Annotated in this window: 64 protein-coding genes and 1 pseudogene (1 of these 65 cut by a window edge); 18 read left to right on the top strand and 47 right to left on the bottom strand. The window is 44.4% G+C overall.

The genetic code is table 11. The features are described from left to right. Positions 1-183: 183 nt before the first annotated feature. From BN3912_RS10315 to BN3912_RS10275, 7 genes and pseudogenes are all read right to left on the bottom strand, one after another. Positions 184-1043 (bottom strand): annotated as a pseudogene (locus BN3912_RS10315) (DDE-type integrase/transposase/recombinase); the annotation flags it as partial. 376 nt (positions 1044-1419) lie between these two features. Continuing rightward, positions 1420-1857, bottom strand: coding sequence for a flavin reductase family protein (locus tag BN3912_RS10305; protein WP_262502681.1), 438 nt, complete (start codon positions 1855-1857; stop codon positions 1420-1422). A 158-nt stretch (positions 1858-2015) separates the two neighbouring features. Beyond that, a complete protein-coding gene (locus tag BN3912_RS10300) occupies positions 2016-2522 on the bottom strand; it encodes a hypothetical protein (RefSeq protein ID WP_023983329.1) in 507 nt (168 codons plus the stop codon). A 243-nt stretch (positions 2523-2765) separates the two neighbouring features. Next, positions 2766-3293 (bottom strand): hypothetical protein, encoded by a 528-nt coding sequence (locus tag BN3912_RS10290; protein WP_023983330.1) that lies wholly within the window; start codon positions 3291-3293, stop codon positions 2766-2768. Between the two features lie 23 nt (positions 3294-3316). Beyond that, positions 3317-3784: an N-acetylmuramoyl-L-alanine amidase gene (locus tag BN3912_RS10285; RefSeq protein ID WP_036858962.1), complete on the bottom strand. Its 468-nt coding sequence runs from the start codon at positions 3782-3784 to the stop codon at positions 3317-3319. Beyond that, positions 3785-4846, bottom strand: coding sequence for a hypothetical protein (locus BN3912_RS10280; RefSeq protein WP_023983332.1), 1062 nt, complete (start codon positions 4844-4846; stop codon positions 3785-3787). It lies immediately after the preceding gene. Positions 4847-4892: 46 nt separating this feature from the next. Further along, entirely contained in the window at positions 4893-5831 is a 939-nt protein-coding gene (locus BN3912_RS10275) for an HK97 family phage prohead protease (RefSeq protein WP_023983333.1), read from the bottom strand. Between the two features lie 166 nt (positions 5832-5997). Here BN3912_RS10275 and BN3912_RS10270 point away from each other — a divergent pair, with 166 nt between their 5' ends. From BN3912_RS10270 to BN3912_RS10235, 8 genes are all read left to right on the top strand, one after another. Then, positions 5998-6471 (top strand): terminase gpP N-terminus-related DNA-binding protein, encoded by a 474-nt coding sequence (locus BN3912_RS10270; RefSeq protein ID WP_036858963.1) that lies wholly within the window; start codon positions 5998-6000, stop codon positions 6469-6471. Between the two features lie 9 nt (positions 6472-6480). Further along, the gene (locus tag BN3912_RS10265) at positions 6481-8043 is read left to right on the top strand and encodes a hypothetical protein (RefSeq protein WP_023983335.1); all 1563 of its coding nucleotides are present in this window, start codon (positions 6481-6483) and stop codon (positions 8041-8043) included. 1 nt (position 8044) lies between these two features. Further along, a complete protein-coding gene (locus BN3912_RS10260; protein ID WP_023983336.1) occupies positions 8045-8275 on the top strand; it encodes a hypothetical protein in 231 nt (76 codons plus the stop codon). Between the two features lie 11 nt (positions 8276-8286). Continuing rightward, positions 8287-8706 carry a phage protein Gp36 family protein gene (locus BN3912_RS10255; protein ID WP_023983337.1) on the top strand — a complete coding sequence of 140 codons (420 nt, stop codon included), beginning with the start codon at positions 8287-8289 and terminating at the stop codon, positions 8704-8706. 4 nt (positions 8707-8710) lie between these two features. Then, positions 8711-10012 carry a phage portal protein family protein gene (locus BN3912_RS10250; protein ID WP_023983338.1) on the top strand — a complete coding sequence of 434 codons (1302 nt, stop codon included), beginning with the start codon at positions 8711-8713 and terminating at the stop codon, positions 10010-10012. A gap of 122 nt (positions 10013-10134) precedes the next feature. After that, positions 10135-11301 (top strand): phage minor head protein, encoded by a 1167-nt coding sequence (locus tag BN3912_RS10245; protein ID WP_394332703.1) that lies wholly within the window; start codon positions 10135-10137, stop codon positions 11299-11301. Positions 11302-11621: 320 nt separating this feature from the next. After that, complete coding sequence (locus BN3912_RS10240) at positions 11622-11864, top strand: hypothetical protein (protein WP_023983340.1); 243 nt, start codon at positions 11622-11624, stop codon at positions 11862-11864. Between the two features lie 53 nt (positions 11865-11917). Then, positions 11918-12745 (top strand): DNA adenine methylase, encoded by an 828-nt coding sequence (locus BN3912_RS10235; protein ID WP_023983341.1) that lies wholly within the window; start codon positions 11918-11920, stop codon positions 12743-12745. Positions 12746-12811: 66 nt separating this feature from the next. Here BN3912_RS10235 and BN3912_RS10230 read toward each other — a convergent pair whose 3' ends face one another. The 17 genes from BN3912_RS10230 to BN3912_RS10155 all read right to left on the bottom strand — a co-directional run bounded on the left by BN3912_RS10230 (position 12812) and on the right by BN3912_RS10155 (position 21862). Further along, positions 12812-13252 carry a hypothetical protein gene (locus BN3912_RS10230; RefSeq protein WP_023983342.1) on the bottom strand — a complete coding sequence of 147 codons (441 nt, stop codon included), beginning with the start codon at positions 13250-13252 and terminating at the stop codon, positions 12812-12814. After that, positions 13249-13827, bottom strand: a complete 579-nt coding sequence (locus tag BN3912_RS10225) for a phage virion morphogenesis family protein (protein ID WP_023983343.1) — start codon at positions 13825-13827, stop codon at positions 13249-13251. Before BN3912_RS10225 ends, BN3912_RS10230 begins: the two co-directional genes overlap by 4 nt. Next, on the bottom strand, positions 13824-14054 hold the full coding sequence (locus tag BN3912_RS10220; protein WP_023983344.1) for a hypothetical protein: 231 nt from the start codon (positions 14052-14054) through the stop codon (positions 13824-13826). Before BN3912_RS10220 ends, BN3912_RS10225 begins: the two co-directional genes overlap by 4 nt. 20 nt (positions 14055-14074) lie before the next feature. Continuing rightward, positions 14075-14263, bottom strand: a complete 189-nt coding sequence (locus BN3912_RS12005; protein WP_023983345.1) for a hypothetical protein — start codon at positions 14261-14263, stop codon at positions 14075-14077. Then, positions 14260-14823 (bottom strand): host-nuclease inhibitor Gam family protein, encoded by a 564-nt coding sequence (locus BN3912_RS10215; RefSeq protein ID WP_023983346.1) that lies wholly within the window; start codon positions 14821-14823, stop codon positions 14260-14262. The genes BN3912_RS12005 and BN3912_RS10215 overlap by 4 nt, the downstream gene beginning before the upstream one ends. Positions 14824-14901: 78 nt before the next feature. Continuing rightward, on the bottom strand, positions 14902-15399 hold the full coding sequence (locus BN3912_RS10210; RefSeq protein ID WP_023983347.1) for a hypothetical protein: 498 nt from the start codon (positions 15397-15399) through the stop codon (positions 14902-14904). 12 nt (positions 15400-15411) lie between these two features. Then, positions 15412-15699 (bottom strand): hypothetical protein, encoded by a 288-nt coding sequence (locus BN3912_RS10205; RefSeq protein ID WP_023983348.1) that lies wholly within the window; start codon positions 15697-15699, stop codon positions 15412-15414. A gap of 12 nt (positions 15700-15711) precedes the next feature. Beyond that, the gene (locus tag BN3912_RS10200) at positions 15712-16062 is read right to left on the bottom strand and encodes a hypothetical protein (RefSeq protein WP_004370068.1); all 351 of its coding nucleotides are present in this window, start codon (positions 16060-16062) and stop codon (positions 15712-15714) included. A gap of 149 nt (positions 16063-16211) precedes the next feature. Next, the gene (locus BN3912_RS10195) at positions 16212-16475 is read right to left on the bottom strand and encodes a hypothetical protein (RefSeq protein WP_023983349.1); all 264 of its coding nucleotides are present in this window, start codon (positions 16473-16475) and stop codon (positions 16212-16214) included. A gap of 28 nt (positions 16476-16503) precedes the next feature. Next, positions 16504-16827, bottom strand: a complete 324-nt coding sequence (locus tag BN3912_RS10190; protein WP_023983350.1) for a hypothetical protein — start codon at positions 16825-16827, stop codon at positions 16504-16506. Then, a complete protein-coding gene (locus tag BN3912_RS10185) occupies positions 16824-17054 on the bottom strand; it encodes a hypothetical protein (RefSeq protein WP_023983351.1) in 231 nt (76 codons plus the stop codon). Before BN3912_RS10185 ends, BN3912_RS10190 begins: the two co-directional genes overlap by 4 nt. Positions 17055-17229: 175 nt before the next feature. After that, complete coding sequence (locus tag BN3912_RS10180) at positions 17230-17865, bottom strand: P-loop NTPase family protein (protein ID WP_023983353.1); 636 nt, start codon at positions 17863-17865, stop codon at positions 17230-17232. A gap of 2 nt (positions 17866-17867) precedes the next feature. Beyond that, complete coding sequence (locus tag BN3912_RS10175) at positions 17868-18068, bottom strand: hypothetical protein (RefSeq protein ID WP_023983354.1); 201 nt, start codon at positions 18066-18068, stop codon at positions 17868-17870. A 1-nt stretch (position 18069) separates the two neighbouring features. Next, entirely contained in the window at positions 18070-18945 is an 876-nt protein-coding gene (locus tag BN3912_RS10170) for an AAA family ATPase (RefSeq protein WP_023983355.1), read from the bottom strand. Between the two features lie 26 nt (positions 18946-18971). Next, positions 18972-20969 (bottom strand): hypothetical protein, encoded by a 1998-nt coding sequence (locus BN3912_RS10165; RefSeq protein WP_023983356.1) that lies wholly within the window; start codon positions 20967-20969, stop codon positions 18972-18974. A gap of 12 nt (positions 20970-20981) precedes the next feature. Beyond that, positions 20982-21353 carry a hypothetical protein gene (locus BN3912_RS10160; protein WP_023983357.1) on the bottom strand — a complete coding sequence of 124 codons (372 nt, stop codon included), beginning with the start codon at positions 21351-21353 and terminating at the stop codon, positions 20982-20984. Between the two features lie 125 nt (positions 21354-21478). Continuing rightward, entirely contained in the window at positions 21479-21862 is a 384-nt protein-coding gene (locus BN3912_RS10155; protein ID WP_023983358.1) for a hypothetical protein, read from the bottom strand. A 268-nt stretch (positions 21863-22130) separates the two neighbouring features. On the opposite strand from BN3912_RS10155, the gene BN3912_RS10150 reads away from it, so the two are divergent. Beyond that, positions 22131-22865, top strand: a complete 735-nt coding sequence (locus BN3912_RS10150; protein WP_023983359.1) for a S24 family peptidase — start codon at positions 22131-22133, stop codon at positions 22863-22865. A 113-nt stretch (positions 22866-22978) separates the two neighbouring features. Here BN3912_RS10150 and BN3912_RS10145 read toward each other — a convergent pair whose 3' ends face one another. The 5 genes from BN3912_RS10145 to BN3912_RS10135 form a co-directional block, all read right to left on the bottom strand. Next, positions 22979-23188 carry a hypothetical protein gene (locus tag BN3912_RS10145; protein ID WP_023983360.1) on the bottom strand — a complete coding sequence of 70 codons (210 nt, stop codon included), beginning with the start codon at positions 23186-23188 and terminating at the stop codon, positions 22979-22981. Between the two features lie 39 nt (positions 23189-23227). Then, the gene (locus tag BN3912_RS12230; protein WP_154665158.1) at positions 23228-23413 is read right to left on the bottom strand and encodes a hypothetical protein; all 186 of its coding nucleotides are present in this window, start codon (positions 23411-23413) and stop codon (positions 23228-23230) included. Between the two features lie 100 nt (positions 23414-23513). Beyond that, complete coding sequence (locus BN3912_RS12225; RefSeq protein WP_023983361.1) at positions 23514-23684, bottom strand: hypothetical protein; 171 nt, start codon at positions 23682-23684, stop codon at positions 23514-23516. Continuing rightward, positions 23681-24613 carry an IS1595 family transposase gene (locus BN3912_RS10140; RefSeq protein WP_023983362.1) on the bottom strand — a complete coding sequence of 311 codons (933 nt, stop codon included), beginning with the start codon at positions 24611-24613 and terminating at the stop codon, positions 23681-23683. The genes BN3912_RS12225 and BN3912_RS10140 overlap by 4 nt, the downstream gene beginning before the upstream one ends. Before the next feature lie 817 nt (positions 24614-25430). Further along, positions 25431-27179 (bottom strand): phospho-sugar mutase, encoded by a 1749-nt coding sequence (locus BN3912_RS10135; protein WP_023983363.1) that lies wholly within the window; start codon positions 27177-27179, stop codon positions 25431-25433. Between the two features lie 121 nt (positions 27180-27300). On the opposite strand from BN3912_RS10135, the gene BN3912_RS10130 reads away from it, so the two are divergent. Together BN3912_RS10130 and rlmH are read left to right on the top strand one after the other, a co-directional pair. Beyond that, positions 27301-27675 (top strand): DUF4491 family protein, encoded by a 375-nt coding sequence (locus BN3912_RS10130; RefSeq protein ID WP_023983364.1) that lies wholly within the window; start codon positions 27301-27303, stop codon positions 27673-27675. Further along, positions 27672-28142 carry a 23S rRNA (pseudouridine(1915)-N(3))-methyltransferase RlmH gene (gene rlmH, locus BN3912_RS10125; RefSeq protein WP_023983365.1) on the top strand — a complete coding sequence of 157 codons (471 nt, stop codon included), beginning with the start codon at positions 27672-27674 and terminating at the stop codon, positions 28140-28142. The genes BN3912_RS10130 and rlmH overlap by 4 nt, the downstream gene beginning before the upstream one ends. Positions 28143-28541: 399 nt before the next feature. On the opposite strand, the gene BN3912_RS10120 is transcribed toward rlmH, so the two are convergent. The 7 genes from BN3912_RS10120 to BN3912_RS10090 all read right to left on the bottom strand — a co-directional run bounded on the left by BN3912_RS10120 (position 28542) and on the right by BN3912_RS10090 (position 35386). Continuing rightward, positions 28542-28970 (bottom strand): Fur family transcriptional regulator, encoded by a 429-nt coding sequence (locus tag BN3912_RS10120; RefSeq protein ID WP_004370205.1) that lies wholly within the window; start codon positions 28968-28970, stop codon positions 28542-28544. A 121-nt stretch (positions 28971-29091) separates the two neighbouring features. Then, positions 29092-30456, bottom strand: coding sequence for a histidine--tRNA ligase (gene hisS, locus BN3912_RS10115; RefSeq protein WP_023983366.1), 1365 nt, complete (start codon positions 30454-30456; stop codon positions 29092-29094). Positions 30457-30465: 9 nt separating this feature from the next. Further along, positions 30466-31740, bottom strand: a complete 1275-nt coding sequence (locus BN3912_RS10110; RefSeq protein WP_004370203.1) for an adenylosuccinate synthase — start codon at positions 31738-31740, stop codon at positions 30466-30468. A gap of 3 nt (positions 31741-31743) precedes the next feature. Beyond that, positions 31744-32232 (bottom strand): Fur family transcriptional regulator, encoded by a 489-nt coding sequence (locus BN3912_RS10105; protein WP_004370202.1) that lies wholly within the window; start codon positions 32230-32232, stop codon positions 31744-31746. A 90-nt stretch (positions 32233-32322) separates the two neighbouring features. After that, a complete protein-coding gene (locus BN3912_RS10100) occupies positions 32323-32946 on the bottom strand; it encodes a DNA alkylation repair protein (RefSeq protein WP_023983367.1) in 624 nt (207 codons plus the stop codon). Beyond that, positions 32943-34889, bottom strand: a complete 1947-nt coding sequence (locus tag BN3912_RS10095) for a dipeptidyl-peptidase 3 family protein (protein WP_023983368.1) — start codon at positions 34887-34889, stop codon at positions 32943-32945. The genes BN3912_RS10100 and BN3912_RS10095 overlap by 4 nt, the downstream gene beginning before the upstream one ends. A gap of 17 nt (positions 34890-34906) precedes the next feature. Then, positions 34907-35386 (bottom strand): helix-turn-helix domain-containing protein, encoded by a 480-nt coding sequence (locus BN3912_RS10090; RefSeq protein ID WP_023983369.1) that lies wholly within the window; start codon positions 35384-35386, stop codon positions 34907-34909. A gap of 127 nt (positions 35387-35513) precedes the next feature. Between BN3912_RS10090 and recQ the strand changes: the two genes are divergently transcribed. Then, complete coding sequence (gene recQ / locus BN3912_RS10085; RefSeq protein ID WP_023983370.1) at positions 35514-37361, top strand: DNA helicase RecQ; 1848 nt, start codon at positions 35514-35516, stop codon at positions 37359-37361. Positions 37362-37611: 250 nt separating this feature from the next. Here the strand turns inward: recQ and BN3912_RS10080 are convergent, their stop codons facing one another. Next, positions 37612-38814 (bottom strand): L-serine ammonia-lyase, encoded by a 1203-nt coding sequence (locus BN3912_RS10080; protein ID WP_023983371.1) that lies wholly within the window; start codon positions 38812-38814, stop codon positions 37612-37614. Positions 38815-38980: 166 nt separating this feature from the next. Between BN3912_RS10080 and BN3912_RS10075 the strand changes: the two genes are divergently transcribed. After that, complete coding sequence (locus BN3912_RS10075) at positions 38981-39646, top strand: MgtC/SapB family protein (protein ID WP_023983373.1); 666 nt, start codon at positions 38981-38983, stop codon at positions 39644-39646. A gap of 196 nt (positions 39647-39842) precedes the next feature. Beyond that, positions 39843-40715 carry a sigma-70 family RNA polymerase sigma factor gene (locus BN3912_RS10070; protein WP_064972314.1) on the top strand — a complete coding sequence of 291 codons (873 nt, stop codon included), beginning with the start codon at positions 39843-39845 and terminating at the stop codon, positions 40713-40715. Between the two features lie 197 nt (positions 40716-40912). Here the strand turns inward: BN3912_RS10070 and BN3912_RS10065 are convergent, their stop codons facing one another. From BN3912_RS10065 to BN3912_RS10050, 4 genes are all read right to left on the bottom strand, one after another. Continuing rightward, positions 40913-42208, bottom strand: a complete 1296-nt coding sequence (locus tag BN3912_RS10065; protein WP_023983375.1) for a bifunctional folylpolyglutamate synthase/dihydrofolate synthase — start codon at positions 42206-42208, stop codon at positions 40913-40915. A gap of 20 nt (positions 42209-42228) precedes the next feature. Continuing rightward, entirely contained in the window at positions 42229-43389 is a 1161-nt protein-coding gene (gene dnaJ / locus BN3912_RS10060) for a molecular chaperone DnaJ (protein ID WP_023983376.1), read from the bottom strand. Between the two features lie 49 nt (positions 43390-43438). Continuing rightward, positions 43439-44029: a nucleotide exchange factor GrpE gene (locus BN3912_RS10055; protein ID WP_023983377.1), complete on the bottom strand. Its 591-nt coding sequence runs from the start codon at positions 44027-44029 to the stop codon at positions 43439-43441. Between the two features lie 78 nt (positions 44030-44107). After that, complete coding sequence (locus BN3912_RS10050; RefSeq protein ID WP_023983378.1) at positions 44108-45718, bottom strand: ABC-F family ATP-binding cassette domain-containing protein; 1611 nt, start codon at positions 45716-45718, stop codon at positions 44108-44110. Positions 45719-46328: 610 nt separating this feature from the next. Here BN3912_RS10050 and BN3912_RS10045 point away from each other — a divergent pair. Together BN3912_RS10045 and BN3912_RS12345 are read left to right on the top strand one after the other, a co-directional pair. After that, positions 46329-47228, top strand: coding sequence for an RluA family pseudouridine synthase (locus BN3912_RS10045; protein WP_023983380.1), 900 nt, complete (start codon positions 46329-46331; stop codon positions 47226-47228). Between the two features lie 12 nt (positions 47229-47240). Continuing rightward, on the top strand, positions 47241-47396 hold the full coding sequence (locus tag BN3912_RS12345; protein ID WP_004370185.1) for a hypothetical protein: 156 nt from the start codon (positions 47241-47243) through the stop codon (positions 47394-47396). A 13-nt stretch (positions 47397-47409) separates the two neighbouring features. Here BN3912_RS12345 and BN3912_RS10040 read toward each other — a convergent pair whose 3' ends face one another. Both BN3912_RS10040 and BN3912_RS10035 read right to left on the bottom strand, forming a co-directional pair. Continuing rightward, a complete protein-coding gene (locus tag BN3912_RS10040; protein WP_051403427.1) occupies positions 47410-49533 on the bottom strand; it encodes a tetratricopeptide repeat protein in 2124 nt (707 codons plus the stop codon). Positions 49534-49623: 90 nt separating this feature from the next. Continuing rightward, positions 49624-50547 carry an ABC transporter substrate-binding protein gene (locus BN3912_RS10035; protein ID WP_023983382.1) on the bottom strand — a complete coding sequence of 308 codons (924 nt, stop codon included), beginning with the start codon at positions 50545-50547 and terminating at the stop codon, positions 49624-49626. 97 nt (positions 50548-50644) lie between these two features. Between BN3912_RS10035 and radA the strand changes: the two genes are divergently transcribed. Continuing rightward, on the top strand, positions 50645-52039 hold the full coding sequence (gene radA, locus BN3912_RS10030; protein ID WP_023983383.1) for a DNA repair protein RadA: 1395 nt from the start codon (positions 50645-50647) through the stop codon (positions 52037-52039). Positions 52040-52343: 304 nt separating this feature from the next. On the opposite strand, the gene queC is transcribed toward radA, so the two are convergent. Beyond that, the gene (gene queC / locus BN3912_RS10025; RefSeq protein WP_023983385.1) at positions 52344-53000 is read right to left on the bottom strand and encodes a 7-cyano-7-deazaguanine synthase QueC; all 657 of its coding nucleotides are present in this window, start codon (positions 52998-53000) and stop codon (positions 52344-52346) included. Between the two features lie 244 nt (positions 53001-53244). Here queC and BN3912_RS10020 point away from each other — a divergent pair, with 244 nt between their 5' ends. Next, a complete protein-coding gene (locus BN3912_RS10020) occupies positions 53245-54498 on the top strand; it encodes a phosphoglycerate kinase (protein ID WP_023983386.1) in 1254 nt (417 codons plus the stop codon). Positions 54499-54619: 121 nt separating this feature from the next. On the opposite strand, the gene BN3912_RS10015 is transcribed toward BN3912_RS10020, so the two are convergent. The 3 genes in view from BN3912_RS10015 to BN3912_RS10005 are tightly spaced (at most 26 nt apart) and all read right to left on the bottom strand, a layout consistent with a single transcriptional unit that may run on beyond the window. Continuing rightward, on the bottom strand, positions 54620-55930 hold the full coding sequence (locus BN3912_RS10015; RefSeq protein WP_023983388.1) for an aminotransferase class I/II-fold pyridoxal phosphate-dependent enzyme: 1311 nt from the start codon (positions 55928-55930) through the stop codon (positions 54620-54622). 26 nt (positions 55931-55956) lie between these two features. Next, entirely contained in the window at positions 55957-56529 is a 573-nt protein-coding gene (locus BN3912_RS10010; protein ID WP_023983389.1) for an indolepyruvate oxidoreductase subunit beta, read from the bottom strand. 12 nt (positions 56530-56541) lie between these two features. Beyond that, a protein-coding gene (locus tag BN3912_RS10005) for a thiamine pyrophosphate-dependent enzyme (RefSeq protein WP_023983390.1) crosses the window boundary here: on the bottom strand, positions 56542-56575 show its 3' end. The gene runs 1565 nt beyond the window's last position; the window shows 34 of its 1599 coding nt (coding positions 1566-1599); its start codon lies beyond the right edge, outside the window; the stop codon is at positions 56542-56544.

Here is a 56575-nt window from a genome sequence, read left to right as displayed (position 1 = left end):
CCGGGCTTCCGAAAGGCTCCCGTCATTTGCTTTGGCATTTGCTCAGCTTGAGCATTTAAGACCTGTTAAGCTTTGAAGCTTGCTCAGCTTGAGCAAGGCTTCCCTCATTTGCCGGGACGTTCCACCTTGTGCCATCAAACATTAAAACACTGCTGATTTTAGAAATACTTATCCCGAACTGGCGTATGAATAAGCGTAGGCAACATCACTGCGGTCATGGGCAGCGACAAGGTTCATGCCACAGTAGATTTCCACTGTGTCGGCATCGTAGAGAATCGTCACGCGTTTTCAACCAAGGCCTTGTCCTTGGGGTGGCGTACACGGGCAGGATAGACCGCACAGCCGTAATGTTCGGCAAAGGCAGTGAAATCGTCATTGATGACGGGCTCGTTGCGGTCGCTTCGTGTGACGGCCGCTTTCAGATTGTCGGGGACTATTGCCGCCGGAGCCCCTTCAAAATACAGCATGGCATCCTCGCATCCCTTGATCAGGTCTTCCTTGCGTTGCGACCATACGGCCTCACAGTAGGTGTAATGACTGAACAGAAGGATGGCAACAAAGACTTCGGCCTTTTTTGTCTGGCCGGTCATCTCATCAACTACTTCAAGCCTGTCACCGGCAAAGTCAACGTACATCTGGTCTGCGGCATAGTGCCCGACATGGCCGACGACCTTGACGTGAAACTTATACTCACGGACGGCCCGCTTGAAGGAAGACAGCTGCAAACCGTCAGGATACTCCTTGAACAGCTTCCTTACGCTCATCCCCTTGCGTGTCAGGCGGGAAACATATCCGGGAAGCAGGGCCTCCAGCTCAGCCCTTCTTGGGGACGGCTCCCGACGACGGGAATCCCCACAGCCAAACAGCCCGTGCAACTGCTCCTCGGAGAGGGACAGAAGCCGGTCAATACTCTTGCCGCTTGAAAGAAACAAGTGGACATACTTGCGGATTGTGCTACGGGAAGCGTGAAACGTGGCTGCCGTTTCCTTGATTCCCATCCCGGCCGCATAACACCTTAAAATGCTTTTGATTCTTTTGTTCATTTGTATAGATTTTATTGTTACCCGCTACACCAGGACTCGGGTATGCAAATCTACACAAAAAACGCTGACAATACTAGTATTAAGTGGTCAATATTATTTGAGCCAAAAGGGGCAACCGTATTGAGGCCAAAGTTGGCAAATCCTGTTTGCCCAAAAGGGTCAAAGTTGAGTGGCTTTTCCAGTCGGCTCCTAATGTTCTTTTTTCCATTGTCGGGGTGGTTTAATGATTATTTTCTGAGATTGTTAATAGTAAAGAGAAAGTGGTTTTGGAAAGACTTGCTACATGCTTGGCATAAAAAGAACAACCGCTACGCGGTAGCAGGTGGCGTGCTTTTCTCCAAACCCGTTTCTGTTTGGCTATAATACGAATCCGCGTTCAATGTTTATTTCTCCACGCCTTTGTTATTCGCCCGATATACTCGTGGTGAATGCCGTCGCGGAAGATGCTGTAGAAGTCTTTCACCAGCGGGTCTTTGATGTTTTCGGCCTTAAACTGCGCGCCATACATCACACGGCATTCGATAACCATGTCGGCTTCGGCATAATAAGGCGTGCCCTTGTCGGTGTATTTCACGTGCAGCCCCAGCGCTTTGGCCTTATCGCCGTCGCGTCCGCTGTGTCGCCCCATGTATTCGAGCACGTCGTCGTTCTTGAAACTCATCACCGTGAAGTAGTCGTTGTTGTCCATAAAGGGGCGCGTGTGGCGCTTGTCGGCCACGTAAACGGTGAGCGAGGGGTTGAACCAATGGATGCCCAGACTTATCCAGCCGATGGTCATGGCGTTGCTCCCGTCTTTGTTGCCGGCGCAGAGCAGCAGCGGATTGTCGAACAGGCCGCCCCTTCGCTTCTCTCCTCAACGGGAGGCATGTCATAAACAGTTTCATTCATATCATCGTTTTTATTGCCAATTTTCAATAGCTCCCCTTCCTACAAAGGAGGGTAGAGGGGAGACTTCCTCCCACCCTGTCTTTTTTATTCCATGTCCTTGATGGAATACGGTGCATTGCCGTTTTCTGGCTTGAGCACGTTCAACTGACATTCGATCTTCGCCACCTCTTTGAGTGAGAGCTTTCCGCCGAGGTTCGAGATCAACGTGCCGTTGGCAATTTCAATCTTCTTGCCGGCCGGTGTTTCGATCGTCCACGGCCCATTGAGCTGTATCAAATCTTTGGGTGCCTCCCAACCGATGGCTTTGTCGTCCGGATCGGCAGCCTGCTTTTTAAGCAACTTACCGCCCAGCAGCAGCACGAGGTTGGCATAATTCAACTGTATCATGTTGAATTTCGGAGCGATCGTTCCGTTGCTCTGGGGCAACGTCATCACGGGTGCATCCGGCACCTGCTCTGCATTGATGTCCACGCTCTCGGGCTGCTTGCCGTTGAAATCAAAGGAGTCTTTTTCGATCCAACCCACTTCTTTGGTGCCGAATGAGAGTTTCGACAGACCGTACAAAAAATTCTTGTTTACATTTACTGCCATAGTTTTCGCTTTTTAATATTTGTGAATACGATTGTTGTTATTATCCCTATCAGAATGCCCAGAAAGAATACTTTCCCAAAAAGGGCGCCCATCTCGGAGATTTTCTCTTTTTGCATATGGGCGGAGCGCTCCGTCTGTGCGTATTTCCGCTGCCAGCGGGCAGAGGTTTCCATATAGTACTCGCAGAGTTGTTGCAGACTGTCGCAGGTGGCATATACCACGATATTGCCGGACCTGTCCTTTTTAAGTTCTACAGCCGCCCGCCCTTTCCTGCTGCGGAATGCTGCGCTGTTCGGCAGCTGCCGCAGTCTGTCCGGACTGACCGTCAGCCGCACCGTGTCCGCAGGGATGCTCTCCCTCCGCACCATTCTTATCGTCTGCGCGGTGCTGTCCCTTGCCGTGGATACGTTTGTCTGCACCATGCTTTCCGCGGTCAGCCTCTTCGTCGAGCGACAGCTCGCCGCTGACAGGACAAGCAGCCCGATGAGGACACAGCTGGATAGCTTCGATAGCCCGCGACAGACGGTTGAGGGCACGGCGCGTCTTGTCATTCTCGTTCCTGAATTCTTCAATCTTCTCATAGTTCTCTTTGTTTTGTCGCTGCAGGCTGATCAGCTCCTCACTCACCATGTCATACATCTGTTTGTAGGTATCTTCCACTTTCTTCTTTTCCTCGACGGCACGCAACCGACGGTTAGCTACCCACGCTATCGCCGCACCGATGCCGCCCGAAGGGATGGCCCATTGCAAGATCTGTAATATACTATCCATCGTCATTTTGTTTTTACCTATTTTTACGTCCTTATTCCTATTTCGTGCAGCCATTTTGCGACATCGAAGCACGGACAGGCCTTACAAGAGTTCATGGCATGGTGTCCCACGATGCGGATTTGCGGGAAACGCCGGTGGAAATCCGTAACATAACGTTTCAGGGCTTCCCGCTGCGCTTCCGTCCGCGTGTCCTCGGGCGTTTTGCCGTCGGAAGCCGTGCCGCCCACATAGACGATATGCCGGCTCACGGAGTTGTACCCCTTGGCGCCGTTGGTCACCTCCCACGGATCGACAGCGGCATCCTCGTTGTTCTTCACGAGCCGTTCCACGCGGCCGTCCAAATGGATCATGTCCGTGTATCCCACCTGTTTCCATCCGCGGCCGCCCTTACCGACGGGGGAGGTGTGCCAGCACCGTATATCTTCGGCGCTGACTTCCCTACCTTCCGGAGTTGCCGTGCAATGGATGACGAGGTATTGCATCGTAGCCATTTACGCATCCTTATACCCGCTTCTCATAACGACACCTGCGTCAGTTTTTTTGAACATACAAATGAAGTAGTGGCGGAAATTGATTTTATTACGCTGATATTCCGGATCATTCGTGGCTTCGCTGTAATACATCTTTGTAGATCCGGTCGCCTTGAACACACGCTTAGTATAGAAAGCAAACGAACAATTGAATTCCTTTGCCCCGGCAGCGCTGCCGACATCTTTCTTCTTGCCGGCTTCCGTATACACGGGAGTGTTGATATATTCGTAGATGTCGAAGCCGTACAGGCGAGCTATCTTACCCTCCGCCTGATTGAGATTATACTGCTCCTTGAATTTCTGATCTACCATCAGCAGATCGTTTACATGGTCCATACAAAGGACCAGACGACGATCTTTAGCAGGAACTTTTAATTTGTCGAGTTCCTTTTTCATTCTGACTATATCGGCCGGAACGAGGCGCAATCGTCCTGTCTCCGCGTCACGTTCACCCGATGTTACGAGCACGGGCGTCTTTGCCGAATGTTCCTTGGCGCACAAGGCATGGGCGGCTTTGGTGAACTTCCCGTCTGAGATGGAGTCAGAATGGCTCTCTTTTACGCGCGACATCTTGTCATAGCTTACTGCATGCAGTTCATCGTCCGTGATGGGCGTTACTTTCGTTTGGAACTTGTCGAGCTTGATGGCAATATCCTTATCGTCGAGCGCCTGCAGGGGTATCGGATAGGTCGTGTTATTGATCAGCACATCCGGATCGACGCCTACCTCTACCAGATGTATGACATCGTTGTCAACCAACGACGAGGCATCGGGAATACCGTCAAGAAATGAACCTTCAAGACCGCCGCGCAGGGCTTTTACAAGCTCTCCCGTCCATATTTCTTTCAATACTCCTGCACGCAAAATACCGTTTTCAACGGGCAGCAAGCCCGCGCCTGCCGCCATAACGTTCAGCGTCACTGCAACCGCCAAACCGCTCACGCCGAGAGCGTTGCCGATCAGCATACCGATGGCGCAATTGAATAATACTGCGCTAAGCAGTTTTACAACATTTCTTTTCATCTCTTATTATTTTTGACTTGAATTAACTTGATAATGTATAATGTGTTCAGATTTCACACTCCATACCGTATTCGGCCTTATAAAGGCGCTTGTACTCTTCGGGCTGCTTTTCTTTTAGCTCCTCCCATTTCTCACCGGGCACCTCGCTCAATTTCGTGTAGGTCGCCTTTTGGTTTCCTGTAGGAGCGCCGCCCTGATGGCCGAGTATCGCACTGAGCTTCACCTGCGGGGACATAGCACTAAAAATCCTTTCGAGTTCTTCTACGCCGATCTTCTTGCCGAGTTCGACGAACTGCTCTTTCTTTTCCTCACCGATACGTTTTTCAGATACGGCTTTCTCTACGGCTGCCGTAATACGCGCGGCCTGTAAAGTGTCATTTTCTTTCTGCAGTTTTTCATTTTCTTCTTTCGCTGCCTTAAGCTCCGTCAGTTTGGCATTGATCTGTTCCTCCGTTGCCGTCTCCGGCAGGCCCAACTGCAAGGCCACTACTTTCTGTTCCATTTCTTTTTGTTTTTTTGGTTTATTTAATAACGGCAGACAGCATTCGCCATCCTTGCCGAGGTTTATCACTTTTCCGTCGCGCCGCAAGACAATAGCGTCGTCATTGGCGCCGATATCCACCAAGGATACTTCTGTCAGTTTGCTCTTCGTAATAGTCGGGCGTGTCTGTCCTTCTACAAGGTATTTCTTTTCTTCGCTCGTTGCCAAAATATCGATACCGACGCTGACCATACGCAGCGAACCGAACTCGAATTGCTTCTTGCTGCGCCGGCTTATCTCTGAGGCTTCGTCGAACACCGGCTCGCCGGTCAGTTCGCCGTCCTCTATTTTCAGGTCTTTCAAAAAACCGATCACATTGCCGCGCTCGTGCATGTATAGCAATACTGGGTTACGGTTATACTGCTCTATATTCATGCCGGAGGTCAGTACCCGAAAACCGTAGCTGTTCAAACTGTCGTTTGTAATACGTACTCTTTTGTTCATTGCGTTATGATTTTTGATGCAATATTACAAGCTAATTCTCTGAATGCCAAATAAGTGTGCAATGGTTGCACACTTCTACGCAAGCATTGCACACTTATTTCGCATTCTCGCTCAAATACGCCATCTTTGCATACGGTTTTACGAATTTTATCATATATTATTTTTTATGAATAAGACAGAAATAGAAAAGAAAAAATCGCTGGCGAGAGTTTTGTACCTCTCCGGTATGGAGCAGACGGAAATCGCCGACAAGACAGGTGTTTCTCGCGTCACCGTCTCCAAATGGTGCACCTCCGAGGGATGGAAGGAGGCGCGCGCCGCAAAGAACATCTCACGCCCTGAACTGGTGAACAAACTCCTGCTTACCATCGACGGCCTGATAGAGAGCGTTAATAAGTCGGAGGACCCGACACTCATCGGCTCGCTGGCCGACAAGCTCTCAAAGCTCTCGGCAACGATAGAGAAGCTCGACAAGAAGGCAAACGTCATCGACGCTATTGAGGTCTTTATGGCTTTCAATCGCTGGATACAGGATCAGGCTTCCTATGATCCGGAAATCACCCCTGAGCTTATCAAAGCCATCAACAAGTACCAGAACAAGTTCCTCATGGAGCGCATGCAAAACCCGTCCACATTATAATAATAGTAGATGGCAACAATATCGGAGCTCAAGAAGATACAGCAGGAGTGGCAGGAACACTGCCGGCAGATACAGAGCATTACGGACACGAAAAGTCTTGTCCGCGAGAGCTCCGTACAGAAAGAACAGCGCATACGCTACTTGCAGAAAGATTATGCCGCTTTCTGCGAGTACTATTTTCCGCACTTCCTGCAGCTGCGCGACAAGGTCACGGGAGAAGTTATCCGTATCGTGCACAATGCACCGTTCCACAACGCCGCAGCACTAAAGGTGAAGAATACGCCTAATTTAAAAGCGGTGTTCAAATGGCCACGAGGGCATGCCAAATCAACGCACATGGACATTTTTACACCATTGTGGCTCATGTTCCAGCCCAAGCGACTCATTGATTTCATGGTCGTTGTCGGCAAGTCCGAGGACAGTGCAAACCGACTCCTCGGAGACATTCAGGCGGAACTCCAGTACAACAAGCGCATCATCGCCGATTTTGGGAAACAGATGTCGATGGGCGACTGGACGGAAGGGGAGTTCACCACCAAGGACGGGGTGCATTTCCTCGCTTGCGGTCGTGGGCAGTCGCCACGCGGTCTCCGCAAGCGTGAGGCACGCCCGGACTATATTGTTATTGACGACCTTGATGATGACGAACTCTGTCGCAACGAACGCCGCGTGCGTGAACTCACAGACTGGGTGAAGGAAGCCCTCTTCGGCGCGCTCGATGTCGGCCGCGGCCGCTTCATCATGGTCGGCAACCTGATCTCGAAGACCTCGGTGCTGGCCAATATCTGCAAGACAAAGGGCGTGCATGTCTCAACCATATATGCCGTGGATAATGAGGGCAATCCCGTATGGCGAGAGAAGTGGACAAAGCAAGAAGCCCGCGAATATGCCGACTTTGTAGGCTACCGGGCATGGAACAAGGAGATGATGCACAACCCTATCGTCGAAGGTACGATCTTCCGGCAGAAATGGATACGTTGGGCAAAACGACCGGCATGGAGGGAGTTCGACGAATTCGTGCTGTACATCGATCCCTCATGGAAAAGCAAGAAGTCCAACGATACGAAGGCGGCAAAGCTCTGGGGCAAGCACAAGACCAACCTGTGGCACCTGCGCGCTTTCGTGCGCAAGGCTTCCGTCGCGGAACTCGTCCGATGGTGCTACGACCTGTACGAGTGGAGCATGGAAGTTGGCATTGCCATACGCTTTGCCATGGAGGCGAGTTTCATGCAGGACATTATCCTTGACGACTTTACCGTTGAGGGTAATCTTCGGGACTTCCAGCTGCCCATTACGGGTGACACGCGCAAGAAGCCGGACAAGTTCCAGCGCGTCGAGGCCATCAGTCCGCTCTGGGAGCGTGGTTTTGTCTATTATGACATCTCGCAGAAAGAAGATCCGGACATGCAGGCAGGTATCGAACAGACACTCGCTTTCGAGAAGGGCATGGCCGGCAATGATGATGCACCCGATGCAGACGAAGGAGCCATCTATATTCTCCAGAAAAATACGAGACAACAAATTTACAAGCCGAGGTTCGGCGCACGGCCGACCTCCAAAAATATTTGGTAAAATGAAGAAACTGATCAAAAGAATTATTTTCGCGTGGCACTATAGGCGAGCAGTGAAGAAAGCCGTTGCCTTTTACGAACAAACTGGCAGGAAATATTACGTCATCCATTTGAACGGAAAGCTCAAGGTCGTTGCCAAGAAAGATATCCGTCTGCTCATTGCCCGTCACCGGTTCCGTAAGGGAATTAAGGTGACAGATATAGAGAATAGGGCGTTATTCATCACAAAATAAGGAGGTAATATATGTTTATCACGGAAGAAGACTATCGCGTAGTTATCGGCGAGACTGCCCTTAAAGTGATATCGCAGGTGTCCGAAGACAACAGGCGGGGAGCAGAGTGCGAAGCACAGGAAGAGATCGCAGGATACCTCCGTTCCAAATATGACACGGCTGCTATCTTTGCAGCGGAAGGTTCCCACCGCAACAGACTTGTCGTCATGTATGCCTGCGACATGGCGCTTTATCACATGTCTGCCGCTATGCCCCAAAAGATGGGCACGGATATACGTAAGGAACGATATGAGCGTGCCATCAAATGGCTCGAGGGGGTGCAGGCGGGCAGGGTTATTCCCGACCTGCCTGCTACAAGGGCGGAAGATGGCAGCGAAGCGGGAAGTACGATCGTATATAATTCGCAACGGCCGTTAAGGCATAACTGGTAAAACTATGGGTAATTTGATAGATAATATAAAAAATATGTTCTTAGGCACGCCGGAAAATATGTTGCATACGGCATACGGCGACTTCAACCTCGCTAAGGAGAAAGATGTACGGCGGCTGAAGAAAGTGGTCATACAGCTGAACCGAGAGACCGATGCCCTTACACGTAAGGACATCGCCGATTGGCGTAATGCGTGGCAGCTGGCCATCAACATCGACTTTCCCGACCGACGGCCCCTGTACGACATATACCGCGATGTGGAAATAGACCTTCACCTCTCGGGCTGTATCGAGCAGCGAAAGGGATTTGTCAAGGCACGGACTTTCAAACTTACCGATGGAAAGGGAAAGGAAGTAAAAGAGGCGATGCGCTACTTCGACAAGGAGTGGTTCAAGCAGCTCATCTCCTATATTCTCGACTCACTTTACTGGGGGCATTCGCTCGTGGAACTCGGTAATGTTCTCACGGACGACGAGGGAATGCCGTATTATGATGGGGTGACGCTCATCCCCCGAAAACACGTAATTCCGGAATACCATCGCGTGGTGACCGGTACGTACGAAAATTGGCAGTCGGGGATCAACTACCACGAGGAGCCTTTTTCTCCGTGGCTTATTGAAGCAGGACAGCCCGACAGTCTCGGTATGTTTCTTAAGGCTGCCCTTCAGACTATTCCGAAAAAAAACATGCTGGCTTTTTGGGATACTTTCGGCGAGATATTCGGCATGCCCATGCGTATCGCACGCACCTCGTCGCGTGACCAGAAGGATATCGACAAGCTCGACCGCATGCTGCAGAACAGCGGAACGAAGCTCACGGCAGTCATGGGGATGGATACCGAGATACAGTTCATAGAGACGGGTAAGAACGACTCGTACAACGTCTATGATAAACGTATAAACCGCGCCAACTCCGAACTCTCGAAGCTCGTCATCGGACAGACCATGACCATTGAAAACGGCTCTTCGCTTTCGCAAAGCGAAACGCATCTCAAGGTGTTTCAAAACCTCATCGAGAGCGACTGCGACATGCTGCGCGACATTATCAATAACCAACTGCTGCCGCGTATGGTACGGCACGGTTTCCCGCTTGTGGGGCTGCGCTTCGACTGGGACTATTCCACGGATTATACTCCGGAGCAACAGGTGGCATACGAAACCATGCTTATTAATGCCTTTGATGTCGATCCTGCTTACTTCACCGAAAAATACGGCGTACCCTGCAACAAGTGCAAGGATAATAGTTCCTCCCCTCTCTATCGAAAGATGGAAAAAAATGAGAATGGGCCGTCCTCTTTTTTCGACTAAGCCCCACCGACTACGTGGGGCTGCACCGAAGATACGGCAAGCTTATGGGGCATTCCGCGCAACTACATAAGGACTCGCTGCCGGAAGAGATACGACGCCGGCTATCCTCTCTCTTCAACAGTATGATGCAGGTACTGTTTTCCGAGCAGAGCTCCACCCTGAAGATCGATATATTAGCGACACCGCCGGTGCAACAGTTCATCGAGCAGCATACCTCCATGCTCGATGCTTCGTTTAAAGAAGTAAAGATGTCGGACATCATGCGCCAGCGTCTGCAGCGGTCGGATTATATTTTTTCAGGTATGAAAACGTTTCATGAGCTCAATGAGGCGTTTCCCTCGCTGCTCGATGAGAATGGCAATAGAAAATCGTTCGAACGGTTTTTAAACGATGTTCGAAAGATCGACGAGACCTATAATTCCAACTACCTGCATTCTGAGTATAACTTCGTACAGGCATCCGCAGAAATGGCAGCCAAATGGGAGCGTTTCATGGAAGACGGCGATCGTTATAATCTGCAGTATCGTACGGCCGGCGACGATAGGGTGCGTCCCGAACATGCCGACTTGAACCGCATCACATTGCCTATCACGGATGCGTTTTGGGAGTCCTACTACCCGCCCAACGGGTGGAACTGCCGCTGCACGGTCGTACAGGTGCGCAAGTCAAAATATCCCGTCACGCCGCACGACGAGGCAATGGCGCTCGGAGAGGGTGCCCTGCAAAAAGACAGCAATGGGATGTTCCGGTTTAACTCGGGAAAAGAGGGGAAGACGGTGCCCGATCACAACCCGTACACGATCAGCAAATGCAGCACATGTCCCATTGCCAAGAATAATGGAGGCAAGGAAAATCTGATATATGACATTCCCGATAATGAACTTTGCGCAGCATGCCGTATTGTAAGAGCGATGGCGAAGGCCAATGCCAAACAGACGAGGAAGGCGGCCAAATTCTTACAGGGGAAAACAATCGAAAATACGGAGTTCCCACATAAAGTGCGAATTACAGGGCAAACCCTTAAAGAATGGACAAATCAGCCTCACCGCTTATTTTCTGCAAAAAATCGCTTGCTGCTGAATATTGAAAATGCCTTCCCCCTCATGCGATATATGGGTACCGCCGATAACAATAAAGGTATTCAAAGAGTTGTACAGTCGCACCTGTTCGAAGTTACTTTGCAAGGACAGAAGAGTCTTGTCATCATTAGGGAATATGACTGGGGAGAATTCGTCCTGCACAGTATTTCAGATAGTAAGGAGCTGTATAAATACATAAAAAAGAAATAGCATAAGGAGCAATCTTCCGGAACTACAATCCGGCACTGAACTCCAAATGCCATTTCTTCTATGGCAAAAATAGGTATAATTTTCGAAATAACAAATAAAAAGGGAAAGTTTTTTAGAGAAATAACAAATAAAATCGTTTTTATCTCATCAAAATGTCATGCTGGGAAATAGAAAAATACCCCCGACCTGTTAATTCGTCGTCTCACTTACTTATTAACCAAAAACGCTCGGAGCGCACGGCCGGGGGCAATACCCTTGTTCGCGCTTCGAGCAATTTTATAAATAAGTGAGACGATGCAAAGATATAAATTATATTGGAAATGAAGATCATTGAGATATTGAAATTTAACAGGGAGCTGATAAAAAGATTGAAAGATACCGGTATTAGATTGGAGGATGCAGACTATATCGATTTGTATTCGGAATACTGTAAACTACGCACTGCCGGCGAAAAAGTGTCCTATATCGTGGCGGTATTATCGGATAGATATGCTGTCAGTGAACGTAAGGTGTATAGCTTGATAAAGAGATTTCAGACCGACTGCAAGATACATACAGCTTAATCAGGCTCGTTCTTTCTTCTGGCAAAAGAGAAATAAAGAACTTTACCGCCGTTATGAGAAAAATGTATTTATCGGCGCCACTCCCTTTCGTTGGGCAGAAGCGCATGTTTGCCAAAGAGTTTATAAAAGTATTAGATCGTTTTTCTGATGGAACGACCTTCGTCGATCTATTTGGCGGGAGCGGGTTGCTCTCGCATATAACAAAATGCAGGAAACCGAATTCGACGGTCGTGTATAACGATTTCGATAACTACAGAAAGAGAATAGAGAATATTCCCGTCACCAATGCCTTACTGTCTGATCTAAGAAAGATCGTTCGGGATATCCCGCGCAAAAAACGCATTACAGGCGAGACACGGGAGAAGGTATTAGCGTGTTTAAAAAGATATTTGCAACAATATGGTTATGTAGATTTTATCACGATATCTTCATCTATTTTATTCTCAATGAAATATGTCACGATTTTTGAAGATGTTGGTAAGGAGACTTTGTACAATAATATTCGAATGAATGATTATCCCCCATGTTCCGACTACTTGGATGGTTTACAGGTCGTTTGCTGCGACTACAAAAATTTGTACGATAAATACAAGGATATGCCCAAAGTCGTATTCTTGATCGATCCGCCTTATTTGAACACGGAGGTCGGTACTTATAATATGTATTGGAAATTACCCGACTACCTTGATGTCCTTAAGATTTTACAAGGGTGTTCTTTCGTATATTTTACTTCCGATAAGTCTTCCATTATCGAATTATGCGAATGGATGGAAAAGAATAAGGAGACGGGCAACCCATTTAAGAACTGTAGTATCGCGTCTGTCAATGCACATGTGAACCATAATGCCGGATACACGGATATGATGCTTTATACCGTTTAAAAACAACAGGCCCGCCTCTTCTTGTAAGGAGACGGGCTTCGCAATATTTTACCGAACAACTTTATGTTAATCCAGCCTTTTGATCGCCACACACTGATATATTTCTATGTTTTCCACGATATCTTCGTGGTTATGATTCGTTTGACTCTCCACTAAATCGAATTGAAGATAAGTCGCACCTGCCTCACAGGTCAGCGTCTTGTGTATCTCGTCCAGTAGATCGAATACTTCCAAGGATTTTTCTTTAAACCGGCTTTCTTCCGATACGTCCCCTTCCCAATCCGTCACGACATGTAGCTTGACGAGAGGTTCGGCGCGGTATTCATGTCCGGGAACGATAGCATTCCACCGTATCGGACAAAACTCGACGAATACAGCAGGACGTGCCCAGTTAGCCTCCTGTTCTATAAACTCCACATTATGGTTCCATAGATCAATGTATCTAATGGCACCGTCATTTACCTCTTTGAGCTTTTTGCAAAGCATACCGTACAATTCTTTTCTCATGTGTTTTTTATTTTAAAATCAAAATTGTTTCTAAAATCCGCACTTCCGAAATATTCCCGAAGGTTCTCCTCTATAATCTCGCGAACAATCCGCTCCACTTCCGGAGCTGCCCCCAAGAAACGCCGGCGGGGTATACGGATAGCCTTACCGACATGCATCAGCGCCAGCACTTTCCAAAAATCCGCCTCGCTTTCCAAGCACGCATTCTTCTTTGTTTTTCGCAGGCTGCCGTCTTTCTTGCGCTCGAAGGTTCCCGATGCCTCGCGATATTTGCCCCAGAAGAAATGTTTCATTTTGGCCGTTACGACGATCTCACCGCCGTTATTGTGTATGCCGGAGTAGGGCAAAGAGCTGCTGAACACGACGCTTTTCTCTGTAGTACGGCTGGTGATGCTCCTGCGCAGCGTGCCGCTGTCTACAAGTATATTTCTGTCCGGACGAATTGGACTCCGGCGGCGTTGCCATGCCTCACTGAAAAATGCCTCACGTTCGAAGTTCTGATCGAATTCATCCTTCAGATCTACCTGAATATCTTTCAGGATATTCCTGATAACTTTACCTACGTCTGCTTTCATTCTTCCTTAAAATCCAAATATGTTTGGGTATCTTCCGGCATTTCGTTAGCTGGATCTGCGGAGGCTTTCAGCAAGTAGTAGAATGTCCGCTCGCTAATACCGTAAACAGGATATATGTACCGACGCCATATCTCCCTGTTCGGAATGCCGAGTCTGACGTATCGGTCATATATCCTATTGATGTCGGCTACCCGTTTTTTGTAACTCACTCCGTGCCGGTGCCTCATCGTGTTATTTTTTTGTCGGTTTACAATCGTTCTTTATAGGGGCGTATGTCGAGGCTCATCTTGCAACTCACCAGCACCCTGCCGCTTCCCTCACACTGGGGACACCGGACGCGTGTCTGTGTCCCGCCTATGCTTGACTTCTGAAAGCCTGTACCGTAGCATTCACGGCACAAGGCTACCTTGGGCGACTTATTCACTTCTCTGCTCATACGCCGGTGTCCTCCTTCTTGGGTTCTACGTAGAAAGTCTCGTCCTGCATTACTTGGATGCCACACTCTTCCATCTGCTCACGAAGGGGACGATAGCCACGGTTGTTCAGGTCACCACCACCAAGCATGACTTCCACGTCCCGGTCTGCAAGCAGCTTGTCCTTGGCGATCTCCTCCGTCTGGCGGATATAGCCGGGCAGGAAACTCTTTACAAGGTTCAACGCACTTGCCCAAGTAAAGCCTTTCAGCGTCTTCAGCTTCGGGGTGCCGGTGCGGAAGCCTATCGTGCCGTGCGCCATGTCTAAACTCTTCTTCTTGGCAAAGAGTTCTGTCTGGTTCTCGGTCGCAAAGGCCTGCAGCGTATCAAACGCCTGTTCTTTCTCAGCGGTGAGCGTCGCCAGTTTGTCGGCATACTTCTCGCGGATCTTCGCACACTGTAGCTCGATGTCCGCGTTGATTTTGTTGATACTTGCATCTGCCTTGGCATAGGTGCCAAAGGCTTCATCGGCGGCCTCTCTGCTTACGCCGGTGATGATTACTTTCTTTTTTCTTGTTGCCATGTCTTTTCTTTTTTATGGGTTGTTAAACAAATTTGTGCTCCATCGCACGCTTTACAAAATCTCTTGGTGTCATATTCATTAACTTTCTGCTATATTGCCAATAGGGATATAGACAAATGAGGTTGCACTCTTCTTCTCTTCCCGTCGTGGTTTCAGGCCGCCCTTACGCTCGATCGTCCGCAGTTTTACAGCTAAGGCCTCGAGCTCCTCGCCGTCGATCTTGCGGAACGGCTTACCGGCAAGCCGCGGGTGCATGCAGAAATCATCCACACGCGCCCAGTCGGTGGTATCCACGCCCAAGCGCTGCATGAGCTTCAAGCACACGCTGCGACGTTGTTTGAGCTCTGCATACCGTGCCTGCCTGATTTTCTCTCGGGTACTCATACCAGTAAGGTCTTCAAGAGCGGAGCAGAGGGCATCGTATTCTATGCGGCGTATCTCGCGCAGACTCTCCGTCCTGCCGTTCGTGTATTGCGAAACGACGCTTTTCTTAAACTCCTCGCGTTGATCGTTATCTCCAAAGGAGAGATATCGCAGCAGCCCATAGAAGCGGGCGAAATTGGTTACTTCCTGCATAGCTGTTATTCTTTAGCGTATTACGGCGGCATAATTGCCCCATAGTAGCTCTTCTTTCCAGTCTTTATAATTCTTACGGGCATTTGCCACGGCTTCCGGCAGCGTGCCCTTGATATCGTTCACCCCGAACAGCGGGATACCGTTCACACAGGCAAAGAGCTCGCCATTGAATTCCATCACCTGCACAGCCTGCCGTGCCTCTGCGTCGAGTAGCGCCTGACGCTTCGCCTCGATGCGTGCCGCATGCTCTTCGTGCCACACCTGAAGGCGTTTTCTGATTGTTTCGAAAAAATTGTTCATAACTTTGTAATTTTAATCTATGATCGTATATTTTATTAAATCGTTGCAATAAATAGAAAAACCTCTCTTCTGACCTTCACGTATAGCAACCACACGTGCATTCCCTAAGTACCCAAATAATTTTTGTTGATACCGATCTAATACTTTATATCTTCTCTTATCTTTTTCTATTGTCATTCCTACACGAACCGGCATGCCGGATGAGTCGACTAAATATTTATCTAAGAAAGCATCCTTTAACTTCTCGATTTTTATTTTCAACGGTAGTATTTCCCGCTTCTCTATTGCTTCTATTTCCTTATATATTTTAGATACAGATGCGGTTAGTATCTCTGCGTCTTTTCTACGTTCTATCTCATCCATTTTAATTTTATTTTAAATTATCTCAAAACAAACTCAATTGATCTCCGGGCTGTCTTACTATCTTCCAACTGCAACCGCAACAGCCAATCGGGTTTGTCGTTCGGTGTCATCGAATAATACTTTAACTTTTTCATATCTTTAGCGTTTTCCTATTGTTTGAACTCCGGAAGAACTCCGAGATATAAGTATCTGTTGTCTTCTGTTTTGTAGCAGGTGCAATAAAACAATACATTGTCTTCCGATTTAATAGCATCTCCACCCTGAACGAAGTCGCAAGAGCAGTAATAAGGAGGGACGATTTCGCCGATATAGTTACACAAATCTTCACTTATCCAATCACCGGGACGCAGGAACTCGTCTAAGTTCTTTCCTGATTTTTCCCATTGCTTCAATGTCTTTATTGTCTGCTTCATATTTTTTTACCATTTTATTTTTCTACTTTCAAAACAAATACAACTGGTCTCCTTTTTGTCGCACTATCTCTATCCATGACTCGTCAGGAACGTTAATGTGGTGTAGCGTTTCAGGGTCCAGCGGACCAAATACAAACCCACCTTCACCTATCATATACTTTGATGGAGCTTCTATCAGTTTTGCCCAGACATGCAAATGAGGACGTCGAGGTTCTTCCGGTTTGCCGGTGATGACCGCGGGCTTTCCGCAGGTGCAGCCTTCGAGAAAACTCGTTACCTGATAAAGTCGCCCTTTGTAACACTCATCGTGTCCAACCCATCGTATCTTGAATTTGTCGCCTATTTGTATCATTTACTTGCCCTCCATTCAATGGTTACCACTGCGTCGAGCCTGCCACTGCCCTTGCATATCGGACACTCCTGCTTGTAGCGTTCCTGCCAACCATCTTCCTGCCAGTGGTAGCCGTTGCCTTGGCAGTAGGAGCACTTGTGCCCCCGGCTCTCAATCCGGTCTGTCATGTGTCCGCCCGGGCTTATCAGCCCCGGAGCTATTTCAATAATTCGTCTTTCCTTACTCATGCTCACTGTATTTCTAATTGTACATGGAAATGAAACTCTCTGCACAGGCGTTTCACCTGTATAATCTTAAAAGGCTCACCGTAAAAAGAGAAGAATATTGTTCTCTCCCGTGTCTGTACCCTCACGCCCTTCTTCCGTAACCTGTACAGCAGGTTGTCTCGCTTACTTGCCATAGTTATAGATTGTTACTCGTTTTCAAAATACCCTCTTTCCACACCACGTAATGATTGCCGGCTTCGCCGATCGAGCGGCCAAGGCAGTAAGCCTTGTAACCCATTACACGCACTTTCATGTCGCAGATGTATTTAAGCCGGCGTGCCGGTTTGCCCGTGGGCTCGCTTTTATCCTCCTGACTGATGAAGATAAAGCACTTACGACTGAACCGCTTCATCAATGCCACGGCGATGGGATAAGTCCAGCCGAAATCGTCACAGCCCACCTGAAAGGAGTCCACGATAACGAATTTCGGCGATTTAGGCTTGGCAAGGCGCTCGGCAAGCTCCTCTATCGACTCGTCGGTTACAACCCGGAAGCGGCCCTGCACCTCATACATGTTCAGATAGCCCATGCGGCGCTGGAAAGTCTGATTCACCCGCTCCTCATAACTCATATAGAGGACAGGTCCGTATTTGCACAGTTCCTTGCCCAGCTGCATCACGAAAGAGCTCTTGCCTTGTGCGCTCGCACCGCTGATGAACCATGAGGCGTTCTCGGCGGGGAAGCCGAACGGACCGCTCCACAGTTCACCCCACGGCAGCGTTACCCACTTCCGGGCGGCAACTTCTTTCGGACTGTACGCTCGTTTTGACATAGTTACTTTTTCAGAACCTCTATCAATTTATCGGCAGCAACTGCTGATAACCATGCCGCAGCTTCCAGAATATCTCCCATAGACTCATCTCCATGCATTTTAGCTTGGCTACACGCCATAACATAATAGTCTTTTGCAATCTCATACCTGCGCTGTTCCCAATTTATCTCATTAGCATTTGCCGTTTCTATTTTTTTCTTCATATCATACTCCTTTCTTTATTTTTTCAATCTCTGTGTAAACTCGTCTCAGTCCACCACCGCTCTTGCGTACTATCTGACCGATGTCCGTACCTTCGGGTGCATTCACCTTAGCCACAACTCTTGCCTGCTCCTTGAGAAAGTGTTCGCGTTCCTTTCCGTCATCAGGCGTTACCTTGCTGTATCGGTCGCCATAGCGTGAGAGCATCTCGGTATAGCCCACTTTCTTGCATTCTATCGAGCGGTTGATTTTCTCCTTCAGTCCGTCGGCACCCATCATGTACCATGCGCAGCAGCGTTCGGTGGCATTCCACAAGGCTTTGAGTTCCAAGAAAGCCTCGTATTGCAGGTCGCCGGCTTCGTCTAAGATGATGAGCGGCGTGTCGATGCTGCGTAGGTAATACACAAGGTCATCATACACATCTGAATATCTGCCTTTGCTATCAACACCAAACTCACTTGCCACTTTTCTGATGAGCTTCAACTTCGTCTTTACCTGCGAACAGTCGATGTACACGGCATTCTTATGTGTCTGTACATAGTAACGTGCGGTAAAGGTCTTACCAATGTTGGGCATGTCGCACATGATGCCACTAAGGCTTGACTGCTGCGAGAACTCCAGCTGGGCGGTGATATACTCGTAGGTGGCGGTCTTGGCAGGCTTCCACTCTATCTCGCCCCTGAGACTCACACCAAGTCTCCGGGCTATGCCTATCCAGTTAGCATCACTGAGAGCCTTGTCTGTCTGCCCATTCTTAATGCTACTATACACTGAGGTGCTGATACCGAGGCTTGCCGCATGTTTGGCGTCGCTCGGATAGTTGGCGCGGTTCTGCTTCACCGCCTCCAGTATTCTTTGTTTCTGAACTTCTGTAATCATAATCTCACACTTATTTTAATGTTATTCTAATAGTCTCCTAATGCCATTTTGCCGTAATCAACACTTGGTGTATAGTCAAAATCCTCTTCCGGCATTTCTAATTGTGGCAATTCGAGGGATTCTTCTTCCACTGGCGCATCTTTATGGACAGCCATCTTGCCCACCTTGGCAATGACATTGTCGCGCAGGTACTTGTCGAAACGTGCTACATACTTCCGTTGCTCAATGAACGCTTCCTTGTCCGCCTCTGTCTGTTCCGCCATCACACGGTTGTAGGTTATAATGCGGTGCAGCTTGTCGATGTATTTGTCGCCTTGGTAGAGGAATATGTCCGTGGGCTTTCCCTCATCATCAGGCAGGTAGTAGGCGGTTACCTTATAGTTGTTCGGTGCAAGTCGTTCCAATACCTCGGGACCGCTTATCCACCAGTCCTCATGTGCTACCCTTACAGTCGAATTCCTGCGAACGCTTGTTTCCACACGCTCACCGATGTAGCGGCTTAGTGTCAGCTTGTCCAAGGGGCGGAGCGTGGGGTTAAGTCTTGCCACAAGCACGTCCCAGCGGCTCATGCCGGAATATTTCTTTTGATTAGGATGCGGCATGTGGTTCCACTCGTCACAATCCCGGCGGTCATCGGCTACGAGCTCCTCGAAGGTGTAATACTTCTTGTCCTCCCATGTATGATTGTCGCTATCGCTCACCTTCTTCTGGAAAACACGACGTGCACCCTTGTTGTGCCAGCGGCCGATGCCATCGTGGTTTTTGTGAGCCACCGTGGTCTTGAATGCACCGTTCAGTGCCTCGGCATATTTTTCCTGTGAGTTCTGCGGCGCACAGAAATAAACGTTCTTGAACACTTCCCCGGCTTTCAGAAAACCCTCTTTATACTTGCTCATCAGGTGCTGCTCTACTTCGATGCCTGCCGGCATACCCCAGCCATGTTTCTCTATCAGCCGGAACATATCTCTAAAGCATTCAACAACAAGACTCTCGTCCTTTTTCCGCCCGTGGGCAATCCCCACACGGCACTGACTCACCACGTCATAGATATAATAGGCATGCACGTATTCATTCCCTTTCATGCGGCGTGGCAAATCCACGTCATCCGCCGTGAGTTGAGAGAATGAAAAATCGCCGCTGTGGCGGTGCATGTACGGCATATCCTCATGGTAGAATGCGTCCCAGCTCTTCAATGCCTTGGCTATCCTGAGCTTGTTGTTTGGTTTATTCAAAATATTCCTGATGGTGCTTTCGCTCAGTTCCTTGGGCTCTCCGTTCTTGTCCGTGAAGTCGTCTGGATTGAACAGCTCGCCGGTATCCAAGTCCCACACATCAAGCTCACCGCATAGGAACTCTATGTACATCTTGTGTACATCGCTGCCGTAAGGTTTGTTAGGCAGCACATAGATACTCAGAATGAGCTGCTCGGTCTTGAAGTCCACCTTGCGGCGGTGCTGGTTTCCGAACTTGCCGCTGATTAAGCTGATATATCCATCATGCTTATATTGGTTCACTTTCTTCCTGAAGCGCAGCGTGCTCTCCGGGAGCGTATGCCCCAGCTGCTCGCGCAATATCTTTATCGCCGTGGCCATCTTGTCCCAGTCATACCGCTCACCCATCGTGCGCTTGATGGCTTTTGTATTTTCGTATAGCCGGAGGCAAGTGTTCAGCACCGAGGCGTTGATGATGTATTCATGCTTCTTGTCATCTTTGAGGTCAAGACCGGTATTGCTGCGGTCGTTATAGAAAGCCACCGCCTCCTGATCCAGCTCGTAGTTCGACATAAACCAGCCGGTGAGTATCACTTCGACGCCGTCGCCGTATTTCTCCTCGACAGCCTCCTTGTATTTGGTCGGCAAGCTGTCTACAGCAATCAGAGCATAACAGCCACTTGCACCACCACCACGGCGGGCAACGTCAATGCGCCCGCGTGCTGCCAATTGCTTATAGTTGGCTACGCTGACTATTCCGCTGTCCACAAATTCGTGGTAGGATATGCAGAGTTTCTTGCCGTAATATTCCATCCGTTGCCTCCTTTACCTTAGCGTTGAAGCCCAGTCCTGAATGCCCTGAATGTCGCTCGTCATCACGTTGTCAAAGTGACGTACCTTCTCGCCATTTTTGAACACGTCACACACGGGTTCCATCTTTGAAAACTCCAACAAAATACTACCAGTAATATAGTAGCGCATATAGCCGTCTGCGTCGTGTAGAACTTCTGTCTCAGGTGCCTCTACCATCACGATACCACCACGTTCCAAGGCCACCTTGCGTACCTTCTTGGCAAGATCATTACCCGCACTCATATTCTCAAAATGGGTAGCATTAAAAATGGTACGTTCGGTAATACCGAATGCTTTCGCAATGAACTCGCGGTCTGCTTTCTGAATGTGAATGTACTTTTTCATAATCTCACTTTTTAAATTATTAAATATTGTAGGCGGTGGGGAATTGAACCCCGTTGCTCCCTCAAATGTCCACTACCATTCGGACGTAGCCGCCTTCATGTTATCATATAATTTACTCTTTATGTTCAGAAATCAACTTCATCTATCAAGTGCCTGTCTGCGCATAAATCAACAATTCCCAATACCTTATTGGTCATGCTTCCTGTTGGGTAAATATGACTGCTGAAACGGTATTTCACGTGATTGTAATAATAATAGCGACTTTCACTTTTGCTGCTATGAATACATCGTACATTTTGTTCAATCAAAAACGCCTCAAAGGCATTTACCTTTTCACGTAAGCGTTTTAACTCATTAGATAAAGATTCTTGCTCTTTCACAAAAACAGCAAGTGCCGTGAGGACAGGCATGTTCCCGAATGCATCTCGGTAAGCTCTGTTTTTCTTCAATTTAAAGTTTTTGCCTACTGTCTTTGTATATCTTTGCTTAAACAACAATGTTTGATTCATAGATTTGATTTAACCGTGATGTCGAGGGCTTAGAAGTTGTTTTACGATGAGTTTAAGTATTCTTTATATTCGGTTTTTTGCGCTTCCGTGAGATCGGAGTAGCCTTCCATGTAATCTTTTATCATATTTTTTGCCCATCATGCCGATACCGAAGCGTTAAGTTTATTGTATTTTTTAATTAAACATTCTTGTTTCTCGCCCCTTTTTTGTATTTTTGGCGCGCGTTCCAAATGGAATACGATGCAAAGATAAACAAGATATTTCGATTATGCAAGAAAATAGACAAGAAAAATCGCTGATAAAGCAAAATATCTCGCTTTATCTTACAAAAAAGGGGATTTCTGATTACGAATACTACAAGAAATCGGGTACAACAAGAGGCATACTTGGTCAGAATAATGGGATTAGCGAAGAAAATATAACAAGATTTCTCGCTTACGCTCCAGATGTAAACCACGAATGGCTTCTCACTGGTAGGGGAGAGATGCTCAAAACAAAAGGTACTGAAAGCATTCCAGCCACAGAAGAACAGCCTCTTCCTATCTCCAAAGATACAAATAAAATAGCAGATCTGCAAGAAAAAAAAGCAAGAAAATCGCCCAAAGGTATCCCTCTCATCCCTATAGATGCCGTAGCAGGCTTCCCTGCAGCTGGTAGCGAGGGAGTGTATCTCGAGGACTGCGAACGCTACACTATTCCCGAGTTCGAGGCGAAGGGGGCAAACTTTCTTATCCGTGTATCTGGCAACTCTATGGAACCTCTGTACAACAATGGCGATATTATTGCCTGCCGAAAGATCTCCGACATACTTTTCTTTCAATGGGGTGGTATCTACGTTCTCGACACAAGTCAAGGTGCTCTCGTCAAACGAGTGGAAGAGGCAGAAGACGATGACGATTCTATCCTTTGCATCTCCGAAAATCCACGCTTCAAGCCTTTTCACCTTCCCAAGTCCGATATCCACTCCCTCAGCACCATTATCGGGCTCGTCCGTCTCCTCTGAATGTCCCCAAAAGGTACCAAGCGTATTCCCGTCGCCTCTCGTCCTCTCCCTTTTCTCTGCCTCCCCCCCCCTTTATACCCCTAAAAACAGCAAACAGCCTGATATTCCGTTATTTAATAAGGTGTATTTCTAAAAACAGGTGGCATTTTGGGGAGGGCTATCGGCACGAAAAACGTACCTATCGTTAAAAAAGTAGTATCTTCCCCCCCTTGTATCATACCCCCTAAAAACCCACTTTTGTAACCCCACTTTTCTAAAAATGTAACCCCACTTTGTAACCCCACCTGTAACCCCACCCCTACAAAATCGCTGTTTTCGTCCATTTATCGTCTCTCCCTTAAAACCGCATTTGAAGGTCGTTTTTATGCCATTCTCCCGCCGTTCAAATCATGGCGCACACAAAGCCCCTGTACACTCCAAACGCCTGTGAATATAGGCATTCTCCCACGCATAGCAACGAAAAAGGCCACACGCGTAAACGTGCAGCCCACTGTGTGTAAACCTTTCGTCAGCCTCATGTAAACGAAAAGCCCCTCAATGTAAACCAAAATTAAACCTATGTAAACGTTTCGTTTTGTGGAGTCTCAACCATCAAAACACACCTAACTCTTTGTAAACTAACTACTTTATCCACTTTTCAGCTCTTCATTATCCTATACGCTTTGTTCTGTGCCCTATATAGACACCCCTTTTCTTCTTCAAATATTTAGACATAACCTTACCAAAATCAACATCTGACTTAATACTCTCCATGTATTCTTCAGACATCGTATCAAATGGATTCCACTCTTCTTTCTTTTCTTCTTTCTTTTTACTCATGACATTTGCGTTAGTTGATTATAAGTAATATGAACGCCAAGGTGGAGGAAATAATCTCCAAAGCGTTCATTCTCTTTAACCTTGCAAGTATTGTATCTGAAAGAAAACTCGTCAAAATATCTTTGTAGATGCTTCTTGCTAAGATAGTTGTAAGTTCCAATGATAGCTCGTTTACAGTAGTTACTCCAAAATGCCTCAATAGAATTTGTATAAACCCCACCGTCAGCAACATAAATTCCATGTCCGTGATCAACAACAGCGTGGTTATATACTTTCTGAACTGTTTTATATCCAATCCATTCGTCCATATAAAGCGTAGCATTTCTATCCACGTACCTAAGTATTGGTGCTGTTAGTTGTTTATAAGAGGTGTTTTTAACAACTTTGCATATCACCCTTTCACCACGTTCAAGCATACCTAATACAGGTACTTTATCAACAAAAGCTCTGCCCTGACATTTCTTCACTTTCTTATTCCAATGGCGATTTCTATTCTTTCCACCGACAAAAGTTTCATCAAGTTCAACCTCCCCCATAAGTTTATCGTTAGTCCGTATGGTAAATGTTTCCCGAATACGTTGGGTTAAAAACCAAGCAGTTTTCTGTGTAATATGCAAGTCTTTGGCAAGTTGCATAGAGGATATGCCTTTCTTATTGGGAATGAGAATGTAAATAGCCATAAACCATTTTCTCAAAGGTAATTTTGAACTCTCAAAGATAGTCCCTATTCTTACGTTAAAGTTCTTACCAGAGTTTTTACATCTGTACGAGCCATCACTTCTCTTATAAACTTTTGAAGTTGAGTCGAAAGTAGAAATGATATTACCGTGCCATCTTGTCTGTTCAAGAAACTTGACACAAGACTTTTCTGTTGGAAATGCAGTTTGCAAATTGAACAGAGAATTGAATTTTAGTATAACGTTTCTCATATCCCAAAACATTTTGTTCTTTGGAATGAGCAACTTTGGTGACTTTTGAAAATATGGTGAATTAGTGTTTAATATGTTAATATCTTTGGGGAGCTAATTCTATTTGGATATTATAAAGTATTTGCAAAAGGGTATTAACATAAACTTTCATAAAGATTATTCTACTCAAAGTTTATAAGAGAAAATGGCGACAGAAGACAATGCCATTTAGATAAAAATACGCTTAAATAGCACATCATACATTAGTAATCCGTCTTTTGCGTGGAACCATCCTTTCCGCACAACGATTTCGATATATGAAGTCACGTCTATCTGTAATTTATCTTTCTGTCGTCATCTTCAAAGTTTTATAAAGTATAGTTTCTATGAACGATAATATTACTTAAACACTTTGCAATATACAGCTACTACCGACCATCCATGTTTAGGCGAATAGTCGAAATAGCTGTATTTGAATACTAATCTATTTCAAGATGTGTAAAAGTAATTGTTCATAGAAAATACTGCGTAAGATAACAACAGTTGAGAGATGAAAGTTTTATTTAGATGGGAATACGTTTATATTAAGCCACTACTTGCCAACCTTGGACAGTCAGCTTGTAATAGCTTTTGATGAACACTTCTATGTAGCGTGTCCTCTCTGATATGCAATTTATCTTTCATCTTCTCAACGGTTTGTTATCTTTCTATATTATAACAAGTAAGATGAGTCAGCTGATAGAAATTAACAAAATATAAGATAAAAACCACACCTATCTTAATTTAGGCGTGGTTATAAAATAGGGTATTGTCGTATATAGTCGCCTTCATTTATACATCAATCAAGGTTCAAACTCTTCTTGATTGCCTCAATCTTTTCACTGCCAGCCTTATCAAGAGCATCATATTGGTCAGCCTTGGTCATCGTACCTTTCACTTCTATGTAGAACTTAATCTTAGGCTCCGTGCCAGATGGCCTTACACTTACTTTGGTATCATCATCGCAGAACCACTGAAGAACATTGCTCGTTGCAGGCATATTAAGTTTAGTTATGTTCCCCTGTTCATCTTTCTGCTCCAAAGAAAGGTAATCTTTCCATATAACGACTTTCGATCCACCAAGCTCTTTCGGAGGATTGTTGCGGAAATTTTCCATCATCTGTTTGATTTCATCCGCTCCTGTTTTACCCGGTCTTACAACATTGATGGTAAACTCTTTCGAGAAACCGTATTCAATATAGATATCCATGAGCAGGTCGTAAAGCGTCTTTCCGTTATCTTTAGCGTATGCACATATCTCGGCAAGAAGCGACATTGCCGATACAGCATCCTTATCGCGCACGAAGTCTTCTGCCATGAAACCATAGCTTTCTTCTCCACCACCGATATACTGTTGCTTCCCTTCCGAAAGACGTATTTCGTTTGCAATCCATTTAAATCCGGTATAGCAGTCACGCATTTCTATGTGTTGTTTTTCTGCAATCTTGCGTATTACCTCTGTAGTAACAATCGTTTTTACAATAAAATCCGTAGGTTTTAATAATCCCTTGGCTTTTCTATTGGTAATGATATAGTAAAGAAACAGCAAACAAGTCTGATTTCCGTTAATGAGTACCCATTCGCCTTTATCGTTCTTGCATGCCATTCCCACACGGTCGGCATCCGGATCGCTTGCCATCACGATGTCTGCATCTATCTCTTTCGCATCACGGATGGCAAGTGTTAGCGCCTCTCCATTCTCGGGATTAGGCGAAACCACCGTTGGGAAATCGCCGCTCTTTACCATCTGTTCTTTAACACAATGTACATTCTCAAATCCCCAAAGTTTCAACGATTGGGGGATTAATTTCATACCGGTACCGTGAAGCGGGGTATAAACGATCTTCAAATCTTTCTGATGTTTGATTACTTCAGGATCAATACTCAGCGTATGTATCTTCTCAAGATATATTCTATCGACTTCTTCTCCGATAATTTCTATCAGTGCAGGGTTTCCTTTAAACTTCACATCTTCGACATGTACCTTGCCTACCTCTTCTATAATACCCGTATCATGGGGCATCAACACCTGTGCACCGTCTTCCCAATATGCCTTATATCCGTTATATTCTTTCGGATTATGCGATGCAGTGATATTTACACCGCCTTGACAATGGAAATGTCGGATCGCAAAAGAGCATTCCGGCGTCGGACGCATATCATCAAAGAGATACGCTTTAATGCCATTAGCCGAAAATATATCGGCAACAGCTTCAGCAAATTTACGGCTGTTATTACGGCAATCGTGACAAACTACCACCGAAATAGATGAACGGTCTTTAAAATTTTTCTTCAAATAATTGGCAAAACCTTGTGTTGCCATACCCACCGTATAAATATTCATACGGTTACTTCCGGCTCCCATAATACCACGAAGGCCACCGGTTCCGAACTCTAAATCCTTATAAAAGCTTTCTATCAATTCGGTTTTATCGCTACTCTCAATCATTTTTCGGACAGCCATCCGTGTTTCTTCGTCGAACGAGGGAGATAACCATTGCTCTGCTTTTGCCTCGCATTGGGCTATTAATTCTGAATTGTGTGCCATATAGATTAAATGTTTTTAATTGTACTACTTATTCGCAAAGGTAACTAATTTAAATGAAAAAAGTCTACATCTTCGATGTTTTTTAGTATTTTTGCACATTCGAATTTTCATTATCTGAACAATGCAATTATACTACGAAGGCGTAATTATCGCCATAAGTACTTTTCTGATTATCGGTATATTTCATCCTGTTGTCGTTAAAGTAGAATACTATTTTGGCACCAAGCCATGGTGGATATTCCTTTTTGCCGGCATTTTATCAATTTGCGCCGCGTTCTGTATCAAAGAAATATTGTATTCTGCAATACTGGGCGTATTGGGCGCATCGCTATTATGGTCTATCGGGGAAATATTCTCACAGAAAAAAAGGGTGGAAAAAGGATGGTTTCCCATGAATCCCAAAAGGAAAGACCAATACAACCTAAGAGATAATCAAAAGGCACACACATGTGATAAGTATGATAAAGCGGCCCGATCTGTAAACGAACAAGAATGAAAATAGAATTAATCGTTGTCGGTAAAACTGTAAACAAACATTTCGCGACTTGTATAGACGACTACGTATCGCGCATTAACCATTATATGCCTTTTTCCATTATTACCATTCCTGAACTGAAAAAAACAAAGAATATTACTAACGAACAGCAGAAACAGCAGGAGGGAGAGATTATACTCAGGCATATACAACCCATGGATACGGTTGTTCTTCTTGACGAACACGGTAAAGAATACAGGAGTATAGAATTGGCGACATGGATAGAAAAGAAACAACATACTGCCAGAAAACTTGTCTTGGTGACAGGAGGACCTTACGGATTTTCCAAAGACATGTACGCCAGAGCTAACGAACTCGTTTCGCTTTCTAAAATGACATTCTCGCATCAGATGGTACGTCTTATCCTTACCGAACAGTTGTATCGCGCGTGTACTATTATAAAAGGCGAGCCATACCACCACGAATAAACATCTTTTCGTTTCTTCTTTCTACCCCATATCCAATAACAACTCTTACCGTCTCTCATATCTAAGCGATATAGAGCATAAAACTATGGGGAACAGATGGTACATATTACGGGGATAGACATAACATAACAGACAAATTCTCACTATGGAAAATTTTATTATCCGCATAGTGAGAATATATTGTCCAAGGATTTTATCCGCCCTATATTTTACTTGAAGATTTTTTTATAAGAACCTATAAAACCAGTATAATAATGCACTTTACCTTTTAGTATCATGTACATGGTGCCGTGCGCAGCATCCATCACAAATATACCTGTGTGCGATACAGATTATTTTCTTATTTTCAACGCTTTTATTTAATGTTTTGTATATTCAATACACTCGACTGACATTTATTCAATTCTCAACTTTCGACCGGCACTCGGCACACACTCCTTTATAATAAAGTTGTACATCGTCCACCAGACTTCCGTCATCTAAAATTCTTTGCACATCCATACGGGGCGCCCGTTCTTGAAATAAATCGGTAACTTTTCCACACCTTTTGCAAAAGAAATGTACATGCGGTTCCGTATTTCCATCGTAACAAACATGATGATCGTCAATGGTTATCATCTGTGCCACATGGTGCTCGGAAAAAAGACGCAGTGTATTATATACCGTTGTTCTACTCAATTTAGGTATTCTATCGCATAAACTTTGGTATACATCTTCTACTGTAGGATGTGTAAAGTGGGTTAAAAGATATTCCATAATTGCAAGACGTTGAATCGATGGCCTTACTCCGCAATCGATCAACCTTTGGTGAGCTTCTTTTTCTCTCATATAGCAAACACTCTATTTGATTGCTGCAAAGATAATTGTTTCTTTTTATTTAAACAAAATAATTTGAATGAATTACAACAACAACTTGTAACTATCCAAATTATTTCTTTGCAAAAAATGATTATTCCAATATCTTTCGTATCATATCCTGTACGGTCAAAATCTGCTGTTCGCCCGTTTTCATATCCTTCAGCGTTACCTTGTTTTCGGCAATCTCATTATCACCGGCAAGCACAACGAAAGGTATGTTCTTGGCATTGGCATAACTCATCTGCTTCTTCATCTTCACCTTGTCGGGATATATCTCCGTACTGATACCTTCTTTTCGCGCAGCATCGACAATAGGCATACAATATTCCGTTTCTTTTTCTCCGAAATTGATAAACAGCAGTTTCGTTCCCTTTACGCTTTCCTTAGGATAAAGGTCTAATGTATTGAGAACATCGTAAATTCTATCGGCACCGAAACTAATGCCCACACCACTAAGTCCCGGCATTCCGAATATGCCTGTCAAGTCGTCGTATCTGCCTCCACCGGTAATGCTTCCCATAGGAGTGTCTAACGCTTTTACTTCAAAAATGGCACCGGTATAGTAATTCAGGCCACGAGCCAGCGTAAGGTCAAGCTGTATCTCGTTGTTTAACCCCGCCTTTTCAAGCATATTGAAAATGTATCTTGTTTCTTCTACACCTTTAAGACCGGTTTCCGAGCTTGCAAGCACATCGGCTATTGTCGATAATTTTTCTCTATTCGTGCCTTCGAGCAAGATAATCGGCTGCAATTTCTCTATCGCTCTTTCGGAAATACCAACTGCCCGAAGTTCTGCATTTACGTTGTCTATTCCGATCTTATCGAGTTTATCAATGGCCACGGTTATATCTACTATCTTATCTGCCTCCCCGATAACTTCGGCTATACCCGATAAAATTTTACGATTATTAATCTTGATCAGAACACGTATCTTGAAACGAGTAAACACGGTATCTACTATCTGCATCAACTCTACCTCATTAAGTAATGAGTTGGAACCTACTACATCTGCATCGCATTGATAGAACTCCCGATAACGCCCTTTCTGCGGACGGTCGGCACGCCATACTGGTTGTATCTGGTATCGTTTGAAAGGCAATTGCAGTTCGTCGAGATGCATAACTACGTAACGGGCAAAAGGAACGGTAAGATCATACCGGAGTCCTTTTTCACAGAGTCTCGAAGCAAGCCGGAGAGAATTACGTTCCTGCAGTTCTTCATCTGTAAGTTTACTCATATAATCGCCGGAGTTAAGGACTTTAAAAAGCAATTTATCGCCTTCATCTCCATATTTTCCCATCAACGTTTGCAAGGTCTCCAACGCCGGAGTCTCTATTTGTTGAAATCCATATAGTGCGTAAACTTCTTTTATTGTATCAAAAATATAATTACGCTTTGCCATCTCTAATGGCGAAAAATCTCTTGTTCCCTTTGGTATACTTGTTTTCTGTGTCATATTTGTCTTTTAGTTTCTTATAATGGTTTGCTCTCTGTCAGGCCCGATCGAAACGATTGTTATCGGTGTTTCAAGCTGCCTTTCGAGAAAGGCAATATAGTCGGTAAAAGCTTTCGGGAATTGTATTTCGTTTGTAATCTTCGTCATATCGGTTTTCCAGCCCTTAAACTCTTGATAAACGGGCTCTATACCATGCTCAATATCGTAAGGAAAATAATCTATAACCTTGCCGTTCTGCTTATAGGCAACACAAGCTTTGATCGTATCGAAACTGTCAAGTACATCACTTTTCATCATGATCAGCTTCGTTACGCCGTTTATCATGATGGCATAACGCAATGCCACGAGGTCTATCCACCCACAACGACGTTCACGTCCGGTTACAGCACCATACTCATGTCCCAAATCTCGAATACTTTTTCCTGTCTCATCGAAGAGTTCTGTCGGGAAAGGACCTGCACCAACGCGCGTACAATAAGCTTTCATAATGCCATACACATCCCCTATCTTATTGGGGCCGATGCCAAGACCGATACATGCTCCGGCACAAATCGTATTGGATGATGTTACGAACGGATAGGAACCGAAATCCACATCGAGCATCGTTCCTTGTGCACCCTCGCAAAGTATGCTTTTTCCTGATCGCAACAAATTGTGAATCTCATGCTCGCTGTCTACAAGAGGGAATTGCTTCATATACTCGATTCCCTCCATCCATTTCTTTTCGGTTTCCGAAATATCGAAATCATTAAAGTCGAGTGCTTTTAACATTGCGAGGTGCCGTTCTTTATGCGCAGCATATTTTTCCTCAAAACAGTCGATGATATCCCCAACTCTCAAGCCGTTACGTGAAACCTTGTCTGTATATGTAGGACCTATTCCCTTGCCGGTTGTCCCAACTTTATCTTTTCCTTTGGCGGCCTCGTATGCGCGATCGAGAATTCGATGTGTAGGCATTATCAGATGTGCTTTCTTGGATATTCTGAGACGTGTTTTCAACTCGTGTCCACTCTTTTCTAAATCCTTGGCCTCTTCCATAAAAAGATCCGGTGCTATAACGACTCCATTTCCTATAATATTCACCTTACCTCCTTGGAATATACCCGAAGGAATGCTACGAAGCACATACTTTTGTCCGTCGAATTCCAATGTATGTCCGGCATTCGGACCACCTTGAAATCTCGCGACAACATCATACCTCGGCGTCAGAACATCCACAACCTTTCCTTTTCCCTCATCTCCCCATTGAAGACCTAAAAGGACATCAACCTTACCTGTTTCCATATATTATTGCTTTTTAGTTTTCACTGTTTTTATTTGATTCTCAAGTCTAGTATTCTTAGCTTGGCATGAGCTGCAAATTCCATAAATATAAACCGAGAAACTGTCTTTACGAAAACGCTTCAGTCTCATCCCATCTATCACCTGTAAAATTTCCGGCGAATTGATCTCTCTCACCGCTCCGCATACGGAACAAATCTGATGACAATGGCCTTTATCGTTAAACCCCACCTCATATTTTGTACTTCCATGTAGATTATGGCGCACTACTAACCGCAACTTACAAAAAAGTCTCAATGCATTATATAGCGTGGCTCTGCTTACACGAAAGCTGTCTTTCTCAAGTGATCGGCCAAGCTCTTCGATCGTGAAATGCCCTTTCATGCTGCAGACTCCATCGAGTATGGCATATCTTTCAGGCGTCTTTCTACAATGATTAAGTTGCAGATAATTATCCAACACTTGCCTTATAGACGCATGAACGCTTTTTTTCATTTCAAACTACAATCATGTAAGATGCACAAAGGTACCATTTATATTTCTATTCCACCAACGATAAAAATTAAAAATATAAAAAATAACAATCTATTCAAATATCGGCAAATGGTGTAGTGATAACGCTTTCTTAGCCAAAATAGCGTAAACATCTCCCAAATTACAAAAATGTTCCACGCATGTAAGAGCGGCATGACGCACATTGGTGTTACCATTTTCAAGTACTACCGACACTTGATCTAAAAATTCATTGATACCTCGTTCATTGGGCTCTTGCCCTTTTATAAATAAACGAGCCAGCAACTGGTAACCACAAAGCTGTGGTATATCGTTATTAGAAGCTATCCATTTGAAAGCTATAACTGGGGCATAAGTAAGATACTGATATAGATTAAATGCCGACAATTCTGCAAGTTCTTGCGTATGAGTTTGCTCCATCCAAATATCAACGACTCCGGGTAGCATCTTATCAGCAGGCATAATCAGTGTTGCAAGTATCTTGCACTCGCGTACATCCTCTTTCCATAAAGCGATAGCCAAATCGTAATCTTTTCCATATTGCTTTGCCATTTCCTTTAATTGGGGCAGTCCTATTCCCCAATTTATCTTATAGTCGAGACCTTTCTCACGCATCGATTGCGACGCAACCCCATTCATCCTCAAATGGAATGACTTTTTAATCTCTAATATTTTTATACTGACGTCTTTTTTCATAGCAATCCATACTCCTTAGAATACCGCAACATTTGATGTTCAAAAGTCTCTGTATAATCTAATTCAATATCGATGATTTCGCCTTTATGTCCATAAACGGGTTTCATCCAAGGATTAATAAATCCCTTGTATGGCGAAATATTCAATTTGGTATACCGTTGCAGAATTTCTTCATGCAATACCGGATCGAGGATAACACCGTACCGCTCAACTAAATTCTTTGCTTCTATATAATCTCCTTCGCTTTTGATACGCTGTATTTCGGCCAGCAAACGGGCGAACAAATTGCGCAATGCCACATAATCTTTCACTTTTATGTAAGTATGCCTATCCCGCTTCACCCATTCTACGGCTCCACAAGCATGTTCCATCACCCAATTACTTATCAAAGCACGGTTACGCATATGGGCTTCTTCTATCTGGGCTCCAGATTTTATACGCACTTGCTGCGTCATAAGTCCATTCATCATATAAGTATAATACTGCGACTTATATGCTTCCATATTGGGAAGTAACTCCAGCTGAACCATTTTCTCATCGGCAATATAATACAGACCAAATAAATCGGCACGTGCTTCTTCAATAATGTCTCCGTATGCTCCAAGTACGTTGGAGTCTACTCCGGAAAGCAACTGACCACTCCCATGTCCGAGACACTCATGCAAGTCTGTATGTAAACTATCACAAATATCACCGTATTTATCGATATTCTGAAGCGTATCATCATCCACAACAAATTCTTCATAGAAACCGTTTCCTCGGGCTGCATGGTTATATGCTTCAATTAGATTGGCAATAGTTACACTTTTGGAACCGTATTTAGCACGGATCCAATCTGCATTCGGAAGATTAATTCCTATTGCTGAAGATGGATATTCGTCGCCACCAAGCATTGCCGCACAGACAACATTCGCCGTTACACCTCTTACTATTTGCTTTTTGAAGCGCCGATCTACCGGTGAATGGTCTTCAAACCATTGGGCATTCGAGCTGATTATATTAGTTCTCTTTGTGGCTTCTAAGTCTTTAAACTCCACAATTCCTTCCCACGAACCCTTGATGCCGAGTGGATCACCATACACTTCTATAAAGCCATTCACGAAGTCCACATTGCCTTCTTTTTCTTTCAACCATTCGATAGAATAAGCGTTGAACACACGTAAATCGCCCGTTCGGTAATATTTGATCAGCAAATCTATAATCTTTATCTGATGCTTATTCTCAGCATAATCTTTAGCTTTATTGAGCCAATATACAATTTGTCGGATTGCTGGGGCATAAAGGCTTTCCGTCGTCCACCTATCTTCTGTTAAGATACCACCCTTTTTAATTAATTTAGAATTTAGTCCATACGATGGCGGTTCTTCATCTGTAGTATCTTTCATTGCAGCATAGAACATTTCTACTTCCTGCTGATTCACCTGTTCGTAAAAATTACAAGCGGAAGTCTTCACAATATCTTCGCTCGCATTCTTATTTACTCGTTTTGGTAAAACGGTTGCATCAAAAATAACAGGAAATATATCTTCGCACAGTTCATCAACCGTCTGTCCTTCTGATAAAGGGAGCCATGAACTTACTTGTTTAAGAATATCTTTAAAAAAATGGGGAGAAAACTCCGGCAAGAATTTCTCATAACCGTAATGATGATAAATACCATTAGAAAACCACAATCGTTTCAAATAAATCTCAAGCCTTTTAAATTCTGCCTGATTACGGTCACCTTCGTATTTCGTAAGAACCACTTCAAGAATTTTCCGTATCAATAAATTATACTTTCCAAATTGATCGGTTGTAATATCCCTCCCCGATAGCGTTGCTTTAGAAAGGAAATATATAAACGCTTTCTGTCTTGTAGAAAGCGTTTCAAAACCATTCAGACGGTAACGTAACAACTGTAAATCGGCAAAGCGCTCGTCTGAAAATCTAAAGTTTTCTTGCATAGTAATTATCCACTCGCTTATTTTCTATTCTTTAAACCCGGCTTGCGCCCTCTTTTCTTGGGTTCCTCTTTTTGAAGCGGATGCTGGGCGTAATGACGTATCTTGTAATCGCGCGGAGTACAGCCATTAATTTTAAAAAACGCGCCATAGAAAGATTGGCGATTTGCGAAGCCAACCATATCGGAAATATCTTCCATATTTAAATCCTTATACCGTTTATCACTCAATAGTGCCATTGCCTCCTCTATCCTATATTTATTAATAAACGATGTATAATTCATATGAAAACGTACATTCACGACAGCGGAAATATAACGTGTATTAGTACCAAGTTCTTCCGCTAAACGCTTTGCAGAATAACCTTTTTCTTTATATTTTTTTTGGAAAAGAATAACGTTCAACATCTTTTCTTTCAACTCATCCATCAGTTTGGGGCTAACAAGAGTTCTATAAGCGGCTTCCTTTTCTTTCTTTTCTGTAATATTATATTTCGCCATATTGATAATAATATGATTAGAATACTCCTACTTGTTGCAAATATAATGAATATTTCTCTATTCATCAAGTTATTTACATACATTTTTATAAAAATATTGTATCTTTGTCAAGATATCTGTTTATTACATGAAAGCTATAGATATTTTAAAAAAATATTACGGTTATAATTCTTTCAGACCGAACCAAGAAAAGATTATTCAAGAAATAATTCAAGGCCAAGATTGTTTTGTACTCATGCCTACAGGAGGTGGCAAAAGCATCTGCTACCAAATTCCAGCACTCGCCATGCAAGGTACTGCCGTAGTCGTCTCACCCCTGATCAGCTTGATGCACGACCAAGTACAAGCCCTCAAAACGAACGGTATTGCTGCCGAAGAATTAAATAGCGTCAACGATGCTAATCAAGACACCATGATACGACGCAAATGTATGTCAGGCGAGCTGAAACTCATCTATGTATCACCCGAACGACTTATCTCTGAAATACCCCATCTATTCGCCAGCATACATATCAGCCTATTCGCCATTGATGAGGCGCATTGCATCAGTCAGTGGGGACACGATTTTCGCCCGGAGTATGCTCGACTTGGCATATTACGGGAGAAGTTCCCCACTATACCGATTATTGCACTCACGGCAACTGCTGACCGTATCACACGCAAAAATATCATCGAACAGTTACATCTAAATATCGGTGATGATCTTAAGCACCGTGTCTTTATCTCATCATTCGACCGTCCGAACCTATCACTTTCTGTGAAACGAGGATATAAGAAACAGGCTAAGACGCGCTATATTGTAAATTTCATTAGGGCACATGTCAATGAATCGGGTATCATCTACTGTCTGAGCCGCAAAATTACCGAAAGTGTATCTGTTGAATTGCAGAAACTCGGTATTGACGCAGCCACATATCATGCAGGGTTGAGTACTAGAGAGCGGACACATATACAGAATCTATTTAAAAATGACCAAATACAAGTGATTTGTGCCACTATTGCTTTCGGTATGGGCATTGATAAAAGTAATATTCGTTGGATAATTCATTATAATCTACCTAAAAGCATCGAGAACTTCTATCAGGAAATAGGGCGTGCAGGACGAGATGGCGCGCCTGCCGATACAGTTCTTTTTTATGACCTTTCCGACATTGTAATGCTACGAAAATTCGCAATAGAAAGTAAGCAGCATAACTTAAACATAGAGAAACTCAACAGTATGCGCCAGTATGCCGAGAGTAGCGTGTGTCGTCGCAGAATACTGCTCAATTATTTTAATGAACAAACCGATCACGACTGCGGGAATTGTGATGTGTGTACCCATCCGCCAAAGCGGTTCAACGGTACAGAAATTATACAGAAAGCGCTTAGTGCCGTATTCCGCACAAGCGAGAAGATAGGTATCAATACCGCTATCGAAATACTGCGAGGTATACGATCGAACACAGTTATTAAAAACAGATTCTGGGAAATAAAGACCTTTGGTGCGGGTAAAGAAGTTTCGACAGATGACTGGCACGACTACTTCTTACAAATGCTACAAATGGGATTTATTGAAATCGCTTATAACGACCATCACCATGTAAAGATCACAACAAGTGGTAGAGAGGTTCTTTTCGGAAAGAAACATGCAGAATTGGTTGTTATCGATAAAGCAGAAAAAATACCTCCAATACCTCACAATCGTATAAGAAAGAAACCTATTCCAGAAGTGAGACTTTCACCTGCAGTCATCGCTTCTCCTTATACACAGGAAGATCAAGCACTATTTCAAATACTCCGCAAACATCGTATGGAGTTGGCTAAAGAGCAAGGAATTCCTGCATACATGATTTTCTCAGATGCAGTTCTGCACTTGCTGGCTACACATAGACCTATTGACATGGAACATTTCGGACAAATTTTAGGAATTGGCGAATTCAAGAAAAAGAAATATGGAGAAAGCTTTATAAACATTATTCAACAGTTCCTATAAAAGTTGTAGGATCAAAATACGTCACCATATCGTAAAAAATAAATATTGCAATAATTCCGTTGGCAAGTTTTTCTTACTCCCTACTCATATATCGTTTATATTTTCTCTAGTTAACATACCGTAGTATAAGGCTTCAAGTTCTTGAACTGTCAATGTTTCTACCTTGCGTTCAATCAGCCGGATCAATTCTTCACGACGGAAGTCTTCATCCACTGTCGGGCTGTGAAAATTTACCATATCATGTATTATTTTAAAATTCCGAAGCAAGTCCACCTTCGCTGGTTTCTTTATATAATGAAGGTAAGTCGTGGCCGGTCTGCTTCATCACCTTAACTACACGATCAAACGAAACGCGATGCTTACCATCCGAGAATGCAGAATAAAGATTGGAATCAAGAGCTCGTGTTGCTGCAAAAGCATTGCGTTCGATACAAGGAATTTGAACGAGTCCGCATACAGGATCACACGTCATACCAAGATGATGTTCGAGTCCCATCTCTGCTGCATACTCAATCTGTGCCGGACTCCCACCGAACAACTGGCATGCTGCAGCCGAAGCCATAGCACATGCGACTCCCACCTCTCCTTGACATCCTACATCAGCCCCCGAAATAGAAGCGTTCTGTTTTACAATATTCCCAATCAGACCTGCGGTAGCCAAAGCATGTAGAATACGCATATCGCTGAAAGAATGCCCTTTAGATAGATGATACAAAACAGCAGGCACCACTCCAGAAGCACCACATGTGGGTGCTGTAACGGTAATACCGCCCGCTGCATTCTCTTCGCTTGCAGCCAATGCATAGGCATATACCAACGCTCTAGTTTGCAAAGACTGCTTATATCCGCTCGCTTTTACATAATAAGTAGCTGCTTTACGGGGGAGATTTAGCGGCCCCGGTAACACACCTTCATGGTCCAAACCGTTCTCAATCTCTGTCTGCATCACTTTCCACACTTCCATCAAATAATCCCAAATATCCTCATCTTCGCATTTCTGTACATATTCCCAATAACTTCTGCCATTCTTCTCACACCAATGCATGATCTCCGTCATCGTATTAAGATCATACACTTCTCTCGTATCGAACATATTGTCAAGCACATCACCTTCTGATAAAGCACCACCACCAATACTATACACTGTCCATTTATCAATTTCCTTGCCTACGACATCAAATGCCTTAAATTCCATACCATTAGGATGGAACGGCAAAAATATTTGAGGTTTCCAAAGAATAGTAACTGGAGCAACTTTCTCTAAAACTTCTTGTATAGCCACATCGGTCATATGTCCCTTGCCTGTAGCGGCAAGACTTCCATACAATGTTACCTCGAAAGCAGCAGCTTCAGGGCATTTCGAAGCATATATCTTAGCAGCCTTATGCGGTCCCATCGTATGGCTGCTCGAAGGTCCTTTCCCTATTTTATATAATTCTCTTAGAGATTTCATAACGTTTACATATCTTATGCAAAAGTACATTATTTTCCAGATATATGCTTATATTTTTCACTTTTTGTATCAAACAGCTGTTATCATAATATTCTATAAACAATAACAACATTGCTTGCATTTTTGATCTCCTTACACTATTTTTGCAAAAAACAAGTACAACAATATGACAACAGAAATGATCATCCGCATATTTATCGCCGCTATTTTGGGAGGAATTATTGGCCTTGAACGTGAATATAGGGCCAAAGAAGCCGGACTACGCACCCATCTCCTCGTAGCTTCGGGTAGTGCTCTCTTCATGATCATATCACAATACGGATTCGACAGCGTCTTACATACCCGCTCAAACGTCTCACTCGATCCTTCACGAATAGCCTCACAAGTAGTTACAGGTATCGGCTTCATTGGTGCCGGAACTATTATATTCCAGAAACATGTTATCAAAGGGCTCACTACTGCTGCCGGTCTTTGGGTAACATCGGCCATCGGACTTGCATGCGGAAGTGGCATGTACATCCTTTCCACTGCTACAACAATTATGGTTGTTATCTGTCTCGAGGCCATTTACTATATCACGGTCAGGTTCGGTACAAAAAATATCGAGATAACTTTCTCCCTCTCTTCTTATAACAAAATAGAGAATCTTATCCAATATATAGAGAATGAAAAAATCATTATCCAATCATACAAAATACACCGACACGTCACAGATGGAGCAGAAAACTACTTGGCAGAAATGGATTTGAAAATTAAAAACAGCACATACCAGCACAACTTTCCGCTCCTATTCAATAAACTCGATGGAATAACGGTCAAAAATATAGAATGACACAAGAATTATCCATGCCTATTTTTTACATCAGATAATAGAAATAAGCCCCTTATTTTTTAACTTTATTTACACAATAAAAAGTACAAATAAACGCATATATATAAAATATATTTCGTATATTTGCAGCGTTTTGTTGTTTTACACAAACAAATTCTTGATTATCATACACTTATAAAGAATTAACGGATTAGGGATGAGACAGCTAAAGATCCAAAAAAGTATCACAAATCGTTCAAGCGAAGCATTAGATAAATATCTTGTTGAGATTGGACGGGCACCGCTCATTTCTATAGAAGACGAAATAGAATTAGCTCAAAAAATAAAAAAAGGAGGCCCTGAGGGCGAAAGAGCAAAAGAGCGACTTGTTACAGCTAATCTCAGATTTGTGGTTTCCGTAGCAAAACAATACCAACACCAAGGACTCACACTGACCGATTTAATAGATGAAGGAAATATTGGATTGATTAAAGCTGCCCAAAAGTTTGATGAAACACGTGGCTTTAAATTCATCTCTTATGCTGTGTGGTGGATCCGCCAGAGCATTCTCCAAGCTATCGCAGAGCAAAGCCGTATTGTAAGACTTCCTTTGAACCAAGTGGGTTCCTTGAACAAAATCAATCATGAAATCAATAAGTTCGAGCAAGAAAACCAACGCCGCCCGTCAATTTCTGAGTTATCGGACGTAACGAACATAGACGAAGAAAAAATCGGGCAAAGTATGATGGCAGACGGTCACCATGTAAGTATCGACGCGCCATTTCAAGACGGAGAAGACAATACAATGCTTGATGTGATGCCCGGAGGTGATGACAGTCGTACCGATCGCAATGTAGACCATGAGTCGATGGCGATGGAGCTAAACTCTGTATTGAGCCGTGTACTCAAAGATCGAGAAATTACTATCATCAAAGAATGCTTCGGTATCGGCTGCCATGAGAAAGGTCTTGAAGAAATAGGTGACCAATTAGGGCTCACACGAGAACGCGTAAGGCAGATACGCGAAAAGAGTATTGCGAAACTGCGCGACAGCGGCAATGCCAAAATACTGATGAAATATCTGGGATAAACAATATATCCGACACCGATATTCGATAGGTGTAAAGTACATAAACGCAACACCTATATAACATATATTATACAATCTTTTTAGGTAGGATAACGATTTAAATATTATATAATAACGCCACGTTCTTATTTCAAAATAAAATAAGAACGTGGCGTTATATCAATAAACAGGTACAGCAATCCTAAACAGAATTTCTGTTACAAAGATATTGGAATATTGTGACAACTCAATAAATCTGCTACCACATAGCTGCTGCCACCCACAAATATAAAATCATCATGCCCGGAAGCATCGCATGCTGCGCAGAAAGCTCGTTCTACCGTTCTAAATTCTTTGCCTTGTAAGCCATATTTCTTACCTATAGCAGCTACTTTTTCTACGGGTATCGCCCGTTTCGTAGATGCCTGTGTAAAATAATAGCAGACATCAGCGGGAAGCATCGACATTACAGTATCGATATCCTTGTCGTCTACCATTCCAAACACTACCCTTTTGCATTCGTACGGTTGTCTGGCAATTTGCTTGGAAAGATATTTCCAAGCGTCTGCATTGTGACCTGTATCACATACAACAAAAGGATATTTGTTCATCACCTGCCATCTTCCTTTAATACCTGTCAATTCCACGACATGTGCAAAACCTTCCTGCACATTTTCCATTGTAATTTTAAAATCGGTCAAAAGGCTGATGGCCTGTAGAATTGTATTCGTATTCTTGTCTTGATAATCACCTTTCAATTCGCCAACAAGCGTTCCATATTCACCAGTATGATAGACTTTGGTTCCATCTTCTCGTATTTCAATACGTTGGATAGCAGGTGTATCTTCCGCAAAGTATATTTCCGCATGTTTTTCTTGAGCTTTTGCCTGAAATACACCAACGGTCTCGGCACGGCTCTCGCCTATTACAACCGGAACATGCTCTTTGATAATTCCGGCTTTCTCGGCCGCAATCTTTTCCAAGGTGTTACCGAGAAACTGCGTATGATCCAAACCTATGTTGGTAATAACGGACAATACTGGTGTTATTACGTTCGTGCAATCCAAACGACCACCCAGTCCAACTTCTATCACAGCAACATCTACGTGCTGTTCAGCAAAATATTTGAACGCCATTGCCGTAGTAAGTTCGAAAAAAGACGGATGAAATTCTTCGAAGAAACCGCGTTCTTGCGCTACAAAATCTACCACATACTGCTCGCTTACACACTCTCCGTTCACCCTAATACGTTCACGAAAATCTACAAGGTGCGGCGATGTGTACAATCCTACCTTATACCCTGCTGCCTGAAGTATAGCTGCAATAGTATGAGAACATGATCCCTTGCCGTTGGTTCCGGCAATATGTATGGTTTTGTATTGCTTATGAGGAGAGCCGAAATGCCTATCTAATTTATATGTATTCGCCAACCCCTCCTTATAAGCAACAGCACCCACATGTTCGAAAACAGGGGTGCTGTTGAATAGATATTCTACAGTTTCTTGATAATTCATGATAAAAAGAGAAATATAGGCTAATCAAAGTAATTTTTAAACTTCTCGAAAATCGACTTCTTCGTAGACAAATCGCCTTTAAAGTTATCGCTCTTACCAAGTTGTTCAAGCATATCTTTCTCATCATGGCTCAATGTTTTAGGAACATAAACACTGATATTCACAACCAGATCCCCCTGTCCGCTGCCATATCCCTGTACGGCAGGCAGTCCTTTTCCACGAAGACGAAGTATCTTACCGGGCTGTGTACCCTGATCGATTTTTATTTTCACCTTACTTCCTTCGATGGTCGGAACCTCTACATTGCCTCCTAATGCTGCCATAGGAAAGTCTAACAGAAGATTATATATTACATCCTGTCCGTCGCGAACGAACGTATCATTGGGTTCTTCTTCAATATATACCTGTATATTGCCGGTAATTCCATTATGCTTTCCTGCATTGCCTTTGCCGGGAACATTAACAACCATTCCCTCGGATACCCCTGCCGGAATGTTGATTTCCACAACTTCATCCCCTTTTACAACACCGCTTCCGCCACACTCGTGACACTTATTTTTAATCACAGTTCCCTCACCATGGCAAGTAGGACATTCTGTTTGTGTCTGCATCATGCCGACTATAGTGCGCACAGTTTTAACAACTACACCGTGTCCATGGCATGTAGGACACGTCTCTACCCCACTGCCAGCCTCTGCACCGCTACCATGACAATGAGAACAGGTTATATCTTTATGCACCTTAAATTTCTTTGTTACGCCTGTTAAAACTTCCTGAAGCGTAAGACGTACCTTCAATCGAAGGTCGGCACCTCTATACTGTGCCTGTTGATATTGGCCTCCCCCGAAACCGCTAAAGCCTCCATGTCCTCCGAACACATCGCCGAACATCGAGAATATATCGTCCATAGAAAAGCCTCCGGCACCACCGAAACCGCCGCCAAAGCCCCCTCCGCCGGGTGCATTGAAACCGAACTGATCGTATTGTTGCCGTTTCTGCGCATCATGGAGAACATCATAAGCTTCGGCAGCCTCCTTGAATTTCTCCTCTGCCTCTTTATTATCGGGGTTCCTATCGGGATGATATTTGATGGCAAGTTTCCTATATGCTATCTTTATTTCTTCTTCCGAAGCCTCCTTAGTCACGCCAAGTACCTCGTAATAATCTCTTTTTTGTGCCATTATAATAATCTACCTGTTCTGAAAGAGTTTCTGTCCGTATTCCATAAACCTATTGTCCCACAGCCACCTTTGCATGACGGATAACCTTATCGTTTAAGGTATAACCGGTCTGAACACAATCTATAACTTTTCCTTTATGTTCATCATCTCCGGGTACCATGGCTATAGCTTCATGATAGTCTACATTGAAATCTTGGTCTTTTGTATCGATTTGCTTAACTCCCAAGCCTTCCAACACCTTGATAAACTTCTTGAAAATAAGCTCCCATCCTTCTTCTATGGCCTTTGCATCGTCTGTTTTTCCGGCATTGGCTATGGCACGTTCCATATCATCAATAATAGGAAGAACGGCATTGATCGTCTTTTCACCGCCATTAAAGATTAGTTCATCTTTCTCTTTACGGGTTCGTTTCACATAATTATCGAACTCTGCAACCTTCCTAAGATACTTATCTTTCAGCTCTTCTATCTTGGCATTAGCTTCTTCTAAAGCATCTTTTGGTTCTTTAGCACATTCTTTTTCTAAAGTTTCAGAAGATGTTTCAGCACACTCTTCTTTAGCACTATCCTGCATATTCTGCCCTTCGCATTCCTGTTCGAGCCCTGCATTTCCTGCCTTATTGTCTATATCTTTATTCATGATCAAATAATTTATTATACATGCTTCTTAGCAAATACCTTGCCAAGAAACACACATATCTTATATTATCCCCAGAAATCAATACATTCTCTGCCTTTGCTCCTTAATATTTTCATCGTAGATATAGTCGTCATAACTCATCAATTTATCGATCGTACCCGATGGAGTGAGCTCTATAATACGGTTGGCAACCGTCTCGATAAATTCATGATCATGACTTGAGAAAAGAATATTGCCCTTGAATGCAATAAGATTATTATTGAAAGCCTGAATGCTTTCCAAATCAAGATGGTTGGTAGGTGTATCCAAAATGAGGCAATTTGCATTCTTCAATTGCATCTTTGCAATCATACAACGCATCTTCTCACCTCCCGAAAGTACATTTACTTTCTTCAAAACATCCTCGCCAGAGAACAACATACGGCCCAAATAACCTTTCATCTGCACCTCGTTACCTACGCCAAACTGGCTTAACCAGTCTACTAAGTTTAGGTCGCTTTTAAAGAATTCCGTATTGTCGAGCGGCAAATAAGCCGTGGTAATGGTAACTCCCCATTTATAAGAACCCAGATCAGGTTCGCGCTTTCCGTTGATAATTTCGAAGAGTGCCGTCATCGCCTTAGGGTTATGACTGAGGAACACTACCTTTTCACCTTTTTCGATATTGAAGTTCACATGATCGAAAAGTACTGTCCCGTCCGTATCCACAGCTTTCAGATTTTCGACTTCAAGTATCTGATTGCCCGGTTCACGCTCCATTTGAAAGATAATTCCCGGATACTTACGACTCGAAGGACGTATTTCTTCCACATTCAGTTTCTCGAGCATCTTCTTACGAGAAGTGGTCTGACGGCTCTTTGCCACATTGGCAGAGAACCGTCGAATGAACTCCTCGAGTTCCTTGCGCTTCTCATCAGCCTTCTGTTTTTGGTTCTGTGCCTGACGTAGAGCTAACTGCGAACTCTCATACCAGAAACTATAATTACCGGCAAATACCGTAACTTTACCAAAATCAATATCCACAGTCTGCGTACTTACGGCATCAAGAAAGTGCCGATCGTGACTAACAACGAGGACTGTCTGCTCCACATTGCCGAGATACTCTTCAAGCCAAGTTACGGTATCAAGGTCTAAATCGTTGGTTGGTTCATCGAGCAATAGGTTATCAGGATGGCCGAAAAGAGCCTTAGCAAGCATCACACGTACCTTCTCATTATTAGAAAGTTCGCTCATTTGCTTATTGTGTAAGGCATCCATAATACCCAAGTTCGACAACATCTGTGCAGCATCACTCTCGGCATTCCAGCCATCCATCTCGGCAAAACGTTCCTCTAGTTCGGCTGCACGATTACCATCATCCTCGGTCATTTCAGCTTTTGCATACAATGCCTCGCGCTCCTTCATGTTTTTCCACAACGGTTCATGCCCCATAATTACCGTATCAAGCACACGAAACTCATCGTATTTGAAGTGATCTTGGTCCAATACCGAGAGACGTTCGCCCGGTCCAAGTTCCACAGTTCCCTTATTCGGCTCCAATTCACCGCTGATCGCTTTCAGCAATGTAGACTTTCCGGCACCGTTAGCACCGATAACTCCATAAATATTTCCATGCGTAAACTTGACATTTACATCCTTGTAAAGCACTCTCTTTCCAAACTGGATAGCAAGATTTGTGACTGTTATCATTCTCTTTTTTTACCTTAAAATAATATGAGTTCGATGATTTATCATGCGAAGACCAATACTAAAAATGGCAAACTCGCAATTGCCAAAGGCAACATAACCCATTTTGTCGCATGTCCATCGGGTGCAAAGGTACAAAAAAATGATGTAAAAAAAGAAGTTATCCGAGAATATTAGAGTTTACGAAACTACCAAAGTCTATAATTCGCAAAGTATAAATTATCCTTTCATTCCTATTCTTATCATTCCGACAACTATATAAAACGGCCCGAGATTATTATTCCGAGACATACAAGAAAGAACTGTTAGAAACGGCAAATACATCGTTTGCAGTCGGCATTACTCCCTTTCGAAATCAATATACCGAACTTCTGTCATCGATAAACACACTCCCTATCGCCGACAGGCATCGTATCTACCGGTATTAAAAGGAGCCTTTATCTTCTCTAATAGAAAACCTTAGCTGTAAAGATTCATATTTACATGACACCCTAACCGCTTGTCAAAATCTGCAAATCGAAACGTAATCCACCATTACCACAAATACGTAAATTCAAAAAATCTAATTCATGCACCCCTTTTTTCATCCATTTTTCAGTAACTTTGCACGCGGATGAAGAATTATAATATACAACAGAGGCAACAAGAAAACTATATTCACTACACCGTGGAGCAAGAGGCATCCTTGCTCGATTGGCTGTTTGCTACTGTTAAAAGCGCAAGCAAATCGAAGGTGAAAGCCACACTGAAGGGGCGAGGCATCCGTGTAAACGGTAAAACAGTAACCCAATTCGACTTTCCGCTGCTGCCCGGAATGAAAGTATCTGTAAGCAAATCGAAGCGAAACAATAACCTTCAAAGCAAATATGTAAGAATTGTGTTCGAAGATCGTTTCTTGGTCGTAGTCGAAAAGAATATCGGTATCCTCTCTATGGCAGGCGGACATTCTACGTTAAACGTAAAGAACATTCTCGACGATTACTTCAGTAAAGGCCGCCAGCATTGCACTGCACATGTGGTACATCGCCTTGATCGCGACACAAGCGGACTGATGGTTTACGCTAAGGATACACAAACAGCACAGCTATTAGAAAGCGATTGGCACAATATAGTGTACGATCGTCGCTACGTGGCAGTAGTAAGTGGCGAGATGGAAGACGATGAAGGAACCATAGCCAATTGGCTTAAGGATAACAAATCATATATTTCATACTCGAGTCCGGTCGATAATGGAGGCAAATATGCCGTAACGCATTTCCATACATTACAGCGCACGACCGATTATTCGCTTGTAGAATATAAATTAGAGACAGGACGCAAGAACCAAATACGCGTACATTCGGCCGACATGGGACACCCTGTATGCGGAGATATAAAGTACGGTAATGGCGACGATCCCTTGCATCGCTTATGCCTGCATGCCTACCTATTATGCTTTTACCACCCCGTTACGCATGAACGTATGGAGTTCTATACCCCCATTCCCCCAGCATTTAAGAAATTATTCAAATAGAAAACAACAAAAATGAGTACGAATTTTATATATTATCTTTTTTGTCTATTGGCAATCATTGCAGGTTTCCTCATCGTTAAGAAAGTGGCCGGTTGCCTCATCAAGTCTATTGTAATGATCGTTATCATTGCCATTTTGGCATTCTTATACGTGCATTATATTCGCTAAAGGCGTGCAAATGTCACTTATGAATATAATTCATAGACAAATCGGCTATAATTTTAGCTTCCGGCATAGATATATTGTATTTATCCAACAACGCCTTGTCGTTTGCAAACATTTCTTGTAACGAATGCCCTACTTCGGCACTCTTACCATCACCGGCATATTGTGCAAACAAACTTAAGGCCTCCTCGTTCTTAGACTGGAACCACTTGGCATAACCGGCATTCAGATAATCTTCTTTAACCGTCTTGCCCGATTTCAGAATACGTTCATAAATTGTTTCAGCAAGATCAGGCTTGGATTGATGCAGATGTCCCCATGCCAAAGCCCGCTCTATGTTCAGGTCATCGGGATAATCATAGTACAATTTAAAAAGAATATTCATACCCTCGCCCACCTTATTTATATATATCTGCGATATGGCAAAATGCAACGAGGCCCTTACATTGTCAGGCTCTCTTTCCAATATCATACGGTAACATTCTTCCGCATCGGCATATTCTCCCATCAGATAAAGCGTGCGAGCCTTTCCTTTCAACGCCTGAAGGTCTTCGCCATTGAGCGATAGCAGTTTTTCATACTCGTTATACGCCTGATAAGCATCGCCTGTCTTCATGTAAGCTGCCGCAGATAAGCGGTAATAATCTATGTTTCCGGATAATTCGTAATGCTGCAATAGCTTGATAAGTTGTGCATAATGACGGTTTTTCAACAAGAAATTACCCAATTCTATTACCAATCCGTTCATCGCAGGGGTAGCCACCAATTTATTTATAAAGAAGAAATACCGCCGATCGGTTTCTGCAAAAGGATTGATAAAATCCGCCTTATTCTGGTACAGGCGGAAGAAACGATACAAATCCTGCAAATACATACGGCGGATATATGCAGGCGCTTCTTTCTCTTCTACTGTCATCATCGGCCCCATTATCTCGGTTGTATTGAGCATTTCTCGCATGTTTTCGGGTATCCGATCGATAACTGTCGACATTGCAAGGGCAAAAGAATACTTGTCGGAGTCGCAGAAAGGCCCGTTATCCAATAACACTTTCATGAATTTACTTTCCCCCAATTTGTCGTTCACATGCCGTAAACCCGGATGATCCGTATAAAATGGGCTAAACCAATTGCTGATCTGATAGAAAAAGGAGAACCTTTTCATCTGCGAAAAGCCCCCGAAATAGATGTCAGAGCCTGCACGTTGCATGCTCATCATGCGCGAGAAACTCTTCTCCAAATCCTCCATAGCCTTGTCGGATGCCCCGGGATTCAGAATTTCTTCTAACTGGTCGTCTTCCTTTTCTATAATTCCGTTGCTGCTAAATCTCAAATGATTGTTCTTAAGCAGATCGGGCATAATGTCTCTTTGTATCTTATCGTTGTCGGCATCGGCATTCATACAATAGAAAATCTGCATCTGCAATTCGAGCAGCTGCCTGTGCAACGTCTCGTCTTTGCATATTCTATCCACCGTATTTCGCACTTCAGGAAAAATACTCATATCGTCTTGCGGCAATACAAGTACCGTTCCTACCAATGCTCTTTGCCGTATATGCTTGTCGGTTGCCTCTATGGCTACCTTGGCGAGTGTAAGGAATTTGTTCACATCGAATATCTGTATCGCCGAAAGCATAATGGCACCGAGCATAATCGATGCATCTATGGCATCTATTGTGGGCGACAGCAAGATTTCTCCGAAGAAACGAGCCATACCGTCGCTCCATTGAGGCGAAACAAGCAATGCGTTGAACAGTGCATCCATGTACTTCTGATGGAGTTCGTAAATGCTTCTTTGCTTGTCGCGCCGCATATCTTCCGCTTCGAGCGATAGCATGGCAAGGTCTTGCACAAACCGTTCAAGCTGTTCGCGTATGGCATCTTGCTGCATGTCTGCCTGCACCTGCTGTACCGAAGCTATATGGTAAGAAGCATTATCCCTTATCGATAACGCGAGTAGAATATCGCTATAAAGCCGATACAAGGTACATATAAGCCCGTTATACACATCTTCTAACTTCGGATCGCGCAGCCCCTGTCGCAAATAATTGCTCATCAGACGGTAATCGTTTTCTATATTTTCTATCCGTGCATCGAACTCTGTCAACGCATTATCGTTTATTATACTGCGCAAAACGCCCATACTTTTTGCGACATCTTTTACTGTTAAGATGTCTGTTGCTACCGTATGTAATTGTTTGTCGGAATATTTCACGTATGTATATGTTTTTTATTAAACAGGTTTAAGCGATTTCACGTACTGCCGGGCAATATTTATATCGCTTGCCGCCGGCTTTTCTATATGCTTAAAAGATAACTTCGGGAGTGCCTTTACGGTATTCTCGTCGGCACCGCAATATTTCCGTATAACATCCGAGAAATGCTCTAATCCCAAGCGGTTGATAGAATCTACAGCCGTATTATATGCTTTTACAAAAGCCCGAAGTTGTTTCTGTCGCCGTTTGTCGCGCATTGCATCGCTGCGAAAAGCCAATACACCCACATTAATCTTATAGTCTCGGCTGTCTTTCAGTACCGGATTCGAATACAATCGTGCCGTAGTAGCCTGCGGTTCCGGCAGCCATAAGGCATCCATCTCGTTATTGAGAAGCATTTTCAAACGTATATGAATATCGTTAAACTGCACACGAAACACCTGTGCTTTGGTCTTCACGCCCTCGAGTACGCGGCCTGTAAGGTAGTCGGTTGCCGAAAATCTCGTCATTGCTACCATCTTGTCGCCCAACTGTTCTGGCTTTTTAATACGCGCCATTTTATTGGCTATGAGTTGCCAATAGGCATTTGTCGAGGAAATATAGGTAAGAGGAAGCCCTTTTGCTATAAGTCTTTCCGTGCGTATCAGGTCTGAAACGGAGCCTTCTACCAGCCTCTTTTCAAGTGCAACATCGCAGTCCATCTGTGCATTATACGGTTTCAAGCGTATATCTTCACCGCTATCAGCAAACCATCTACGTTCCTTTGCCACGAACATAGGTAAGCAATCGAGCGTCGGCAGCACGCATATTTTCAAGGCAAGAGAGTCTTCTATCTGCAATCGATGGCGCTCCTCGCGCGAGAGTCTTTCCTTTTCTTCTTGCGAATATCCGCACGATACGAGCAACACAAGTACAACCGTATAGATGAAAAACTTATTCATGTGGCAAATTTAGTAATAAATTTTGATACTCGGAAAATAATAACTATTTTTGTTGACGGCATAGATGGCATGTCTATACCTACCGGAATAACTGATTATGGCAAAAGATAAGATAGCATACGTATGCTCCAATTGCGGACAAGAGTCGGCAAAATGGATCGGTAAATGTCCTTCGTGCGGACAATGGAACACCTTTAAAGAGATAAGAATTGCAGGCGATACGGGTTCTATGGCGGCCAGATCGGCGGCACAATCGGTAAGGCTGTCTGTGGCAGGCACCCCGAACAAACCTCTATACCTGCACGAAATATCGGCGAAAGACGAGCCGCGTATCGATACCAACGATACAGAATTGAACCGTGTTCTCGGCGGGGGATTGGTTCCGGGAAGTATTGTTTTGCTCGGCGGAGAGCCCGGTATCGGCAAGAGCACGCTCACCCTACAGACGATACTCCGCATGACCGACAGACGTATACTGTATGTCAGTGGCGAAGAAAGCGCCCACCAGCTCAAATTGCGTGCCGACAGACTTGGCTCAAACAGGCAGAATAACAACGTTATGATACTCTGCGAAACATCGTTGGAGCATATTTTCGAGCACATAAAGGATACGCATCCCGAAATCGTTATTATCGATTCCATCCAGACCATAGCCACTTCAGAAGTGGAAAGTTCACCGGGCAGCATCACTCAAGTACGCGAATGTGCAGCCTCACTGCTGCGTTTTGCCAAGACAAGCGGCGTGCCTGTGGTGCTTATCGGGCACATCAACAAGGAAGGAACGCTTGCCGGACCAAAGATACTTGAACATATCGTAGACACGGTGATACAGTTCGAGGGCGACCAACATTACATGTATCGCATTCTCCGCTCCATTAAAAACCGCTTTGGCTCTACCTCCGAGCTCGGTATATATGAGATGGAACGGAACGGACTGCGGCAAGTAAGCAATCCGTCTGAACTTCTACTCACGCAAGACCACGAGGGTTTATCGGGTATTGCTATCAGTTCGGCCATCGAGGGGGTACGTCCGTTTCTCGTAGAAACCCAAGCACTGGTATCATCTGCGGCATATGGCACTCCTCAACGGACAGCTACCGGCTTTGAACAGAAGAGATTGAACATGCTTTTGGCCGTTTTGGAGAAGCGTGTCGGCTTTAAACTGATGCAAAAGGATGTGTTTATCAATATTGCAGGGGGGCTTCGTGTCACCGATTTGGCCATAGACTTGAGCGTGATAGCCGCTGTATTGTCGAGTAATGTCGATACAGCGATAGAACACGGATGGTGTATGGCCGGTGAAGTGGGACTCAGCGGTGAAGTACGTCCTGTTAACCGCATAGAACAACGCATTGCAGAAGCGGAAAAGCTGGGCTTTACTCACATGATAGTGCCCAAATATAACCTACAGAGCTTTAATCAGGGCAAATACCGCATAGAACTTCATCCGGTAAGAAAGGTAGAAGAGGCACTTAGATGCCTTTTCGGATAAACCGACAGATAGCATATTGATTATCAACCGCTTATATCTATCTTCGTTAAAGTACCTATCAAACCGTCTTAGATTGGCTTTCTAACAAGTTTAGATGTACTATCTAAGCCGGATATACCTGCAACCCGCTAAAAATATAGGCACCGAATACAGATATTTCTGCTTCTGTTCGTCATTGGGAAACCGACGGAATTCCTGTAACAGCCATACTTTTTCCGCGGTTTTCCTCTTAAAGGAAAGGGCGACAGCGGCCTTTCCTTATTCATATGTTTGCCTTTCGAAAACATTGCAAGTGGCATCTCGCTCACCTTTCTTCGTACTCTGTAAGGTCTTCTATCCCCGCTTCTGCCAAGGCCTCTTTGCGCTCACGACACGTTCCGCAACGCCCGCAATGCTTGTCGCCTCCCTTGTAACAGCTCCACGTTTCGGCAAAATTCACCCCGAACTTCTGCCCTCTGCGGGCGATATCCGTCTTGGTTATGCCGGTATAAGGGGCTAGAACGCACACCTTTTCATAGGTTCCGGCGGTGGCGGCAGTCGACATCGCTGCCACAAAATCGGGACGACAGTCGGGATAGATGGCATGGTCGCCGCCATGATTGGCCATCATTACATATTTCAAATGGTGGCTCTCGGCCACGCCGACGGCTATGGAAAGCATAATACCATTGCGGAACGGCACCACTGTAGACTTCATGTTCCCCTCGTTGTAACTGCCTTCGGGGATAGCGTCTGCACCTTCTAAAAGACTGCTTTTAAAGTACTGATGCACGAAACCGAGGTCTATAACAATGTGTCTGATACCGAGTCGCTTGCAATGCAGGCGTGCATAAGGTATTTCCTTGGCATTATGATTGCTGCCGTAATCGAAGGATATGCCCAAGGCAATGCGGTCTTGATACTCGTAGAGCATGGTAACGGAGTCCATTCCTCCGCTCACTATAATCACCGAATCTTTCATTTTCAAAATGTTTTAATACGCTGCAAAAGTAATAAAAATTGCCAACTCTGCCTTGCATTTGGCCGTTTGTCGGCAGAAAAAGAACAAAATGTGGAGCTGAGACTTCCGTATATCGCGGAAATATATTATTTTTGCATAAAATAGGCAATACCTCGGCAAATGACAGCGGACTTCTTTGCATTCGGTTTGTACTATTTTTGTAATAAATAAAAAATAAGATTTCTAACTAAAATAATAAGGAAAAATGACAATTGAACAATTCAACTTTGCCGGCAAGAAGGCAATAGTTCGCGTGGACTTCAATGTTCCATTAGACGAGCAAGGTAATGTTACAGACGATACCCGCATACGCGGTGCGCTTCCTACACTAAAGAAAGTGCTTGCAGATGGCGGTGCACTGATCATGATGAGCCATATGGGCAAGCCTAAAGGTAAGGTGAAACCGGAACTTTCACTTAGCCAAATCGTAAAGAACGTGAGTAATGCGCTCGGTGTAGAGGTGAAATTCGCCCCCGATTGTGCCAAGGCAGACGAGGCAGCTGCCGCTTTGAAGCCGGGAGAAGCATTGCTTCTCGAGAACTTGCGTTTCTATCCGGAAGAGGAAGGCAAGCCTGTAGGCGTTGAAAAAGGTACGCCCGAATACGACGAAGCCAAGAAAGAAATGAAGAAAAAGCAAAAGGCATTTGCAGAGAAACTGGCTTCTTACGCAGACGTTTACGTAAACGATGCGTTCGGAACGGCTCATCGCAGACACGCTTCTACGGCAGTTATCGCCGACAGCTTCGATGCAGACCACAAGATGCTGGGCTATCTGATGGAAAAAGAGGTAAAGGCTATCGACAATGTGTTGAAGAATGCGCAGCATCCTTTTACCGCTATCATCGGCGGATCTAAGGTAAGTTCTAAACTCGGAGTCATCAAAAATCTGCTCGATAAGGTAGATAATCTGATCATAGGCGGTGGCATGGGCTACACTTTTATTAAGGCACAAGGCGGTCATATAGGCGAATCGCTTCACGAAGACGACCTGATGCCGGAAGCTCTGAACGTTATGAAGGTTGCCAAGGAGAAAGGTGTAAACCTGAGCCTTTCCGTTGCTACCGTTGCCGGAGATAAGTTCTCGAACGATGCGAACCGTAAGGTAGTCGACATATTCAATATTCCCGACGGCTGGGAAGGGATGGATGCTTCCGAAAAGTCATTGGAAGAATGGAAGAAGATTATCCTTTCATCAAAAACAATTCTATGGAACGGCCCTGTAGGAGTATTCGAATTCGAGAATTTTGCCCACGGTACGGGCGAGATAGCCAAGTATGTTGCCGAGGCTACACAGAAAAACGGCGCTTTCTCTCTCGTGGGTGGCGGCGACTCGGTTGCTGCTGTCAACAAGTTCGGACTGGCCGACAAGGTGTCTTATGTATCCACAGGCGGCGGCGCAATGCTCGAGGCTATCGAGGGTAAAGTGCTTCCGGGCGTGGCTGCAATCAAGGGTGAATAATTCGTTCTCCTATAATATAAAAAAGAGATGGTGTTCGGTTACCATCTCTTTTTTGCTTTGCAATATTTAGTAAAATGGGCATTCGTAGCTTTCTACATGCCTCCCCGATGGTTATAGACGGTCAGACGGGGTTGTTCGTTTCGAATATTTTCATTCGTTCTTCGAGCAGTTTGTATTGGTGATCGCCTATGAACGAAGTGCATACACGCAACCCTTCCTGCCGGCTTCCCGTGGTGATAAGGCAGATAGCGCTCACTCCGTAGTACATCAGTTCGTGCGCCAACTGCCCCGAAGTCATATGGGGATACCCGATAGTGAAATAAAATCCGTCGGCAACAGGCTCATCCAAGTCCTTATCATAGACGATGTAAAAGCCATGTTTGCAGAATATATCTTTCAAACGGCGTGCTCGTTCTCCGTACACACCTACTTCTTTTCTGAAATCATACGTACCTTCTACGGCAGCTTTCAGCATAGCCGTCATGGCAAACTGGGCACTATGACTGGTGCCGGAACTTAATGCGTAAAGCATGCGCGTAGAAAATACCTGCCCGAAAGGCAATCCCTCGTATCGTTCGGCAAGCGCATCGTAACGGCGAGAGTACAGTTTGTCGGAAATACATGTCACTCCTATACGCTCTCCGGCATAACTAAAAGCCTTCGATCCGCTGATAAGAAGAATGTAATTGTCGGTATATCGAGCCACCGTTGCTTGATAAGGAGGCTCGAAAGGAGTACTTAAAGGCTTCCTGAAATCCATCGCAAAATAGGCAAGGTCTTCCATAACGATGGCATCGTACTTCGTTGCAAGCTCGCCGATACCGCGCAGTTCTTCTTCATTCAGGCACACCCACGAGGGATTATTGGGATTGCTGTAAACGATGGCACAGATGTTCCCTTTCGCCAGATACGTCTCTATCTTACCATTCAGCTTGTCTCCGCGATAATCGTACACATCGAATGTCTCATATTTCATACCCATCACTTGGAGTTGCATCTTCTGAACAGGGAAGCCGGGATCTATGAACAACACCGTATCTTTCTGCGGATCGGCCTGCGAACATGTAAGGAATGAGGCGAACGTTCCCTGCATGCTTCCGCAAACGGGAATACATCCGTCGGCGCTGATGTCTATGCCTATAAAGGCTTTAACGAAGCGAGAAGCCTGACGTTTGAGCTCCGGAAGACCTTGAATATCGGGGTAAGTACGGGCTATACCGTCCTGTAAAGCCTTGATCTGCGCCTCTACGCCAACCTTGGCTGCCGGTAATCCCGGTATTCCCATCTCCATCTTGATGAACTCTACCCCCGACTCACGCTCGGCAAATGCCGCAATCGACTTCACTTCACGTATTGTGGCTTTGGAGAAATCCTGTATTTTGAAATCTCTGATCGCATCGTCTATGATTTTTTTCTCGATAGGTGTTTCCATCTGCATGTAGGAATTAAACGAAACGTTTATCTCTGTTCTCCGCGTCCAATGGCCAAAGCCTTGACATTGGCTTCCACAATGGCATCGCCTTTACGGGCAAATATGCGGCGTACAGCATCCTCCAACTTGTCGTAGGTTATCCCCAAAGCCTTCTGAGCCGCACCGAGAAGGATCACATTTGCACTGCGCGGAACGCCATTGTCCTTAGCTAAACGCTCGATATCTAATAAAATCACGTTGTCTACTTTCGCAAAATCGGCTTTCAATTTATCTAAATCAGGATAGTCGGGGATATTGACAAAAGGTGTTATCGACGTAATAATCCAGCCTTTCTTGCTAAGATAAGGCAGGTATCTCAATGCCTCCATCGGTTCCATAGAGATGATGACATCGGCACACCCCAATGGTATAAGGTCGCTATTGATTGGCTCCGATGACAATCTCAAGTTGCTCTGCACATCTCCACCGCGCTGTGACATGCCGTGAACCTCTGCCTGTTTGATATAAAGATTGTCTTTCAAGGCGGCTTCACCTATAATTGTTGCAATGGAAAGAATACCTTGTCCCCCTACTCCACTTAATATAATATCCGTTTTCATTATGCTTTCTCCTTAGTTTTTACGTTTCTCCGACGCATGTCTTTTA

This window comes from Prevotella phocaeensis, assembly GCF_900065875.1.
Lineage (GTDB): Bacteria > Bacteroidota > Bacteroidia > Bacteroidales > Bacteroidaceae > Prevotella > Prevotella phocaeensis.
This window is presented reverse-complemented; position numbering and strand designations above follow the sequence as displayed.

Excerpts from the sequence above, each read along its gene's own strand:
- BN3912_RS12005 (WP_023983345.1), bottom strand. The coding sequence starts at position 14,263 with ATGAGCAGAGAAGTGAATAAGTCGCCCAAGGTAGCCTTGTGCCGTGAA.
- BN3912_RS10255 (WP_023983337.1), top strand. The coding sequence starts at position 8,287 with ATGTTTATCACGGAAGAAGACTATCGCGTAGTTATCGGCGAGACTGCC.
- BN3912_RS10110 (WP_004370203.1), bottom strand. The coding sequence starts at position 31,740 with ATGGAAACAGGTAAGGTTGATGTCCTTTTAGGTCTTCAATGGGGAGAT.
- BN3912_RS10290 (WP_023983330.1), bottom strand. The coding sequence starts at position 3,293 with ATGGATAGTATATTACAGATCTTGCAATGGGCCATCCCTTCGGGCGGC.
- rlmH (WP_023983365.1), top strand. The coding sequence starts at position 27,672 with ATGAAAATAGAATTAATCGTTGTCGGTAAAACTGTAAACAAACATTTC.
- BN3912_RS10230 (WP_023983342.1), bottom strand. The coding sequence starts at position 13,252 with ATGAGAAAAGAATTGTACGGTATGCTTTGCAAAAAGCTCAAAGAGGTA.
- BN3912_RS10075 (WP_023983373.1), top strand. The coding sequence starts at position 38,981 with ATGACAACAGAAATGATCATCCGCATATTTATCGCCGCTATTTTGGGA.
- BN3912_RS10170 (WP_023983355.1), bottom strand. The coding sequence starts at position 18,945 with ATGATTACAGAAGTTCAGAAACAAAGAATACTGGAGGCGGTGAAGCAG.
- BN3912_RS10235 (WP_023983341.1), top strand. The coding sequence starts at position 11,918 with ATGAGAAAAATGTATTTATCGGCGCCACTCCCTTTCGTTGGGCAGAAG.
- BN3912_RS10160 (WP_023983357.1), bottom strand. The coding sequence starts at position 21,353 with ATGAAAAAGTACATTCACATTCAGAAAGCAGACCGCGAGTTCATTGCG.
- BN3912_RS10180 (WP_023983353.1), bottom strand. The coding sequence starts at position 17,865 with ATGTCAAAACGAGCGTACAGTCCGAAAGAAGTTGCCGCCCGGAAGTGG.
- BN3912_RS10265 (WP_023983335.1), top strand. The coding sequence starts at position 6,481 with ATGGCAACAATATCGGAGCTCAAGAAGATACAGCAGGAGTGGCAGGAA.
- BN3912_RS10185 (WP_023983351.1), bottom strand. The coding sequence starts at position 17,054 with ATGAGTAAGGAAAGACGAATTATTGAAATAGCTCCGGGGCTGATAAGC.
- BN3912_RS10100 (WP_023983367.1), bottom strand. The coding sequence starts at position 32,946 with ATGAAAAAAGACGTCAGTATAAAAATATTAGAGATTAAAAAGTCATTC.
- BN3912_RS10165 (WP_023983356.1), bottom strand. The coding sequence starts at position 20,969 with ATGGAATATTACGGCAAGAAACTCTGCATATCCTACCACGAATTTGTG.
- dnaJ (WP_023983376.1), bottom strand. The coding sequence starts at position 43,389 with ATGGCACAAAAAAGAGATTATTACGAGGTACTTGGCGTGACTAAGGAG.
- BN3912_RS10095 (WP_023983368.1), bottom strand. The coding sequence starts at position 34,889 with ATGCAAGAAAACTTTAGATTTTCAGACGAGCGCTTTGCCGATTTACAG.
- BN3912_RS10140 (WP_023983362.1), bottom strand. The coding sequence starts at position 24,613 with ATGAGAAACGTTATACTAAAATTCAATTCTCTGTTCAATTTGCAAACT.
- BN3912_RS10210 (WP_023983347.1), bottom strand. The coding sequence starts at position 15,399 with ATGCAGGAAGTAACCAATTTCGCCCGCTTCTATGGGCTGCTGCGATAT.
- BN3912_RS10245 (WP_394332703.1), top strand. The coding sequence starts at position 10,135 with ATGATGCAGGTACTGTTTTCCGAGCAGAGCTCCACCCTGAAGATCGAT.
- BN3912_RS12345 (WP_004370185.1), top strand. The coding sequence starts at position 47,241 with ATGAGTACGAATTTTATATATTATCTTTTTTGTCTATTGGCAATCATT.
- BN3912_RS10280 (WP_023983332.1), bottom strand. The coding sequence starts at position 4,846 with ATGAAAAGAAATGTTGTAAAACTGCTTAGCGCAGTATTATTCAATTGC.
- BN3912_RS10145 (WP_023983360.1), bottom strand. The coding sequence starts at position 23,188 with ATGGACGAAAACAGCGATTTTGTAGGGGTGGGGTTACAGGTGGGGTTA.
- BN3912_RS10090 (WP_023983369.1), bottom strand. The coding sequence starts at position 35,386 with ATGGCGAAATATAATATTACAGAAAAGAAAGAAAAGGAAGCCGCTTAT.
- BN3912_RS10035 (WP_023983382.1), bottom strand. The coding sequence starts at position 50,547 with ATGAATAAGTTTTTCATCTATACGGTTGTACTTGTGTTGCTCGTATCG.
- BN3912_RS10260 (WP_023983336.1), top strand. The coding sequence starts at position 8,045 with ATGAAGAAACTGATCAAAAGAATTATTTTCGCGTGGCACTATAGGCGA.
- BN3912_RS10080 (WP_023983371.1), bottom strand. The coding sequence starts at position 38,814 with ATGAAATCTCTAAGAGAATTATATAAAATAGGGAAAGGACCTTCGAGC.
- recQ (WP_023983370.1), top strand. The coding sequence starts at position 35,514 with ATGAAAGCTATAGATATTTTAAAAAAATATTACGGTTATAATTCTTTC.
- BN3912_RS10020 (WP_023983386.1), top strand. The coding sequence starts at position 53,245 with ATGACAATTGAACAATTCAACTTTGCCGGCAAGAAGGCAATAGTTCGC.
- radA (WP_023983383.1), top strand. The coding sequence starts at position 50,645 with ATGGCAAAAGATAAGATAGCATACGTATGCTCCAATTGCGGACAAGAG.
- BN3912_RS10195 (WP_023983349.1), bottom strand. The coding sequence starts at position 16,475 with ATGAAGCAGACAATAAAGACATTGAAGCAATGGGAAAAATCAGGAAAG.
- BN3912_RS10065 (WP_023983375.1), bottom strand. The coding sequence starts at position 42,208 with ATGAATTATCAAGAAACTGTAGAATATCTATTCAACAGCACCCCTGTT.
- BN3912_RS12225 (WP_023983361.1), bottom strand. The coding sequence starts at position 23,684 with ATGAGTAAAAAGAAAGAAGAAAAGAAAGAAGAGTGGAATCCATTTGAT.
- hisS (WP_023983366.1), bottom strand. The coding sequence starts at position 30,456 with ATGACACAGAAAACAAGTATACCAAAGGGAACAAGAGATTTTTCGCCA.
- BN3912_RS10270 (WP_036858963.1), top strand. The coding sequence starts at position 5,998 with ATGAATAAGACAGAAATAGAAAAGAAAAAATCGCTGGCGAGAGTTTTG.
- BN3912_RS10300 (WP_023983329.1), bottom strand. The coding sequence starts at position 2,522 with ATGGCAGTAAATGTAAACAAGAATTTTTTGTACGGTCTGTCGAAACTC.
- BN3912_RS10200 (WP_004370068.1), bottom strand. The coding sequence starts at position 16,062 with ATGGATGAGATAGAACGTAGAAAAGACGCAGAGATACTAACCGCATCT.
- BN3912_RS10135 (WP_023983363.1), bottom strand. The coding sequence starts at position 27,179 with ATGGCACACAATTCAGAATTAATAGCCCAATGCGAGGCAAAAGCAGAG.
- BN3912_RS10190 (WP_023983350.1), bottom strand. The coding sequence starts at position 16,827 with ATGATACAAATAGGCGACAAATTCAAGATACGATGGGTTGGACACGAT.
- BN3912_RS10215 (WP_023983346.1), bottom strand. The coding sequence starts at position 14,823 with ATGGCAACAAGAAAAAAGAAAGTAATCATCACCGGCGTAAGCAGAGAG.
- BN3912_RS10130 (WP_023983364.1), top strand. The coding sequence starts at position 27,301 with ATGCAATTATACTACGAAGGCGTAATTATCGCCATAAGTACTTTTCTG.
- BN3912_RS10040 (WP_051403427.1), bottom strand. The coding sequence starts at position 49,533 with ATGGGCGTTTTGCGCAGTATAATAAACGATAATGCGTTGACAGAGTTC.
- BN3912_RS10240 (WP_023983340.1), top strand. The coding sequence starts at position 11,622 with ATGAAGATCATTGAGATATTGAAATTTAACAGGGAGCTGATAAAAAGA.
- BN3912_RS10250 (WP_023983338.1), top strand. The coding sequence starts at position 8,711 with ATGGGTAATTTGATAGATAATATAAAAAATATGTTCTTAGGCACGCCG.
- BN3912_RS10050 (WP_023983378.1), bottom strand. The coding sequence starts at position 45,718 with ATGATAACAGTCACAAATCTTGCTATCCAGTTTGGAAAGAGAGTGCTT.
- BN3912_RS10045 (WP_023983380.1), top strand. The coding sequence starts at position 46,329 with ATGAAGAATTATAATATACAACAGAGGCAACAAGAAAACTATATTCAC.
- BN3912_RS10010 (WP_023983389.1), bottom strand. The coding sequence starts at position 56,529 with ATGAAAACGGATATTATATTAAGTGGAGTAGGGGGACAAGGTATTCTT.
- BN3912_RS10015 (WP_023983388.1), bottom strand. The coding sequence starts at position 55,930 with ATGGAAACACCTATCGAGAAAAAAATCATAGACGATGCGATCAGAGAT.
- queC (WP_023983385.1), bottom strand. The coding sequence starts at position 53,000 with ATGAAAGATTCGGTGATTATAGTGAGCGGAGGAATGGACTCCGTTACC.
- BN3912_RS10120 (WP_004370205.1), bottom strand. The coding sequence starts at position 28,970 with ATGAGAGAAAAAGAAGCTCACCAAAGGTTGATCGATTGCGGAGTAAGG.
- BN3912_RS10205 (WP_023983348.1), bottom strand. The coding sequence starts at position 15,699 with ATGAACAATTTTTTCGAAACAATCAGAAAACGCCTTCAGGTGTGGCAC.
- BN3912_RS10275 (WP_023983333.1), bottom strand. The coding sequence starts at position 5,831 with ATGAACAAAAGAGTACGTATTACAAACGACAGTTTGAACAGCTACGGT.
- BN3912_RS10070 (WP_064972314.1), top strand. The coding sequence starts at position 39,843 with ATGAGACAGCTAAAGATCCAAAAAAGTATCACAAATCGTTCAAGCGAA.
- BN3912_RS10285 (WP_036858962.1), bottom strand. The coding sequence starts at position 3,784 with ATGGCTACGATGCAATACCTCGTCATCCATTGCACGGCAACTCCGGAA.
- BN3912_RS10225 (WP_023983343.1), bottom strand. The coding sequence starts at position 13,827 with ATGAAAGCAGACGTAGGTAAAGTTATCAGGAATATCCTGAAAGATATT.
- BN3912_RS10150 (WP_023983359.1), top strand. The coding sequence starts at position 22,131 with ATGCAAGAAAATAGACAAGAAAAATCGCTGATAAAGCAAAATATCTCG.
- BN3912_RS10155 (WP_023983358.1), bottom strand. The coding sequence starts at position 21,862 with ATGAATCAAACATTGTTGTTTAAGCAAAGATATACAAAGACAGTAGGC.
- BN3912_RS10220 (WP_023983344.1), bottom strand. The coding sequence starts at position 14,054 with ATGAGGCACCGGCACGGAGTGAGTTACAAAAAACGGGTAGCCGACATC.
- BN3912_RS10055 (WP_023983377.1), bottom strand. The coding sequence starts at position 44,029 with ATGAATAAAGATATAGACAATAAGGCAGGAAATGCAGGGCTCGAACAG.
- BN3912_RS10105 (WP_004370202.1), bottom strand. The coding sequence starts at position 32,232 with ATGAAAAAAAGCGTTCATGCGTCTATAAGGCAAGTGTTGGATAATTAT.
- BN3912_RS10175 (WP_023983354.1), bottom strand. The coding sequence starts at position 18,068 with ATGAAGAAAAAAATAGAAACGGCAAATGCTAATGAGATAAATTGGGAA.